The organism is Clavibacter sp. VKM Ac-2873, from assembly GCF_015351075.1.
In the GTDB taxonomy this organism is placed as follows: domain Bacteria; phylum Actinomycetota; class Actinomycetes; order Actinomycetales; family Microbacteriaceae; genus Clavibacter.
Genome location: NZ_JADKRS010000003.1, coordinates 109,728 through 167,398 on the forward strand (window position 1 = coordinate 109,728; position 57,671 = coordinate 167,398).

At 73.8% G+C, this 57,671-nt stretch carries 46 protein-coding genes and 1 pseudogene (2 of these 47 cut by a window edge); 21 read left to right on the forward strand and 26 right to left on the reverse strand.

The window, feature by feature from the left end:
• The 11 genes from ITJ44_RS10450 to ITJ44_RS10500 form a co-directional block, all read right to left on the reverse strand.
• On the reverse strand, positions 1-299 hold the 5' end (the start) of the coding sequence (locus tag ITJ44_RS10450) for an ABC transporter permease subunit (protein WP_194635256.1). The gene continues 1,450 nt to the left of window position 1, outside the view; the window shows 299 of its 1,749 coding nt (coding positions 1-299); its start codon is at positions 297-299; the stop codon falls past the left edge of the window.
• The gene (phnC, locus tag ITJ44_RS10455) at positions 296-1,150 is read right to left on the reverse strand and encodes a phosphonate ABC transporter ATP-binding protein (RefSeq protein ID WP_194635258.1); all 855 of its coding nucleotides are present in this window, start codon (positions 1,148-1,150) and stop codon (positions 296-298) included. Before phnC ends, ITJ44_RS10450 begins: the two co-directional genes overlap by 4 nt.
• Positions 1,151-1,171: 21 nt before the next feature.
• A complete protein-coding gene (locus ITJ44_RS10460) occupies positions 1,172-2,143 on the reverse strand; it encodes a phosphate/phosphite/phosphonate ABC transporter substrate-binding protein (RefSeq protein WP_194635260.1) in 972 nt (323 codons plus the stop codon).
• A 314-nt stretch (positions 2,144-2,457) separates the two neighbouring features.
• Entirely contained in the window at positions 2,458-4,860 is a 2,403-nt protein-coding gene (locus ITJ44_RS10465; RefSeq protein WP_194635262.1) for an AAA family ATPase, read from the reverse strand.
• 46 nt (positions 4,861-4,906) lie between these two features.
• The gene (locus ITJ44_RS10470; RefSeq protein ID WP_194635263.1) at positions 4,907-5,710 is read right to left on the reverse strand and encodes an NAD(P)-dependent oxidoreductase; all 804 of its coding nucleotides are present in this window, start codon (positions 5,708-5,710) and stop codon (positions 4,907-4,909) included.
• An 85-nt stretch (positions 5,711-5,795) separates the two neighbouring features.
• Entirely contained in the window at positions 5,796-7,850 is a 2,055-nt protein-coding gene (locus tag ITJ44_RS10475; protein WP_194635265.1) for a TIM-barrel domain-containing protein, read from the reverse strand.
• A gap of 77 nt (positions 7,851-7,927) precedes the next feature.
• A complete protein-coding gene (locus ITJ44_RS10480; protein WP_194635267.1) occupies positions 7,928-8,758 on the reverse strand; it encodes a carbohydrate ABC transporter permease in 831 nt (276 codons plus the stop codon).
• Positions 8,755-9,714, reverse strand: coding sequence for a carbohydrate ABC transporter permease (locus ITJ44_RS10485; RefSeq protein ID WP_194635269.1), 960 nt, complete (start codon positions 9,712-9,714; stop codon positions 8,755-8,757). The genes ITJ44_RS10480 and ITJ44_RS10485 overlap by 4 nt, the downstream gene beginning before the upstream one ends.
• Positions 9,711-10,925, reverse strand: a complete 1,215-nt coding sequence (locus ITJ44_RS10490) for an extracellular solute-binding protein (RefSeq protein WP_194635270.1) — start codon at positions 10,923-10,925, stop codon at positions 9,711-9,713. Before ITJ44_RS10490 ends, ITJ44_RS10485 begins: the two co-directional genes overlap by 4 nt.
• Positions 10,926-11,123: 198 nt before the next feature.
• Entirely contained in the window at positions 11,124-12,173 is a 1,050-nt protein-coding gene (locus ITJ44_RS10495; RefSeq protein ID WP_194635272.1) for a LacI family DNA-binding transcriptional regulator, read from the reverse strand.
• Positions 12,174-12,335: 162 nt separating this feature from the next.
• On the reverse strand, positions 12,336-12,908 hold the full coding sequence (locus ITJ44_RS10500) for an NADPH-dependent FMN reductase (RefSeq protein WP_194635274.1): 573 nt from the start codon (positions 12,906-12,908) through the stop codon (positions 12,336-12,338).
• Between the two features lie 242 nt (positions 12,909-13,150).
• Between ITJ44_RS10500 and ITJ44_RS15895 the strand changes: the two are divergent.
• Positions 13,151-14,014: pseudogene (locus ITJ44_RS15895) on the forward strand (Abi family protein).
• Between the two features lie 33 nt (positions 14,015-14,047).
• Here the strand turns inward: ITJ44_RS15895 and ITJ44_RS10515 are convergent.
• The 6 genes from ITJ44_RS10515 to ITJ44_RS10540 form a co-directional block, all read right to left on the reverse strand.
• A complete protein-coding gene (locus tag ITJ44_RS10515) occupies positions 14,048-17,038 on the reverse strand; it encodes a glycoside hydrolase family 2 TIM barrel-domain containing protein (protein WP_194635280.1) in 2,991 nt (996 codons plus the stop codon).
• 80 nt (positions 17,039-17,118) lie between these two features.
• A complete protein-coding gene (locus ITJ44_RS10520) occupies positions 17,119-17,883 on the reverse strand; it encodes a glucosamine-6-phosphate deaminase (protein WP_194635282.1) in 765 nt (254 codons plus the stop codon).
• Positions 17,880-18,803, reverse strand: a complete 924-nt coding sequence (locus ITJ44_RS10525; RefSeq protein ID WP_194635284.1) for a carbohydrate ABC transporter permease — start codon at positions 18,801-18,803, stop codon at positions 17,880-17,882. Before ITJ44_RS10525 ends, ITJ44_RS10520 begins: the two co-directional genes overlap by 4 nt.
• Entirely contained in the window at positions 18,800-19,798 is a 999-nt protein-coding gene (locus ITJ44_RS10530) for a carbohydrate ABC transporter permease (protein ID WP_194635286.1), read from the reverse strand. The genes ITJ44_RS10525 and ITJ44_RS10530 overlap by 4 nt, the downstream gene beginning before the upstream one ends.
• The gene (locus tag ITJ44_RS10535) at positions 19,795-21,081 is read right to left on the reverse strand and encodes an ABC transporter substrate-binding protein (RefSeq protein WP_194635288.1); all 1,287 of its coding nucleotides are present in this window, start codon (positions 21,079-21,081) and stop codon (positions 19,795-19,797) included. Before ITJ44_RS10535 ends, ITJ44_RS10530 begins: the two co-directional genes overlap by 4 nt.
• Before the next feature lie 80 nt (positions 21,082-21,161).
• A complete protein-coding gene (locus ITJ44_RS10540; RefSeq protein ID WP_370551674.1) occupies positions 21,162-22,166 on the reverse strand; it encodes a carbohydrate kinase family protein in 1,005 nt (334 codons plus the stop codon).
• Positions 22,167-22,368: 202 nt separating this feature from the next.
• Here ITJ44_RS10540 and ITJ44_RS10545 point away from each other — a divergent pair, with 202 nt between their 5' ends.
• The 3 genes from ITJ44_RS10545 to ITJ44_RS10555 all read left to right on the forward strand — a co-directional run bounded on the left by ITJ44_RS10545 (position 22,369) and on the right by ITJ44_RS10555 (position 27,730).
• Positions 22,369-23,115 (forward strand): DeoR/GlpR family DNA-binding transcription regulator, encoded by a 747-nt coding sequence (locus ITJ44_RS10545; RefSeq protein WP_228494974.1) that lies wholly within the window; start codon positions 22,369-22,371, stop codon positions 23,113-23,115.
• A complete protein-coding gene (locus ITJ44_RS10550; protein ID WP_194635292.1) occupies positions 23,112-24,455 on the forward strand; it encodes a 6-phospho-beta-glucosidase in 1,344 nt (447 codons plus the stop codon). Before ITJ44_RS10545 ends, ITJ44_RS10550 begins: the two co-directional genes overlap by 4 nt.
• A 65-nt stretch (positions 24,456-24,520) precedes the next feature.
• Entirely contained in the window at positions 24,521-27,730 is a 3,210-nt protein-coding gene (locus ITJ44_RS10555) for a glycoside hydrolase family 38 C-terminal domain-containing protein (protein ID WP_194635294.1), read from the forward strand.
• A 39-nt stretch (positions 27,731-27,769) separates the two neighbouring features.
• Here the strand turns inward: ITJ44_RS10555 and nagA are convergent, their stop codons facing one another.
• The 4 genes from nagA to ITJ44_RS10575 all read right to left on the reverse strand — a co-directional run bounded on the left by nagA (position 27,770) and on the right by ITJ44_RS10575 (position 31,792).
• Positions 27,770-28,927 (reverse strand): N-acetylglucosamine-6-phosphate deacetylase, encoded by a 1,158-nt coding sequence (gene nagA, locus ITJ44_RS10560; protein WP_194635296.1) that lies wholly within the window; start codon positions 28,925-28,927, stop codon positions 27,770-27,772.
• Positions 28,927-29,712: a glucosamine-6-phosphate deaminase gene (nagB, locus tag ITJ44_RS10565; protein WP_194635298.1), complete on the reverse strand. Its 786-nt coding sequence runs from the start codon at positions 29,710-29,712 to the stop codon at positions 28,927-28,929. Before nagB ends, nagA begins: the two co-directional genes overlap by 1 nt.
• Positions 29,712-31,271, reverse strand: coding sequence for a PTS transporter subunit EIIC (locus tag ITJ44_RS10570; RefSeq protein WP_228494975.1), 1,560 nt, complete (start codon positions 31,269-31,271; stop codon positions 29,712-29,714). The genes nagB and ITJ44_RS10570 overlap by 1 nt, the downstream gene beginning before the upstream one ends.
• 71 nt (positions 31,272-31,342) lie before the next feature.
• Positions 31,343-31,792 carry a PTS glucose transporter subunit IIA gene (locus tag ITJ44_RS10575; protein ID WP_370551675.1) on the reverse strand — a complete coding sequence of 150 codons (450 nt, stop codon included), beginning with the start codon at positions 31,790-31,792 and terminating at the stop codon, positions 31,343-31,345.
• Positions 31,793-31,958: 166 nt separating this feature from the next.
• Between ITJ44_RS10575 and ITJ44_RS10580 the strand changes: the two genes are divergently transcribed.
• Together ITJ44_RS10580 and ITJ44_RS10585 are read left to right on the forward strand one after the other, a co-directional pair.
• Positions 31,959-32,708, forward strand: coding sequence for a GntR family transcriptional regulator (locus tag ITJ44_RS10580; RefSeq protein WP_194635302.1), 750 nt, complete (start codon positions 31,959-31,961; stop codon positions 32,706-32,708).
• Positions 32,709-32,871: 163 nt separating this feature from the next.
• Positions 32,872-33,414 carry a hypothetical protein gene (locus ITJ44_RS10585; RefSeq protein WP_194635304.1) on the forward strand — a complete coding sequence of 181 codons (543 nt, stop codon included), beginning with the start codon at positions 32,872-32,874 and terminating at the stop codon, positions 33,412-33,414.
• Between the two features lie 63 nt (positions 33,415-33,477).
• Here ITJ44_RS10585 and ITJ44_RS10590 read toward each other — a convergent pair whose 3' ends face one another.
• Positions 33,478-34,212, reverse strand: a complete 735-nt coding sequence (locus ITJ44_RS10590) for an NADH(P)-binding protein (RefSeq protein WP_194635305.1) — start codon at positions 34,210-34,212, stop codon at positions 33,478-33,480.
• 59 nt (positions 34,213-34,271) lie between these two features.
• On the opposite strand from ITJ44_RS10590, the gene ITJ44_RS10595 reads away from it, so the two are divergent.
• Positions 34,272-34,826, forward strand: a complete 555-nt coding sequence (locus tag ITJ44_RS10595; protein WP_194635308.1) for a TetR/AcrR family transcriptional regulator — start codon at positions 34,272-34,274, stop codon at positions 34,824-34,826.
• Between the two features lie 59 nt (positions 34,827-34,885).
• Here the strand turns inward: ITJ44_RS10595 and ITJ44_RS10600 are convergent, their stop codons facing one another.
• Positions 34,886-35,413: a dienelactone hydrolase family protein gene (locus ITJ44_RS10600; RefSeq protein ID WP_370551676.1), complete on the reverse strand. Its 528-nt coding sequence runs from the start codon at positions 35,411-35,413 to the stop codon at positions 34,886-34,888.
• A 257-nt stretch (positions 35,414-35,670) separates the two neighbouring features.
• Between ITJ44_RS10600 and ITJ44_RS10605 the strand changes: the two genes are divergently transcribed.
• The 12 genes from ITJ44_RS10605 to ITJ44_RS10660 all read left to right on the forward strand — a co-directional run bounded on the left by ITJ44_RS10605 (position 35,671) and on the right by ITJ44_RS10660 (position 46,518).
• Positions 35,671-36,234 carry a TetR/AcrR family transcriptional regulator gene (locus ITJ44_RS10605; RefSeq protein WP_194635310.1) on the forward strand — a complete coding sequence of 188 codons (564 nt, stop codon included), beginning with the start codon at positions 35,671-35,673 and terminating at the stop codon, positions 36,232-36,234.
• A gap of 177 nt (positions 36,235-36,411) precedes the next feature.
• Positions 36,412-37,353 (forward strand): ferritin-like domain-containing protein, encoded by a 942-nt coding sequence (locus tag ITJ44_RS10610; RefSeq protein ID WP_194635311.1) that lies wholly within the window; start codon positions 36,412-36,414, stop codon positions 37,351-37,353.
• Positions 37,354-37,512: 159 nt separating this feature from the next.
• Positions 37,513-38,691, forward strand: coding sequence for a helix-turn-helix domain-containing protein (locus tag ITJ44_RS10615; protein ID WP_194635313.1), 1,179 nt, complete (start codon positions 37,513-37,515; stop codon positions 38,689-38,691).
• A gap of 206 nt (positions 38,692-38,897) precedes the next feature.
• Positions 38,898-39,335 (forward strand): Asp23/Gls24 family envelope stress response protein, encoded by a 438-nt coding sequence (locus ITJ44_RS10620; protein ID WP_194635315.1) that lies wholly within the window; start codon positions 38,898-38,900, stop codon positions 39,333-39,335.
• Positions 39,332-39,520 (forward strand): DUF2273 domain-containing protein, encoded by a 189-nt coding sequence (locus tag ITJ44_RS10625; RefSeq protein ID WP_063070479.1) that lies wholly within the window; start codon positions 39,332-39,334, stop codon positions 39,518-39,520. The genes ITJ44_RS10620 and ITJ44_RS10625 overlap by 4 nt, the downstream gene beginning before the upstream one ends.
• Complete coding sequence (locus ITJ44_RS10630) at positions 39,517-39,891, forward strand: hypothetical protein (protein WP_104236943.1); 375 nt, start codon at positions 39,517-39,519, stop codon at positions 39,889-39,891. Before ITJ44_RS10625 ends, ITJ44_RS10630 begins: the two co-directional genes overlap by 4 nt.
• Complete coding sequence (locus tag ITJ44_RS10635; RefSeq protein ID WP_194635317.1) at positions 39,888-40,466, forward strand: hypothetical protein; 579 nt, start codon at positions 39,888-39,890, stop codon at positions 40,464-40,466. Before ITJ44_RS10630 ends, ITJ44_RS10635 begins: the two co-directional genes overlap by 4 nt.
• Complete coding sequence (locus ITJ44_RS10640; protein WP_194635319.1) at positions 40,463-41,068, forward strand: hypothetical protein; 606 nt, start codon at positions 40,463-40,465, stop codon at positions 41,066-41,068. The genes ITJ44_RS10635 and ITJ44_RS10640 overlap by 4 nt, the downstream gene beginning before the upstream one ends.
• A gap of 105 nt (positions 41,069-41,173) precedes the next feature.
• Positions 41,174-41,635 carry a phage holin family protein gene (locus tag ITJ44_RS10645; RefSeq protein WP_194635321.1) on the forward strand — a complete coding sequence of 154 codons (462 nt, stop codon included), beginning with the start codon at positions 41,174-41,176 and terminating at the stop codon, positions 41,633-41,635.
• 216 nt (positions 41,636-41,851) lie between these two features.
• Positions 41,852-43,102: a glycoside hydrolase domain-containing protein gene (locus ITJ44_RS10650; protein ID WP_194635323.1), complete on the forward strand. Its 1,251-nt coding sequence runs from the start codon at positions 41,852-41,854 to the stop codon at positions 43,100-43,102.
• A gap of 91 nt (positions 43,103-43,193) precedes the next feature.
• Positions 43,194-44,612: a serine hydrolase gene (locus ITJ44_RS10655; protein WP_194635325.1), complete on the forward strand. Its 1,419-nt coding sequence runs from the start codon at positions 43,194-43,196 to the stop codon at positions 44,610-44,612.
• 85 nt (positions 44,613-44,697) lie between these two features.
• Positions 44,698-46,518, forward strand: a complete 1,821-nt coding sequence (locus ITJ44_RS10660) for a DUF2207 domain-containing protein (RefSeq protein ID WP_194635327.1) — start codon at positions 44,698-44,700, stop codon at positions 46,516-46,518.
• Between the two features lie 12 nt (positions 46,519-46,530).
• On the opposite strand, the gene ITJ44_RS10665 is transcribed toward ITJ44_RS10660, so the two are convergent.
• Genes ITJ44_RS10665 through ITJ44_RS10675 form a run of 3 tightly spaced genes read right to left on the reverse strand, consistent with a single transcriptional unit; the run spans position 46,531 to position 50,399 of the window.
• Positions 46,531-47,955: a salicylate synthase gene (locus ITJ44_RS10665; protein ID WP_194635329.1), complete on the reverse strand. Its 1,425-nt coding sequence runs from the start codon at positions 47,953-47,955 to the stop codon at positions 46,531-46,533.
• A 10-nt stretch (positions 47,956-47,965) separates the two neighbouring features.
• Positions 47,966-48,667 (reverse strand): 4'-phosphopantetheinyl transferase superfamily protein, encoded by a 702-nt coding sequence (locus tag ITJ44_RS10670; RefSeq protein WP_194635331.1) that lies wholly within the window; start codon positions 48,665-48,667, stop codon positions 47,966-47,968.
• Complete coding sequence (locus tag ITJ44_RS10675) at positions 48,660-50,399, reverse strand: (2,3-dihydroxybenzoyl)adenylate synthase (RefSeq protein WP_194635333.1); 1,740 nt, start codon at positions 50,397-50,399, stop codon at positions 48,660-48,662. Before ITJ44_RS10675 ends, ITJ44_RS10670 begins: the two co-directional genes overlap by 8 nt.
• Positions 50,400-50,499: 100 nt before the next feature.
• On the opposite strand from ITJ44_RS10675, the gene ITJ44_RS10680 reads away from it, so the two are divergent.
• Both ITJ44_RS10680 and ITJ44_RS10685 read left to right on the forward strand, forming a co-directional pair.
• Entirely contained in the window at positions 50,500-57,309 is a 6,810-nt protein-coding gene (locus ITJ44_RS10680) for a non-ribosomal peptide synthetase (protein WP_194635335.1), read from the forward strand.
• Positions 57,306-57,671, forward strand: partial view of a non-ribosomal peptide synthetase gene (locus ITJ44_RS10685; protein WP_194635337.1) — the start only. 5,199 nt of this gene lie beyond the right edge of the window; 366 of the gene's 5,565 nt are visible here — the first part of the coding sequence; its start codon is at positions 57,306-57,308; its stop codon lies beyond the right edge, outside the window. Before ITJ44_RS10680 ends, ITJ44_RS10685 begins: the two co-directional genes overlap by 4 nt.

Here is a 57,671-nt window from a genome sequence, read left to right on the forward strand (position 1 = left end):
GTGCCGAGCACGACGATGCCGAGCGTCAGCCCGATGAGGTACGCGAGGTCCGCGGGCGCCGGGAAGCTGATCGGGTCCATGCGCGTGAACACCTTCGCGGCGTTCCCGACGCTGCGGAGGACGTTCGACCAGGTGAAGTCGAGCGTCGTCAGCGCGTGGATCGCGAAGGCGACCATCGCGAGGACCACGACGAGCGCGAGCGCCTTCTGCGGGTCGGGCCGCCGGCGCGGGGCGCGCCCCTCGACGTCCGGGAGGACGCCGGCCGGGGCCGGGCCCGGGCGCTCGGCGACCGCGGTCACCGGGTGCCGTCCGCGCGCACGTCGAGCGGCTCCTCGAACGGCAGCACGTCGCCGAGCTCGGTGGCGATGGCGGCGAGCGCGGAGGTCGTCGACGCGACGCGCCCGTAGATCTCCATCACCTGGGCCTTGCCGATGCCGCGCGTGGGGGTGTCGAGCACGACCTCGCCGTGCCGGAGCCCGACGATGCGGTCGCCCCAGCCGAGCGCGAGGTCCACCTGGTGGAGGCTGCACACCACGGTGAGGCCGTCGTCGGCGGCGATCTCGCGGATGAGGCGCATCACCTGCTCGCTGGACTCGGGGTCCAGGCTCGCGACGGGCTCGTCGGCGAGCAGGATCTCGGGCCGCTGCATGAGCGCGCGCGCGATGGCGACGCGCTGCTGCTGCCCGCCGGAGAGCCGGTCGGCGCGCTCGTAGGCCTTCTCGAGCAGGCCCACGCGGTCGAGGTGGCCGAGCGCCTCGGTGCGCGCGGCGCGGGGGTACGTCCAGATGCCCAGGCGCGGCCCGCGGAGACGGCCGAGCGCCCCGGTGAGGACGTTCTCGAGCACGGTCAGCGAGGGCACGAGCTCGAACTGCTGGAAGATCATCGCGACCCGGCCGCGGAGGGCGCGGAGGTCCTGCTGCCCGAGGGCGGCGACGTCCTGGTCGAAGACGCGGACGCTGCCGGCGGTCGGCAGCTCGAGGCCGTCCAGGTGCCGGAGGAGGGTCGACTTGCCCGACCCGGACAGGCCGAGGAGCACGACGACCTCCCCGCGCTCGACGGTGAGGTCGACGTCGTGGAGCGCCCGCGTGCTGCCGAAGTCCTTGGTGACCCCGGAGACGGAGACGAGCGGGGAGGTCGTCGTGCCGGTCATGGTCGGATCAGTCCGTCCGCGTCACTTCGCGCACTTGGCGGCGGCGATGGAGTCGCAGAGGTCCGCGATGCCCTTGTAGTAGGAGACGTCCTCCGGCTGGGCGCCGAAGTAGCCCTTCGTGAAGCCGTCGGTCAGCGGGACGCCGGAGGCCTTGATCGCGTCGAGCGTCGCGCCCTGGAGCGCCGTGGTGAGCTTCGCCTTCACGTCGGCCGGCAGCGCCGAGGAGATGGAGAGCGGCCCGCCGGGCACGTACTCCTTGCCGATGACGGTGAGCTTGCCTGCAGCAGCCTCGGGCTCGACGATCGAGTCCTCGGCGAATCCGACGTCGCACTGGCCGGACGCGACCGCCTGCGCCGACTTGTCGTGCGCGCCCGCGAAGAAGGGCGTGAAGTCCGCGAACTGCGGGTTGCCGTTGGCGTCGGCGCCCGTGCTCGTGACGTCGAGGCCGGCCTTCTGCAGCTGGTAGAGGCCGAAGAGGAAGCCGGAGGTGGAGTTCGGGTCGACGAAGCAGACCGTCTTGCCCTTGGCGCCCGCGAGATCGGTGATCGAGGAGCCCTTGGGCACGATCGCCTCGGAGTAGTAGCCGGGGTCGGTGACGTCCTTCGAGGTGAGGGCCGCGGCGACGGGCTCGATCTCGGCGCCCTTGTTCGACGCCATGACGTACTGCAGGGCGCCCGAGCTCATCAGGTCGATCTTGCCGGCGACGGCCGCGGCGATGAGCGCGGTGTAGTCGGCCGTCGGGTAGTACTCGACCTTGAGGCCGGTCTCCTTGGCGATGTAGTCCTCGAGCGGCTTGTTGTTCGAGTCGGAGCCGGCCTGGTCGGGCGTGGCGCCGAAGACGAGGGTGCCCTCGGACTTGGCCCAGGTGCCCGAGGTGTCGGCGGATGCGGCCGACGCGTCGGAGCCTCCGGCCGAGCAGCCGGAGAGCGCGAGGGCGGCGACGAGCGCGGAGGCCGCGAGGGCTCCGATGCGGGTGCGGGGGGACAGGGACATGGACGTGCCTCTCGAGTCGGGACCCGCGGGCGGAGGTGGGGAGGCCACGGGTCGATGCCGACTCTAGGAACGCGCGAGGGAAGCGGCGTGCCGCCCAGATGGCGCATCCGTGAACTTGTCCGGAAGAGCAGACATCTCGCTCCGGAGCGCGCGGCCTCAGCCCATGTCGGAGCCGAGCTCGACCTCCGTGAAGATCGAGCGCCTTCAGCGGTCTAGGGCTGGATGCGGGACGGAGGACACGACTGAATGGCGCACCTACTCCCCAACGCCGTTAGCGCGGGACTTGATACCAGCCAGTTGAACGCCACTATTCACTAGTCTCGAACGAGCTGATCCCTCCACGCGCGAGCCGACGCCTGAATTCCCTGAAGCGCTCGCAGTGCATTACCGACAGCATGGCTCATGGGACGCAAATGCCGCGAAATATTGCCCATCATTGTGAGCTGTTCTTCAACCACGTCTGCCCCAGGAAGCTCAAGGGAACGCACCAAGCCGTCCAGCGATTCGAACATGCCCCTTCTCGCACTCGCGTCCGGAGAATCACGAACGATGATTGCGGCTCGTGCAATAGCTGAATCATAATCAGCCCACACTTCTGCCAGCCTTTTTGTGGCGACTTCCACGCCTTCAACAGGGACAGCCAGGTCGGCACCAAGTTTGGCCATCTGGGCTGCCCCCGCGTAGGTAGGCGTAGGGCGCGAAGTCGGCCTGTCAGTGAAGACCGCTCCAAGGCGGTCGAACGCGTTCTTGAAGCCCCCGGTTGCCTCCTCAAGGGCGCCCTGGCGTGCCTCTAGAGCCTCCATAACCTCAAGGAGATCGCGATCATCCTCTTGCTCGCGCGGCTTAGCTACAGCCTCGCTTCCTGACGCGTCTCGGGCATCCACAGTTGCCTTTAGACGCGTGGCAACCTCTTCCAGCAGCTGGTCATATTCAATGGAATTGGGCACCAATCGACGAATCTCGCCAACATCCAGAAACTGCGTAGAAGCAATTTTTGACAAGACCGGATCATCGGCGGCAACAACGTCTGTCGAGCTAACGTCAACCCACACAAGGGGCAGAAGGAGGCGCGGCTCCTCCTCGCGCTGAGCTGCGGCACTGAACTGCAAAAACTCGGAGCGGCAGGCTTGGCTCTGTAGATAACGTGGCGTGACCACCGCGAGAAGGAAGGACGTGCTCTGCGTCTCATCGAGGAGACGCGCTCGCCAATCCACACCCCATTCGAGGCTGTCCCTATCTACAAAGAGCGATATCTTTCGACCAAAAAGGAAATCGTAGTACGCGACGAGATCCTTTGCGAACTGCACAATGCGTCCACGGCTGTGCTCATCGTCGGAATGAACGTAACTCAGGAACATCGTTGCATCCGCCGCCCCCGGGGCAGACAGGCTCCCATTACTAGAGAGTTGGTCATTCATTTGAAGAGCCCTTTCGAGGTTTGAAGATTGAGCAGAAGCAGAGACGAAACCGGAATCATCAGCGAGTGCCGCGACGGGGATAGCCCAGATATTTTCGGCGAGTTGAATCGTTTCAGAGCCGGTGTAGAAGATGAATCCACGATGCAGTCCACGACTGCGGCGAAGAGCTTCCAATGATGCCGCGTCTCGAGGATGCACACTCTTAGACGCCTTAACTTCTATACCCACGACCCGGTCACTTTGATCCACGAGCACGAGATCAACTTCGAACGATGAGCCACTCGCCTGCCTCCAGAAGTACGGCTGAATCCCCAATTCGGACCATCCTGCAGCGGCGAGAACTTGATTAACTACATGGCTCTCGAGCACCGCGCCGAACGCCTCCCGATTTGCGAGCAAATCGACGCCCGCCCGATGCAACGACTCGATAGAAAATGACGTATCGACGGGGTGAATCTTAGCTCTCGCATGGCTTTGGCGAGACGGCGTTGTGGCTAAATTGGGCAGCCAGTGCACCAGGAACAAACGCTCGAACACACCCAGGTAGCGATCCACAGTGCGCCTATCCACATCGAGCCGCGCGGATATACGGCTGGCATTGAAAATTGCACCGGGCGAACGGAGAAGGTCGTCGAGAGCAGAATGCGCCGAGAATGCGTCGATACCTATGCCCGGCAACAAAGTATCGCCGAGGACCGCCTGAACATCGGAGCGAATCTGCTCGAAAGACTGTCGTTGCGTCCGAATCCGTCTAGGAAGAACCTGCCCCGGAAAGCCACCTACACGCATGATGGAGAGAAGATCACTGTCGTCTTGCGCGCCAAAGCGTCGCATAATGACGTCGCTGTCGAACATATGGTCGACAATAGAGCCGGCAAGGCCCGCGATTTCCCACTGAGTAAGCGGGTACATGACGAATCGGCGCGACCGCCGCGTGAGCGGATCGGCTCCACCCAGACCCGTCCGCCCGATGGAGGCGGAACCGGTAAGCACAAAGTGCGTCTCGGGGAGGAGGCCGTCCACTACCTCCTTGAGCAAGAGCGGGAGATCCGGAAGCAACTGAGCCTCGTCAATGATCGCAGGACGCGGCAAACGTTCAAGCCAGGACTTCTGGTCAGATTTAGCGAGTGCGAGCGTAGCCGGGTCGGCAAGGGAGGCATAGGAGTAGCCGGCACTCTCCAATCGGTTTCTGACCAGCGTTGTCTTCCCGACCGCCCTAGCCCCCTCCAGGATGAGCACAGGCACTCCGCTGGCGCTAAGGAGCCGGTCACCGAGAGGCCGTCGCAGGATAGATGTCATGCGAGGAACTATACACGGCAAGTGCTACGAATTGGACATCTCGCGATCATCTTGTCATGTCGGAGCCCAGCTCGACCTCCGTGAAGATCGAGCCGAGCCGGACGCCCGCGGGCGGCGACATGTCCGCGCCGAGCTCCGGGAAGCGGTGCGCGAAGACCTCGGCGTCGTCCTCGGGGTGGTACCCGATGGCCTCGCCCGCCGCGAGCGACACCCAGCGGCGGGTGTTCCGGGAGACGCCCCAGACGATCCGGTGGCCGGGCTCGTCCCACCGCAGCACGGCCTCCACGAGCCGCGCCGCGTCGCCCGAGGAGAGCCAGGTCGAGATGCTGCGGGCCTGCGACGGCTCGGGCTCGTGCGTCATGATCCGCGCGCTCACCACGACGTGCCCGTGCCGGTCGGCGTAGAGGCTGCCGAGGCCCTCCAGCAGCACCTTGCTCAGGCCGTAGAAGGTGTCGGGCCGGGGCGCGGGGACGTCCTCGCGCGCCGCATCGGTCGCGGGGAGGAAGCCGACGGCGTGGATGGAGCTGGCCGCGAGGATCCGCGGCACCCCCGCCCGCACGACCGCCTCGTGCACCGCGTGCGCGCCGTCGTTGTTCACCCGCTGGATCGCCTCCCACGGCCGCTCGGCCGCGTGCGCCGCGAGGTGCACCACGAGATCGGACCCGCGGAACGCCTCCGCGCACGCGTCGCCGTCGGTCGTGTCGACGATCCGGGAGGTCTCCCCCGGCGCGAGCGGCGTCGGCGGCGCCACCACGTCGAGCAGCCGGAGCTCGTGCCCGGCGGCGAGGAGCAGGGGGCGGATGCTCGTGGCGATGCGCCCGGATCCTCCCGTGATCGTGATCGTGGCCATGTCGGATCCCCTCGTCGTCGACGCGCGGCGCTGCGCGGCCGTCCTCCCATCCTGCCGGGAGGGACGGGCGGACGACCAGCGCCCGTCAGCCGGCGAGCGACGCGGCCCCCTCCGGCAGCCGCACCTCCACCGCCGCGCCCTCGCGCACGAAGACGGGGATCACGTGCAGCGGCGCGTCCGCGACGACGCGCTGGCCGCCCGCGTGCCGCGCGCCCGTCGACGCCTCGATCCACGACGTCCCCGCCGGCAGGTGCACGCTCCGCGAGCGCGCGCCCGCCTCGAGCACGGGCGCGACGAGCACGTCGGCGCCGAGCATGTACTGGTCGCCGAGCGACCAGCTCTCCGCGTCGTCCGGGAAGACGTGGAACATGCCGCGCATCACGGGCTGGCCGTCCTCGTGGGCCTCGCGCATCACGTCGCGGAGGTACGGCCGCAGGCGCTCGCGCAGGTGCACGTAGCCGGCGAGGATCCCGTAGACCTCCTCGCCGAAGCTCCAGAGCTCGTTGCCGGATCCGCTCGGAGCCCGGCGCGACCCGTCCGCCGCGCGCACCTCCACGCTCGGCCCGCGGTCGCCGTGCAGCCGCATCACGGGCGAGAAGGCGCCGAACTGGAACCAGCGCACGAGCAGCTCGTGGAACGCCGGGTCGTCCGTGCGGGCACCCGCGAAGCCGCCGATGTCGGTCGTGAACCAGGGGATGCCGGCGACGCCCATGTGGATCCCCGCGGTCACCTGCCGCGCGAGCGCCTCGAACGTGGAGTGGATGTCGCCCGACCACACGAGCGCGCCGTACCGCTGGCTGCCCGCCCACGCCGCGCGCACCAGGTCGACGCCCGGCTCCTGCCCCGCCTGGATCCGTCCCTCGTGCATCGCGCGCGAGAACATCTGCGGGTAGACGTTGCCGACCCGCACGTTGGGGCCCGCGTGGTACCGGTAGTTGTCGTAGTCGTAGACGCCGTACTCGGGCTCCGCCTCGTCGAGCCAGAACAGCCGGATCCCGTGCGCGCCGTAGCCCCGCTGCGCCGCCTCCCAGAGGTACCGGCGCGCGTCCGGGTTGGTCACGTCGACGAAGGCACTCGGTCCCTCGAACTGCATCTGCACGTCGATGCCGCGCTCGCTGCGCACGAGGAGGTTCTCCTTCTTCATGCGCGCGTAGTTCTCCGACTCGAGCGACACCTGCGGCCAGATGGAGACCATCAGCTCGATGCCCATGCCCCGGAGCTCCTCGACCATCGCGGTCGGATCCGGCCAGAACTCCTCCTCGAAGCGGAGGTCGCCCATCTTCGGCCAGTGGAAGAAGTCGGCGACGATCACGTCCATCGGCAGCCCGCGCCTGGTGTGCTCGCGCGCCACCTCGAGCAGCTGCTCCTGGTTCCAGTAGCGCAGCCGGCACTGCCAGAAGCCGAGGCCGTGCTCGGGCATCATGGGCGCGGATCCGGTGGCCCGGGCGTACGCGCGGTTGATGTCGGCCGGGGTGTCGCCCGCGGTGATCCAGTAGTCGAGCTGCTCGCTCGTCTCCGCCGTCCACTCGATGCGGTTCGCCGCGAAGGTCGCGCGGCCGATCGCCGGGTCGTGCCAGAGGAAGCCGTAGCCGCGGCTCGACATCACGAACGGCACGCTCGCCTGCGAGTTGCGGTGCGCGAGCTCGAAGGTGGATCCGGCGAGGTCGAGGATGTCCTGCTGGTACAGGCCCATGCCGTACAGCCGCTCGTCCGGCCCGGTCGCGAACGAGGCCGTGATGCGGAAGTCGCCGCCGAGGTGCGGCCGCTGCTCGCGCGCCCGCAGGTGCAGGGCGCCGCCCGTGCCGATCTCCTCGAGCAGCACCTCTCCGTGCCGGTCGAGGAACGTCACGTGGCAGCGGTTCTCCTCGTAGCCGGTCTGGTAGCCGTAGGAGGACTCGGAGGCGAGCACGGCCGTGATGCCGCCGTGCGTGATCCTGGCCGTCGCGCCGTCGACCTCGATGCGCGCGTCGGCCTCGGGCTGTGGCAGCAGCGCCCAGTCGGCGTCCGCCACGGGCGCCATGATCCGGGAGCGCACGCGGAGGCTGTCGGGTCCCCACGGCTCCACGACGAGGGTCTCCCCGTCGCCGCGCCAGACGAGGCGCGTCCCGTCGGTCGTGAAGTGCTGGTCGTCGTCGATCATGCGTGCTCGTCCTCGGTGTCGTGGTGCGTCGGGTCGTGTCGTGTCGCGTGCCCGGTGCGGCGCCGGGCGCGCCCCGCTCAGTCCTTCACGGCCCCGGCCGTGACGCCCGCGGCGACGAAGCGCTGCGCGACGACCAGCAGGACGGCGGCGGGGATGGACGCGATGACGGCGGTCGCCATGATCCCGTTCCAGTTCGTCGTCGTGGACCCGATGTACCGGTACAGCCCGAGCGTGAACGGCACGATGCCGTTGCCCGAGGTGAGCGAGTTCGCGTTGAGGAAGTCCGCCCAGGCGAACAGGAACGAGAACAGCGCGGCTGTGACGATGGCGTTCCGGCTGAGCGGCACGACGATCGAGACGAACGCGCGCCAGCTCGACGCGCCGTCGATGCGGGCGGCCTCGAGCAGCTCGTCGGGGATCCCGAGCATGAAGGCGCGCAGCACGATGACCGCGAACGGGACGGACGCCGTGGCGTCGGCGAGGATCAGGCCGGGATACGTGTTGAGCAGCCCGAGCGCGTCGTAGATCGCGAACAGGGCGGTCACGAGCACGATGCCCGGGATCATCTGCGCGAGCAGGAACACGAACATCACCGCGCCCGTGCCGCGCACCTTGAACTTCGCCATCGCGTAGGCCGCGGGGAGCGAGATCACGAGGGTGAGGATCACGCAGCCGATCGAGATGACGAGGCTCGTCACCAGGTTCGGCAGCTGCGTCGAGATGGCCTGCGCGTACCCGTCGAGCGTGGGATCCGCGGGGAACAGGCTCGGCGTGCTCGAGATGAGGTCCTGGGGCTTCGTCAGCGAGACGTTGAGCATCCAGTAGAGCGGGAACAGCAGCACCGCGCAGATGGCGAGGCCGATGGCGGCGTTCGTCCACCGGCGGACCGGGGTGTCGACGGTGTTCACGACTGCGCCTCCGTGCGCTGGGCCCGGACGTAGATGAGGCCGAAGACGAGGGCGACGACCACGAGGATCTCCCCGGCCGCGGCGCCGACGCCGAAGTCGAGGTCGGTGAACGACTTCTCGTAGGCCCACGTGCTGAGGGTGTGGGAGCTGTTGGCGGGGCCGCCCTTGGTGAGGATCCAGATCACGTCGAAGACCTTGATCGTGTACACGAGGCCGAGCAGCAGCGTCACCGCGGTGACGGGGCGCAGCAGCGGCCAGGTGATGCTGCGGAAGGTGCGCCACCGGCCGGCGCCGTCGAGCGCGGCGGCCTCGTAGAGGTTCTCCGGGATGCCCTGCAGGCCGCCGTAGAGCAGGATCATGTTGAACGGGATCCCGAGCCAGATGTTGGCGATGATCACCGACCACAGCGACACCGACGGGTCGCTCAGCCAGCCGATCGGCGTGCCGAGCACCGAATTGATGATGCCGAACTGCTGGTCGAACATCCACCGCCAGGCCGTCGCCGAGACGATGAGCGGCAGCAGCCACGGCAGCAGGATGAGCGACCGGAACGTCGTCGACAGCGGGAACCGGCGCGTGAAGAACACGGCGAGCGCGAGGCCGATGGCGAACTGCCCGGCGAGCGAGACCACCGTGAAGACGACCGTGTGCCACGCGATCGTGGCGAACAGGCTGTCGCTGAGGATCGTCACGTAGTTCTGGAAGCCCACGTAGGGCGCCTCGCCCGTGACGAACGCGCGCGGCCCGTACTCCTGCAGGCTCAGCAGGAAGCCGCGGATGATCGGGTAGACGAAGAAGATCGCGAGGAACGCGACGACCGGCGCCATGAACCCGATGGCGGCGACGATGCTCACCGTCCGGTATGGCCGGCGGCGCGGGGGCCGCTCCTCGGCCGGGCCCGCCGACCCCGCGCCCCGGGTGGGGGCGAGGGGCCGGTCGATCACGCGGCCGCTCACTTCTTCAGGCTCGCCGCGGCGTCGTCGAGCGCGGCCTGCGGCGTCTTGCTGCCGGTGAGCGCCTCCTGGATGGCCTGGTACAGCGCCTTCGATGTGTCCGGGTAGGCGATGCCGAGGTCGGCGGTGCGGCCCTGCGCGACGGAGACGGCGTCGACCCACGGCACGAGCTCCGGATCCGTGGACGCCTGCTCGGCGGCCGCGTCGGCGTACGGGGAGATGTACGACTGGCCGGCGGTCCAGTCGGCGAGGTTCGCCGGGTCGATCATGCACTGCGCGAACTTCGCCGCCGCGTCCTGCTTCGCCTTGTCGCTCACGACGACCTCGATGAACTCGCCGCCGAGCGGGCTGGGCGCGGCGCCGCCGTCCTCCGCGGGGAGGGGCACGACGCCGTAGTCGAGGCCCGCCTGGTCGAGGGCGGAGAGCTGCCACGTGCCGTTGACCATCATCGCGAGCTTCCCGGCGAGGAACTGGTCGCGGATGTCCTGCTGGTTGGCGTTGACGTTCGCGCTCGACGCCTGCCCGTCCTTGACCATGTCGGTCCAGAGGGTGAGCGCGCGCACGGCGGCGGGCGAGGAGATGTCGGACAGGTCGGCGCCGGCGCCCCAGAAGAAGGGCAGGAACTGGAAGGTGCCCTCCTCGGTGCCGATCGCGGAGAAGCCGAGGCCCTGCACGTCGCCCTGCGTGGTCTTCGCGGCGGCGTCCTCGAGGCTCGCCCAGTCGGTGGGCGGCTGCACGCCGGCGGCCGCGAGCTTGGCCTTGTCGTAGAACAGCGCGAGCGTGTTCGCGCCGATCGAGGACCCGTAGGTCTTCCCGTCCAGCTGACCGGCGGCGAGCACGTTCGGCAGCACCTTCGAGGTGTCGAGGCCCGACTCGTCGTTGGCGACGAGGAGGCCCGTGTCGGCGAAGCGGGCGATGGCCGGGTTGTCGAGCACGATGAGGTTCGGCGTGGTCTTCGACGAGGCGGCCTGCAGGAACTTGGTCTCGTTGTCGGGGTTCTGCGTGCGGTCGATGGTGATGCCGGTGCTCGTCTCGCAGCCGCTGACGAGCTTCCCGTACGGCGACGACGCGTCGTACTGGGTGAAGCTGTCCCAGAGGGTGAGCGAGTTCGGATCCGACGAGCCCCCTCCCCCCGTGGAGCAGCCGGTGAGGGCCAGGCCTGCGGTGACGACGACGGTGGCCGCCAGGGCGGCGCGCGTGCGCGTGTTGATCACGGTATTCCTCTCTGAATACGTACCGGTGCGCCGGGAGCCGCCTCCGTCCACGGCGGCGGTGCCGGGGAGGAGCGGCCCGTCACGGCGGCTTCGCGGCGAGCCTAGGTGGTTTGGAGAACCGGTTCAACACTTTCGGCGAACCGGTTCTCCGATCGTGATGATCAGGACATGCCGGTGCCGCGCCGGCGGTGCCGCGGCTCAGGCGGAGGCGCCCGCGGGCCGGAACGCGGATCCGCTCACGCCGGGCGCGTGCGGCCCGGTGGATCCGAGCTCGACCAGCACGGCGGGCAGCAGCTCGAGGACGCCGGGCTCGGCCGCGCCCGCGAGCTCGTCGACCGCGAGGCCGGTGGCGCGGCGCACCATCTCGTCGCCGGGCAGGTCGATCACGGTGAGCGGCAGCGCGGCCTGGCGCATGACCACCTCGGGCGCGACCGTGATGAGGGAGCAGTCCCCGGGGATCCGGATGCCGCGCGCCCGGAGCGCCGCCGCGATCGGCTCGAGCTCGCCGGGCGTGTGGGCGACGACCGCGCTCGCGTCGGGCAGGGCGGCGCGCGCCGCGTCGAGCCAGCGCTCGGCCGCATCGTCGCCGCCGCCCGCGGAGGGGACGACCGCGCCCCGGATGCCGTGGTGCGCGCACCGCTCCGTGAATCCGCGGCGGAAGCGCACGGCGAAGCCCATCTCCGTCTCTGCGGCGGGCGCGCCCGACCCGAGCAGCGCGATCTCCCGGTGCCCGAGCGCGACCAGGTGGTCGACGGCGACGCGGCCGGCCTCCTCGAAGTCGAGGTCCACCGCGCTGAACGCGGACGAGCGGCCCGGGTGGCCGACGAGGACGGTGGGGAGGCCGATGGCCTGGAGCACGGGGATCCGCGGGTCGTCGTCGCGGATGTCCATCACCACGAGCGCGTCCGCGAGCACGTCCCCGCGCAGCTCGTCCTCGCCCTTGCCCATGATGAGCAGGTCGAACCCGCGCGTGTTGGCCTCGTACATCCCGGCCCGCACGAAGCGCATGAACACCTCGATGTCGGACTCGCGCGACGCCGGGTCGATGGAGGCGAGGAACCCGAGGATGTTGGTGCGCCGGAGCGCGAGCGCGCGGGCGGCGGGATCCGGTCGGTAGCCGAGCTTGCTGACGCTCGCGAGCACGCGCTCGCGGGTGGCGTCGGGCAGCTTCTTCTTGCCCGAGAGGACGTAGGAGACCGTGCTGCGTGCGACGCCCGCGTCGGCAGCGACGTCGCGGATGGTCACCATGCGCTCAGGGTACCCAGCATGCGCGGGCGCGCTCGGCCAGCGGGCGACGGGCGCCTCGATCCGCTCGGCCGGCACCACGAGGGCGGGCACCCGCCGCCGGGCGCCGCGCACGCCGAGGGGCCCGGACGATCCGCCCGGGCCCCTCGCGTCGTGCGTCGTCCTCTACGCGGAGACGGCGGCGACGTTCTTCTCGATGTGCGCGTGGAACGCCTGCAGCCAGCCGACGAGGAACTCCTCGGTGCCCGCGTTCGAGATCGCGCCCTCGGGCGAGATGAGGCCCTCGGTGGTCTGGATGTACGCCTCGGGCTGCGAGAGCTCGGGCGACGCGAGGAACGACAGGATGCTGCGGAGGTGCTGCTGCGCCACGGCCGTGCCGACCGCGCCGATGGACGTGCCGATGACCGCGCTGGGCTTGCCCTGGAACGCGTTCTCGCCGTAGGGGCGACTAGCGAAGTCGAGCGCGTTCTTGAGCACGCCGGGCACCGAGCGGTTGTACTCGGGCGTGATGATGAGGACGGCGTCGGCGTCGGCGATCTGCGCCTTGAACGCGTTCGCGACGTCGGGGTAGTCCCCGTCCATGTCGGCGCTGTAGAAGGGCAGCGGCGCGATGGGGATCTCGGTGAGCTCGAGGCCGGCCTGGGCGCCGAGGCGCTGCAGCGCGAGCGACAGGGCCCGGTTGATGGAGGTGGACGACAGGCTGCCGACGAGGTAGCCGACGCGGTAGGTGGTGCTCATGGGTGTTCCTTCCCGCATGGATCGCTTCCATGCGCGCGCATGGAGCATAGCCCCGGCGGGTGGGCGGATCCCGAGGGCGTCGCGGAGCGGATCGTGCGCGCGGCGGCGGCCAGTCAGTGGAAGAAGATCAGGATGCACGGCGTCTCGGCTGCTATGTTCTTCTCGTCAGCGCCCCCCCAAGGCTAGAGCCGCACGGCTTCCTTAAATGAGGGGGGCCTTTCCATGTCAGGAGCAGGTGATCCATGGACAAGCCGCACCTGAGCCTCGCCGCCCAACGCGAGCTGCTGCGCTCACGCGGGCTGGAGCTCGCCTCCGACGAGGAGACCGACCGCGCGCTCTACGACCGCAGTTACTACCGCATCAGCGGATACGCGAGGCAGTTCCAGGTGGATCCGAAGGACGGGCGGAACGACTTCGTCCCGGGCACCTCCCTCGCTCAGATCCTCGAGCTCATGGACCTGGATGAGGAGCTGCGCAAGCTCCTCTTCTCCGGCCTGACCGAGGTGGAGCTCAGCGTACGGTCGCGATTCGCCCACGAAGCCGCCGGGATCCTCGGCGCGGATGCCTTCTACCTGCGACCGGAGAACTACCTCCCCATCACCCCTGACCTGGACGCCCACGTGACGAGCATCTAGAGGGAGCTGCGTCGACCGTCCGTCACCGTGAGCCGCTACCGCTCCGGAGACGATCTCTCCGGGGTCCCCGTCTGGGTCGCCATCGAGATGGTCAGCTTCGGGGTCCTGGCGCGCATGGTCCAGTACCTCGCCGACCCCACCCCCGCGCGACTCACGGCGCAGTCGCTGTCGCTCCCGTGGACGGGCTTCCAGCCGACGATCCATGCGCTCGCGGTGCTCCGGAACGCCTGCGCGCATCACGCGCAGCTCTGGCACCGAAGATCGAACATCGTGGCGGCACCCGAGAGGAAGGACCTGCGGAACGAGCGGACATACGCTCGGAACGACGGATCCATCTACGCCACGATCATCGCGCTCAAGCGCTACACGCGCGCCCTCGACCGACACAGTCCCTTCGGCGAGCGCGTGGACGAGCTGCTCGACAGGAATGCGTCGTTCAGGGGCGGGATCTGCTTCCCCTCCGCTCGATGAGGTCTGGGGCGGCTCCCGCTCCTCGCAGTAGCCCTACCCCAGCAGCACCTCCCACGTGCGCAGGGACGGCCAGAGCGCATGGCGCGGGAGCACGTCGGGGCCGCACGCGCGGGATCCGAGGCCGTGCTGGGCGTCGTCGAGGTAGAGGTGCAGCCCGTCGGAGGCGGGGAGCTCGTGGGGGTGGCCGACGTCGGTCATCTGCTGCGGGGTCCAGCGGGAGAGCTGGAAGCCGGCCCGATGGCCGGCGGCGTCGGGCACGGTCGTCACGGTGAGCGGTGTCGTGCATCCGTCGCCGACCACGAGCGATCGCAGCTCCGGGCGGTGGCCCGTCTCCTGCGGGCGGGCGTAGGCGACCTGGAGGCCGTCGACGCTCGACGCGAAGCGGCCGACGCGGACGGCGGTGCGGCTGTCGGCGTACGCCTCCCCCGGGCCCGTGCCGTGCCAGGTGACGGGGTGCTCGGCGAGCGCGCCCGGGAGGTCGATCCGCACGCCGACCCGCGGCCACGTGCAGTCCCACGCGCCGAACGGCACCACCTCGGTCGCGAGCAGCAGGCCGCGATCGGTCGCGGTCCAGCGGAACGCCACGTCGACGCCCTGGCCGGAGTGCGCGGCCTGCACGCGCATGCGCGTCTCCAGGCCGTCCGCCGTGCGGGTCGCGCCGAGGAGCCGGTGCGTGAGCCGGTGCAGCCCGCGCTCGCGCCAGCGGTCGGACGACGGCGGGGTCTCCTCGGCGCCGCGCCCGCGGGTGAGCTCGGGCTCGGCCAGCTCGTAGGATCCCTGGCCGGCACCCCGGTCGTTCTCGGTGGGGGCGCGCCACAGCTCGAGCCGCGGGCCGCGCACGCGCAGGCCGCCCCACGCGACGAGGTCGCCGCGCGCGTCGAAGGCGCCGACGCCGAGCGCGTCCCCGTGCCAGCGCCCGGCGGGTCGGGGCCGGGGTGCGGGCCGGTCGCGCACGAGGGCCTGGTGCGACGACACGACGTGCCCCGCCTCGGCCCAGGGAGCATCGTTCCGGGTGACCACCTGCACGGTCACGTGCGCCTCCTCGGCGTGCCCGGCGGCGCGCGCCTCGACCGGCAGGGGGATGGTCGCCGCGGAGCCCGCGGCGAGCGGCGCGTGCTCGAGGATCCCGCGGGCGACGGGCCTGCCGTCGTGGGCGAGGATCCAGACCAGGTCGACGTCGTCGGTGGGCGCCGAGTGCCGCCGGTTCTCGACGCGCACGGCGGATCCGTCGGCCGCGACGCGCACCCGCACGGGCGCGATCACCGCGGCGAGCTCGGTGAGGCCCGGCGTGGGCGTTCCGTCGGAGAGCAGGAGCCCGTCCATCACGAAGGGGCCGTCGTGCACGGGCTCGCCGAAGTCGCCGCCGTACGCGTGGAAGGGGCGGCCGTCGGCCGTGCGCGCGAGGAGCCCGTGGTCGCGCCACTCCCAGACGAAGCCGCCGTGCAGGCGCGGCCAGCGGTCGATGGCGTCCTCGTAGTCGGCGAGGGATCCGGGCCCGTTGCCCATCGCGTGCCCGTACTCGCACAGGATGAACGGCTTCGCGCGCTGCTTCGCCCCGGTCGCGCCCGTCGTCTCGTGGATGCTCGCGACGGGCGTGCCGCACACCGAGTCGATCTCCTCGAGCGTCGGGTACATCCGCGAGTAGACGTCGGTGTGCTCGCCCGTGAGGTCGCCCTCGTAGTGCACGGGCCGGGTCGGATCCGCGCGCCTGACCCACGCCGACATGGCCGCGATGTTGCGCCCGGTGCCGGACTCGTTGCCGAGCGACCACATCACGATCGACGGGTGGTTCCGGTCGCGGCCCACGGTGCGGGCGATGCGGTCGAGGTACGCGTCCCGCCAACGCGGGTCGTCGGAGGGGTTGTCGCGCCACTCGACGTCCCAGAAGCCGTGCGTCTCGAGGTCGCACTCGAGCACGACCCAGAAGCCGAGCTCGTCGGCGATGTCGATGAGGCGCGGGTGCGGCGGGTAGTGGGACGTGCGGATCGCGTCGATCCCGCTGCGCTTCATCAGCTCGAGGTCGGCGCGCGCCTCGGCCTCGTCGAACACGCGCCCGCGCTCGGGGTGCGACTCGTGCCGGTTGACGCCGCGGAACGTGAGGCGGCGGCCGTCGACGAGCAGCGCCTCGCCGTCGATGCGCACCGTGCGGAACCCGATCCGCAGCGACGCGGTCTCGCCCGGCGACGACACGGTCGCGTCGTAGAGGCGCGGGCGCTCGGCGCTCCAGGCGTCGACGGCGGGGAGGGCGATGGGCGCGACGTCGGCCGGGGTCTCCCACGTCACGTGGATCCCCAGCTCCGGCACGCGCACCACGACGGGGAACGCGCCCTCGACCTGCACGTCGAGGCGGCCGGATCCGTCGGCCGGGTCGCGGTCGGCCCGCACCCGCACGTCGTCGAGGGCGTCGGCGGGCCGGGCGAGCAGCTCGACCGGGCGGAAGATGCCGGGCAGCCACCACTGGTCCTGGTCCTCCAGGTAGGAGGCGGCCGACCACTGGTGCACCCGGATCCCGAGCACGTTCTCGCCCGGCACGAGCAGCGCCGTCACGTCGATCTCGGTCGTGAGGCGGCTGCCCGTGGTCCAGCCCGCCTCGACGCCGTTCACCCAGAACGTGGCGAGCCCCTCGATCCCGTCGGTGCGCAGCAGCACGCGCGCGGCGTCCGCGAACGACTCCGGGAGCGTGAACGCCCGGCGGTGCTCGCCGGTCGGGTTCGCGTCGGGCACGTGCGGCGGGTCGATGGGGAAGGGGTACTGCAGGTTCGTGTACGCGGGCGATCCGTGGCCGTGCAGCACCCAGTGCGAGGGGACGGGCAGCGTCGTCCAGCCGGCCGCGTCGAGGGCGGCGTCGTCGAGCGTCGGATCCGCGACGTCGGGCGCGCGGCTGGCGTCGTCGACCGGCGCCGACGGCAGCAGGCGGAACCGCCAGTCGCCGTCGAGCGGGAGCACGGGCGCGTCGGTCGCGAACCGGGCGCGCGGCGGCAGCCTCGAGGCGGATCCGGGGGCGACGTCGTCGAGGTGGGACATGCGGGTCTCCGGTGCTGGTCGGTGCGGCGAGGGGCGGTGCGGCGGATGGCGGCGGGTGCGGGACGGCGGGTCGGTGCCGGTCAGGCGGGCGTCGCGAGGCCGGCGAGCGCGGCTCGGTCGGCAACGACGGTCACGCGCGGGTGCCGCTGCAGGATCGACGCGGGCACCTCCTCGGTGACCGGTCCGGAGAGCGCCGCGGCGAGCGCGTCGGCCTTCCGCGCGCCCGAGGCCACGAGGAGGATCCGGCCCGCGGACATGATCGTGGCGATCCCCTGCGTGATCGCGTGGGTCGGCACGCGCGCGGGGACACCGCCGAAGTAGCGCGCGTTGTCCCGTCGCGTGCCCTCGGCGAGGCGCACCACGCGGCTGACCCCGTCGAACGGCGAGCCGGGCTCGTTGAAGCCGAGGTGCCCGTTGGCGCCGATGCCCACGACCTGGAGGCCGGCGCCGCCGAGCCGCCGGATCCGCCGCTCGTGCTCGGCCGCGGCCGCGTGCGGGTCGGCCGCGGAGCCGTCGGGCACGATCACGCGCGCGCTCGGCACGTCGAGGGGCTCGGCGATGCGCGCCCGCACGAACGCCAGGTACGACTGCGGGTGCCCGGGCGGCAGCCCCACGTACTCGTCGAGCGCCACGAGCGAGAGCCCGTCGGTGACGAGGCCGCGCTCCCGGTGCCGCCGGACGAGCTCGGCGTAGAGCGGCTCGGGGCTGGATCCGGTCGCGACGCCGAGCACGCCGGCCGGGTCCTCGCCGAGGAACGCCTGCACCACGTCGGCCGCGGCGAGCCCGAGCGCGTCGGTGTCGTCCACGGCCGTGATCCGGGGCGCGCGCGTCGAGGCGGACGTCACTTCAGCGCGCCCTTCGCGATGTCGCCGATGAACTGCTTCGCGCCGATGAGGAACACGACGATCAGCGGGATCACCGCGAGCAGCGCGCCCGCCATGACCATGCCGTAGTCCTTGCCGTGGGCGCTGTTGAGCTGGCTCATCGCCACCTGGAGCGTCAGCGTGCCCGGGTCGTTGAGCACGATGAGCGGCCAGAGGTAGTCGTTCCACGCGGCGATGAAGGTGAAGATCCCGAGGAACCCGAGGCCCGGCCGGATGAGCGGCAGGCACACCGTGACGTACTGCCGGAAGAACCCGGCGCCGTCGATGCGGGCGGCGTCGATGAGCTCGTCCGGCACGCTCGAGATGATGAACTGCCGCAGCCAGAAGATGCCGAACGCGTTCGCCGCGGCCGGCACGATGAGCGCCTGCAGCTGGCCGACCCAGCCGAGGTTGATCATCGTGACGAACTGCGGGATCACCGACAGCTGCGCGGGCAGCATGAAGGTCACGAGCAGCAGCGCGAACAGCGCCCGCCGGCCCGGGAACTCGTACTTCGCGAACGTGAACGCCGCGATGGAGTCGAAGAACAGCACGAGCACCGTCACGGAGACCGCGACGATCACGGTGTTCATGAGCGATCCGCCGAAGTCGATCGTGCGGAACACGGCCTGGATGTTGTCCCACAGGTACGGCCCCGGCACGAGCACCGGCGGCGACTTGTAGATGTCGCTCGTGGTGTTGCTCGCCATCACGACGAGCCAGTACAGCGGGAACAGGCTCACGATGGATCCGGCGAACAGGATCCCGTGCAGGATGACGCGGCCGGGCGGCAGCTGCCGGCGACCCGCGGGCCGGCCGGCGCGGTCGGCGCGCGCGCTGCCCGGTGCCCGGTCGGCGACGCGGGCCGCGGCGGATCCCGCGGCGTGGACGGTGGTGCTCATGCGCGGTGCCCCTTCCTCGTGCCGGGCGCGCGCACGACCTTCTCCTTCTTCTCCGACCCGAGCCGGAAGCTGATGATGGAGAAGATCACCACGAGCAGGAACACGCCCCACGCGATGGCGGCGCCGTAGCCGAAGCGGTTGTAGTTGAAGGCCTGCTGGTAGAAGTACAGGACGGTCGTGAGCCCGGCCTGGCCCGCGCCGCCCGAGTTCGGGTTCGTCGTGCTGGACGAGGCCGTGAGCACCTGCGCCTCCGTGAAGCTCTGCAGGCCGGTGATGGTCGAGACCACCAGCACGAAGAGGATCGTGGGGCGCAGGAGCGGCAGCGTCACCGACCAGAAGGTGCGGATGGCGCCGGCGCCGTCGAGCTTCGCGGCCTCGTAGACCTCGGTGCCGATGGCCTGCATGCCCGCGAGGAAGATGATCGCGTTGTAGCCGGTCCACTGGTACGTGATGAGGATCGCGATGGTCACCTGGATCGCCCACGGCGTCGAGAGCCACGCCACCCCGTCGAGCCCGATGGCCCGGAGGCCCGCGTTCACGAGCCCGAAGCTGTCGCCGAAGATGGATCCGAACAGCACCGCCATCGCCACCACGCTGGTCACGTTCGGCACGAAGTAGCTGATCTTGTAGAAGGTGCTGAGGCGCTTCGCCGAGTTGAGCATGGCCGCGACGACCACGGCGATCGCCATCATCGGGAACGTCGACAGCGCGAAGATGATGAGCGTGTTCTTGATGGACAGCCAGAAGGTGGCGTCGGCCGCGAGCGCCTGGAAGTTCTGCAGCCCCACCCACTTGGCCGTGCCGAGCCCGTTCCAGTCCTGGAACGAGAGCACGAGCGAGTAGAGCGCCGGGAACAGGCCGAAGATCGCGAACAGCACGAAGAACGGCGCGATGGCGACGTAGTACGGCCATGTGCGGCGGAACCCGCGGGTCCCCGCGCCCGCCCGGGAGGGCGCGGGCGGGCGCCCTCCCGGGCGGACGGCGACGGGGATCACTGCTTCGCGGTCTTCAGGGCGGCCTCGCCGGCGGCGACGGCGTCGGTCCAGGCCTGGTCGGGGTCCTTGCCGAGCGACGTCACGTTCTGCAGCTCGGTGACGAACGCGGCCTGCACCTGGTTGTCGTACGGGCTCGTGTAGGCGGTGGGCATCTTGGCGGCGGCGTCGGCGAAGATCCCGACGGTCGACTGGCCGCCGAAGAAGTCATCGCCCTTCTGCAGCTCCGGGGAGTCGTAGGCCGCGGTGGCCGACGGGAAGATGCCCTTGTCGGCGTACGCGGTGACCTGGTTGTCCTCGCTCAGCACGTCCTTGATCACGGCGAACGCCGCGGCGGGGTCCTTGGTGCCGGAGGGGATGGAGAGGAACGAGCCGCCGATGTTGGCGGGGCCCCCGGGCATGGGCGCGACGTGCCACTGACCCGCGGTGCTCGCCGTCGCGCTCTTGATGTCGGCCTGGTACCAGGACGCGCCGAGCAGCGCGGGGAGGGAGCCGTTGGTGATGGCCGAGGCCCAGTCGGGGCTGCCGTCGGTGACGTTCGCCGTCAGGCCGTCCTGGTAGGCCAGCACCGCGCGGTCCCACGCGGTCTTCACGGCGTCGCTGTCGCCCGTGAAGTTCCCGTCCTCGTCGACGAAGCGGGTCGTGCCCTGGCCGAGCGACTTGGTGAACACATCGGACGCGTCCACGAAGATCGCGGCGCCGGTCGCCGCCTTGAGCTTCTTGCCCAGGGCGAAGTAGTCGTCCCACGTGGACGTCGCCGCGGCGACGTCGGCCGGCTCGCTCGGCAGGCCGGCCTTCTTGAAGACGTCCGCGCGGTAGTAGAGGGCGGTGGGGCCGATGTCGATGGGGAGGCCGATGAGCTGGCCGTCCTTCGTGGTCGCCTCCTTGAGCTTCCAGGCCGGGTACTGATCGGTGACGTCCTTGGCGCCCAGCTGGTCGAGGTCCTCGAAGAGGCCGTCCTCGCTGAGGAAGTACGGCATGTCCTCGCCCTTGACGCCCGTGACGGACGGGAGGCCCGACCGGCCCGTGAACGTGGTCACGAGCTTCTGCTTGAAGTCGCCGCCGATGGTGGACACGTTGAGCGTCGTGCCGGGCACCTCGGCCGGAACCTTGTCGAGCACCGTCTGGCTGAGGCCGTCCGGCCAGATCCAGAGGTCGAGCTGGCCGCCCGCCGAGGATCCCGACGACGACGAGCAGGAGGCGAGGACCGGCGCGAGGAGCGCGAGGGTCGCGACGCCGACGACGATGCGCCGGGCGCGAGCGCGGCGGGCGGTGGGGATGGGCATGGTGGTTCTCGATTCGGTGAGGGACAGATGATTCGGAGCGGACGGGCGGAGGGGGATCGGGGAGGAGGCGGTCGGACGGCTCAGGCGAGCAGGCGGGCCGCGTCGGGATGCGAGAGGGCGTCGATGAGGTAGTCGTAGCGGCCGGGCTCGGCGGCCGCGGGGTGCGCGCGCAGCCACGGCACGAGCTCGTCGAGCCGCGGGGCGCCGGCCGCGCCGCCGGGGCGGGTGACCGTGATCCCCGCCACCAGGCACGCGAAGTCCACGCGCTGGGTGAGCGACCACGGCGCGCGGGCGGAGGCGGCGAGCGATGCGCCGAAGACGTCGCCCGCGCCGGTCGCGTCGACCGCGCGCACGGCGAGCGGCGGGCGGACGACCTCCTCGCCGCGGGCGGAGTCGACCGCGACGACGCCGCGGGATCCGGAGGTGACGACGCTGAGGGGGACGCGCGCGCCGAGCGCCCGGGCGGCCTCGACCGCGGAGCCGGTGCCCGTGTACGCGGCGGCCTCGAGCTCGTTGGGGAGGAAGGCGTGGCACTCGTCCAGCTGATCGAGGATGGCCGGGTCCCACCGCTCGGACGGGTCCCAGCCGACGTCGGCGTACACGTCGGTGCCCGCGGCGGCGGCGCGGCCGACCCAGGAGGCGCGGTGCGGATCCAGGTGCACGAGCGCCGCGGCGACGGCCGGTATGGCGCCGGGCACGAGCTCGTCGGAGGTGAGCGGGCAGGCGACGCCGCCCGTGACCATGGCGCGGTCGTCGTCGTAGCCGAGCGACGCGGTGACGGGCAGCGCCCAGTCGTCCAGCGTCACGAGGTGGTCGAGGGCGATCCCCTCCGCGGCGAGCTCGGCGCGCACGAGGAGGGAGAACGGGTCCACCCCCACGGCGGCCGCGAGGACGGTGGGCACCCCGAGGCGCGCGCCGGCGACCGCGAAGTTGGCGATCCCGCCGGGGCCGTGGCCGAAGGACGACGTCCAGATCTCGTGGCCCGGGCGGGGACCGCTCGGCAGGTCGCCGAACACGACGTCCGCGAACAGCTGGCCGACGACCAGCAGGCCGGCGGGCCGCTCGGGGCGGGGGGCTGCTGGCACGGTGACCTCGGCTTCTCGGGATCGCACCGTGCGGACACGGCGGGTGGTGGGCGGTCCGCCGACGGCGACGCTGCCGGAGGACGCGGTCGTCGGGTGAGCTCCGACCGGTAGTGACGTTTCTAGCCCATGTGAGCACATGGATGGAAGACCTTGTTCATTACGAGATTGTTTCTGACTGAATCTGCGCGCTAATGTTCACATCATGAGAGACGCCCGAGAGTTCGTGATCCTCGACCGGTTGCGCGCCACCCGCAGCGCGACGGTCGCGGAGCTCGCCGAGGTCGCCGGCACGAGCGACGCGACCATCCGCCGCGACCTGGCCCGCCTCGACGGGCAGGGCGCGCTCCGGCGCACCCACGGCGGAGCGGTGCTCGTCGAGGTCGACGCGCCCTTCGCCGAGGTCGAGCAGGTCAACCGCGAGGCCAAGGAGCGGATCGCGCGGGCCGCGGCGGCGCAGATCCAGGACGGCCAGTCGGTCGTGCTCGACATCGGCACCACCACGCTGCACCTCGCCGAGCAGCTGCGCGGACGGACCCTCACCGTGATCACCGCGAACGTCGCCGCGTTCGACGTGCTGCGGGACGACCGGGCGGTGCGGCTCATCCTGCTGCCGGGCGACTGGGATCCGGTCTACCGCTCGGTGTCGGGCCCGCTCACGGCCGAGAGCCTGCGGATGCTGCACGCCGACCACGCGTTCGTGGGCGTGAGCGGCATCGCCGACAACGGCGACCTGCGCGACACGACGATGGCCCAGGTGCCCATCAAGCGCGCGATGGCCGAGATGAGCGACCGGGTCACGGTGCTCGCCGACTCCTCCAAGTTCCCGGGCACCGGCGCCGGCCGTGTCGCCCCCACCGCGTCGTTGACGCAGCTGATCACCGAGGCCGCCCCGCACGAGCGGGTGTCGCAGGGCCTCGCGGACAAGGGAGTGTCGGTGACCGTCGCATGAGGCTCACGATCCTGGGCGGGGGCGGCTTCCGCGTCCCGCTCGTCTACTCGGCGCTGCTGCGCGACCACGAGGCCGGCCGCGTCGACCACGTGGCCCTCTACGACACCGACGAGGTGCGCCTCACGGCCGTCGCGCGCGTGCTCGCCGAGCAGGCGGCCGCGTACGCCGACGCCCCGGTGATCACGCTGCACACCGACCTCGACGAGGCGCTCGCGGGCGCCGCGTTCGTCTTCTCCGCGATCCGGGTGGGCGGCATGGCCGGCCGCTCGTGCGACGAGCGGCTCGGCATGGCGCACGGCGTCATCGGCCAGGAGACCGTCGGCTACGGCGGCATCTCGTACGCGCTGCGCACGCTGCCGGTGGTCATGGACCTGGCCCAGCGGATCCGCCTGCAGGCGCCCGACGCCTGGGTCATCAACTTCACGAACCCCGCCGGCGTCGTCACCGAGGCCATGTCGCGCGTGCTGGGCGACCGGGTCATCGGGATCTGCGACTCCCCCATCGGCCTCGCCCGCCGCGTGCTGGGCGCGCTCGGCGTCGCGGGGGACGACGTGGTCATCGACTACGCCGGCCTCAACCACCTCGGCTGGCTGCGCGGCCTCCGCGTCGACGGCCGCGACGTGCTGCCGGACCTCATGGCGCGCCCCGACCTGATCGGCACGTTCGAGGAGGGCCGGCTCTTCGGCGCCGAGTGGGTCACCGAGCTCGGCGCCGTGCCGAACGAGTACCTGCACTACTACTACTTCCGGCGCGAGGTCCGGCACGCCGACCAGCTGGCCGCGCAGACCCGCGGCGCCTTCCTCGTGGAGCAGCAGGGCCGCTTCTACGAGCAGCTCGAGCACCGGCACGACGTGTCCGCGCTCGCGCTGTGGGAGCGCACCCGGCTCGACCGGGAGACCACCTACATGGCCACCAACCGGCAGTCGGCCGGCATGGGCGACCGGGACGAGGACGACCTCGTCTCCGGCGGCTACGAGGACGTCGCCATCGCGCTCATGCGCGGCATCGCGTACGACCAGAGCGCGCGGCTGATCCTCAACGTGCGGAACCGCGGCACGCTCGCGGCGCTCGACCAGGATGCCGTCGTCGAGGTGCCGTGCGTGGTCGACGCCTCGGGCGCGCATCCGGTCGCGGGCACGGAGCTCCCCGACTTCGGGGTGGGCCTCGTCACGAACGCCAAGTACGTGGAGCGGCAGACCATCGAGGCCGGCCTCGGCGGATCCCGCGCCGCGGCCGTCCGCGCGCTCGCGCACCACCCGCTCGTCGACTCCGTCACGGTCGCGCGCTCCCTGCTGGAGGACGCGATGCACGCGTTCCCGGCGCTCTCCTACCTCCGCTGACGCGCCGGCCCACGACCGCCGCGCCCACCCGACTGCCTGCATCCCGACCTCCCGAAGGACTCCCCATGCACCAGAACCAGAAGCTCGTCCAAGAGCGGATCCTCCGCGCGCTCGACGAGCGGATCACCCCCGCCGTCTACTCGTCGAAGACGCCCGTCTCGCTCCGCGCGTGGATGGCGCCCGACGAGCCCGTGCCCGTCGCCGAGGCGATGCGCCAGGAGTACGCGCCCTTCGCGCTCGGCGAGCCGTGGGGCCGCGCGTGGTCCACGTGGTGGTTCGAGGTGACCGGCGAGATCCCCGCGGAGTGGGCCGGCCGCACGGTCGAGCTCCTCATCGACCCCGGCTTCATCGGCGACTGGCCGGGCAACCAGGCCGAGTGCCTCGTGCACACGATGGACGGCGTGCCGGTCAAGGGGATCCACCCGCGCAACACCTACGTGCGCCTCGCCGACGAGGCAGCGGGCGGCGAGCAGGTGCGCTTCCTGGTGGAGGCGGCGGGCAACCCGGACATCCTGGTGGACGAGTTCGTGCCCACGCCCTACGGCGACAAGGCGACCGCGCCCGCCGAGCCCATCTACCGCTTCCGCCAGGCCGAGCTCGCCGTGTTCGAGCCCGAGGTGTGGGCGCTGCGCTTCGACGTCGAGGTGCTGTACCAGCTGCTGATGGAGCTGCCTGAGACCGAGCCGCGCCGCCACGAGGTGCTCCGCGCCATCGAGCGCGCGCTCGACGTGCTCGCGATGGACGACATCGTGGGCACCGCGGCGGCCGCGCGCGCCGAGCTCGCCGACGTGCTCTCCCGCCCCGCCGTGCCGAGCGCCCACACGCTGAGCGGCGTCGGCCACGCCCACATCGACAGCGCCTGGCTCTGGCCCATCCGCGAGACGAAGCGCAAGACGGCGCGCACCTTCTCCAACGTGCTCCGGCTCGCCGAGCAGTACCCCGACTTCCGCTTCGCGTGCTCGCAGGCGCAGCAGTACGTCTGGGTGAAGGAGAACTACCCGACGGTGTTCGCGGGGATCAAGCAGGCCATCGCCGACGGCACCTGGTACCCGGTCGGATCCATGTGGATCGAGCCCGACGGCAACCTGCCGGGCGGCGAGGCGATGATCCGCCAGCTCACCCACGGCATGCGCTTCTTCCAGGAGGAGCTCGGCGTCGAGACCCACGGCGTGTGGCTGCCCGACTCGTTCGGCTACACGGCGTCGTTCCCGCAGATCGCGAAGCTCGCGGGCCTCGACTGGTTCCTCACGCAGAAGCTCTCCTGGAACCAGACCAACACGTTCCCGCACCACACCTTCTTCTGGGAGGGCATCGACGGGTCGCGGATCTTCACGCACTTCCCGCCCATCGACACCTACAACTCCACGCTCGAGGCGGAGGAGACGCACCACGCCGTGCGGCAGTTCCGCGAGAAGGGCCGCGCGACCATGTCGCTCGCGCCCTTCGGCTACGGCGACGGCGGCGGCGGGCCCACGCGCGACATGATGGAGCGCCAGCGGCGCACGGCCGACCTCGAGGGGTCGCCGAAGGTGGTCGTCGAGCACCCGGACGAGTTCTTCCGCAAGGCAGAGGCCGAGTACCCGGACGCGCCCGTGTGGGTGGGCGAGCTGTACCTCGAGCTGCACCGCGGCACGTTCACGTCGCACGCCCGGGAGAAGCGCGGCAACCGCCAGGCCGAGCACCGCCTGCGCGAGGCCGAGCTGTGGTGGACCATCGCGGCCGTCCGCACGGGCGCCGACTACCCGTACCAGGCGCTCGACCGCCTCTGGAAGCAGACCCTGCTGCAGCAGTTCCACGACATCCTCCCCGGCTCCTCCATCACGTGGGTGCACCGGGAGAACGAGGAGGACTACGCGCGCAGCCTCGCCGAGCTGGACGCGCTCGTGGCCGACGCCATCGCGCGCGTCACGGCGCAGGCGGTCGCGGACGGCGAGGGCGACGGATCCGGCGCGTTCGCGGTGAACTCGACCGGCCACGCGCGCACGGCGCTCGTGGAGGCGGCCGACGGATCCGCGCTGGCGCTCGTCGCGGTGCCGGGCAGCGGGATCGCGCCGCTCGTCGCGGTGGAGCCCGTCTCCCCCGTCGTCACGACGCCCGCCGACGGCGGCACCGTGCTCGACAACGGCCTGCTCCGCGTCACGGTCGACGCGCGCGGCCTCATCACCTCGATCGTCGATCGGCGCTTCGCCGACCGCGAGCTCGTGCCCGCCGGCCGCGCCGCGAACCTGCTGCAGCTGCACGAGGACATCCCCACCGCGTGGGACGCGTGGGACGTCGACGCGCACTACCGCGCGAGCCGCACCGACCTCGTCGACGCGGCCTCGGTCGAGCTCGTCGAGGACTCGGAGCTCCGCGCGACCATCGAGGTCGTCCGGCAGTTCGGGCGCTCGCGCGTCGTGCAGCGGGTGTCGCTGCACGCCGACGACGCCCGGATCCACGCCACGGCCGACCTCGACTGGCTCGAGGACGAGAAGCTCCTCAAGGTGACCTTCCCGCTCACGATCCACGCGCAGCACCACAGCGCGGAGATCCAGTTCGGGCACGTCCGCCGCCCCACGCACACGAACACGTCGTGGGACGAGGCGCGCTTCGAGGTCATGGCGCACCGCTTCGTGCACGTGGAGGAGCCCGGCTACGGCGTCGCGCTCACCAACGCGGGCAGCTACGGCCACGACATCACGCGCACGGTCGGCGCGACGGGCGAGGTGGAGACGGAGCTGCGGATCAGCCTGGTCCGGGCCGCGCGCTCCCCCGACCCGACCCAGGACATCGGCCACCACCGCTTCGAGTACGCGCTCGTGCCGGGCGTCGGCATCGAGGGCGCGGTCGACGCGGGGTTGGAGCAGAACCTGCCCGTGCGCGTGGTGCGCCCCGGCGACGCGACGGAGGCGGCGCCGGCCGTCGTCGGGTCCGCGCCCGCGCCTGCGTCCGCGTCCGCGTTCGCGTCCGCCGAGGTCGTCCCGTCCTCGCTGCCCACCGCGTCCGGGCTCGTCTCGGTGCACGGCGGCACGGTGCGGATCGAGGCGCTCAAGCTCGCCGACGACGGCTCGGGCGACGTGATCGTGCGGCTCTACGAGTCCACGGGCGCGCGCGCCGCGACCCGGCTCGAGGCCCACCTCGCCGCCGACCGCTTCACCGAGGTGGACGTGCTCGAGCGCCCGCTCGGCGAGGGCTTCCCGCGGTCGATCGCGTTCGAGCCCGAGGCCGACGGCCGCGGCGTGCGGCTCGTGCTGCGGGCGTTCCAGGTGATCACCGTGCGGATCCACCGGGCCTGACCCGACGGGGCGGCGGCCGCCCTGCCGGGCGGCCGCGGCTCAGCCGGCGGGACGGCGGATCGCCTCGCCCGCGATCCACACCCGCGACGGCTGCCAGGCGGCGTCCCACCACACCAGGTCGGCGGCCGCCCCCGCGGCCACGTGGCCGACGTCGGCGCGCCCGAGCGAGCGGGCGGGGTTCTCGGTGCACGCGGCGAGCACGCGGGCCGGATCCAGACCCGCGGCGATCATGCGCCGCACGCCCTCGTCGAGCACCACGCCGGCTCCGGCGATCGTGCCGTCCCGTCGGCGGCCGAGGCCCGAGGCGTCGTTGGCGACGGGCTGACCGCCGAACTCGTGCCACTCCCCGCTCTCCCGCCCGGCGGTCACGATGGCGTCGGTCACCCCGACCATGCGCGGGCCGGCGGCGCTCATCACGAGCGACACCACGCGCGGGTCGAGGTGCTGGCCGTCGATGATGGTCCCGACGAAGAAGCGCTCGTCGGTGAGGACGGCGCCCGGCACGCCGGGTTCCCGGTGCTTGAGGGACCGCTGGGCGTTGAACACGTGCGTCGTCATCGTCGCGCCCGCGTCGCCCGCGGCGTCCACCTCGGCCGCCGTGGCGTCGCTGTGGCCGACGGAGACGATGCAGCCCTCGCCGACCAGCCGCCGCGTCGCCTCCACGGCGCCGGGCAGCTCCGGGGCCAGCGTGACCGTGCGCAGCGCCGCGCGGGCCGCGGGATCGGCGAGCAGCGCGTCGAGGTGGGCGGGCGTGGGGAGGAGCATGCACTCCACGCGATGCGCGCCCTTGCGCGCGGGGGAGATGAACGGCCCCTCGAGGTGGGCCCCCAGGATCCGCGCCACCGGCTCGGCGGCGAGCTCGGCCCTGGCGCGCCCGACGCCGGCGAGGGCGGTCGCGATCTCGGGCAGCGGCGCCGTGATCACGGTCGGCTCCACCCCGGTGACGCCGCGGGAGGCGAGCCCGGCGAGGAGCGTCCGCCAGCCCGCGCTGTCCGCGGACGCGACGTCGACGCCGAACGAGCCGTTGAGCTGGAGATCCAGCAGGCCCGCGCTGAGGGTCCCGTCGACCAGGTCGTGGTCGACGACCTCGGCCCCGGTCGCCGGGCGCACGGCCGTGATCCGCCCCGCCGCGACGTCGACGACGACCGGCCCCGTGAACGCGCCGTCGACCAGCGCGCGGGCGGCGCGCAGCCGCATCAGATGCCCTGCCCGGCCGGCTTGCCGGCGAACGTGTCGCGGTAGTGGTCGAGGAACTCCAGCTCGGCGGCGGCCTCCTCGTCGACGACCACCGTGGCGTGCGGATGCAGCTGCAGCACGGACGCGGGCCAGCGCGCCGACAGCGCCCCCTCCACGGCCGCGCGCACCGCGGGCGCCTTCGCCCGGCCGGAGCCGAGCAGGATCGCATGCCGGCTGTCGAGGATCGTGGCCAGCCCCTGCGTGAGGCAGTGCGTCGGCACGCGGTCCACGTCGCCGCCGAAGAAGCGCGCGTTGTCCCGCCGCGTCTGCGGCGTGAGGGTCTTGAGGCGCGTCCGGCTGCCGAGGCTCGACATGGGCATGTTGAAGGCGAGGTGCCCGTCGGCGCCGATGCCGAGGATCTGCAGGTCGATGCCGCCGGCCTCCCGGATGGCGCGCTCGTAGGCGGGGCCCGCCTCCAGGGGGTCGGACGCGACATCGCCCGGCCCGACGATGGCGTCCGGGGCGAAGTCGACGTGCCGCTCGAGCTCCTCCGCGATGAACGCGCGGTACCGCTCGGGGTGGCCGTCGGGCAGGCCCACGTACTCGTCGAGGAGGAAGGCGCGCGCCCCCGCGAAGGCCAGCCCCTCCTCCCGGTGGCGCCGGATCAGCTCCCGGTACAGCGGCAGGGGCGTCGAGCCGGTCGCGAGGCCGAGCACGGCATCCGGCCGGCGCGCGAGTAGCGCGCTGCACGCGTCGGCGACGAGCACGGCGGCGTCCCGGGCGGTCGGGACGACGACGACCTCCATCAGATGGCCTCGCGCATCGCGTCCTTCAGCGACTCCGCGCGCGGGCCGAACACCGCCTGCACGTTGTCCCCCACCTCCATCACGCCGGCGGCGCCGAGCTCCTTGAGGCGCGCGTGGTCGACGAGCGTCCGGTCCTGGACCTCGACGCGCAGCCTGGTGATGCAGGCGTCGACGAGGACGAGGTTGTCGCGCCCGCCGAAGGCCTGGATCAGCCGCTCGGCGGTCGGGGTGGATGCGGCGACGTCGGGGGCAGCGGGCGCGGAGGCCGCGGGCGCAGGGGTCGCGACCCCCGCATCCGCGCCCGCGCCCGTCGCCACGGCCTCGTCGACGGGCGCCGCGATCTCCTCCCGGCCCGGCGTGCGCAGGTTCCACCGCTTGATGACGACGCGGAAGAGCACGTAGTAGACGGCGAAGTACACCACGCCCATGCCCACGAGCAGCCCGACGTTCTTGGCCGCGGGGGCGGTGCCGTACAGCAGCAGGTCGAAGAGGCCCGCCGAGAACGAGAAGCCGAGGTGGATGTCGAGCAGGTTCGCGATCGCGAGCGAGAGCCCGGTGAGCAGGGCGTGCACGACGTACAGCGGGAAGGCCGCGAACATGAACGCGAACTCCAACGGCTCGGTGACGCCGGTGAGGAACGCCGTGAGACCCGCCGCGCCGAGGATGCCGATGGCCGCCTTGCGCTGCGCCGGGTTGGACAGGTGGATCATCGCCAGCGCCGCCGCGGGGAGCCCGAACATGAGCACCGGGTAGAAGCCCGAGGTGAGCGTGCCCGCCGTGGGATCGCCCGCGGCGAAGCGGGTCAGCTCGCCCGTGACGACGCTGCCGTCGGCCTTCGCGTACGAGCCCTGCAGGAACCACACGTAGGAGTTGAGGATGTGGTGCAGGCCCACGGGGATGAGCATCCGGTTGGTGAAGCCGTACACGAACGCGCCGAGCGCGCCCGTGCCGCCGATGAAGGCGCCGAGGCCGGCGAGGCCCAGGTCGAAGACCGGGTACGCGTAGCTCAGCCCGAACCCGATGACCAGGCTCGCGAGGGAGACGACGATCGGCACGAACCGGCGACCGCCGAAGAAGCCCAGGTAGGAGGGCAGTTGGATGGTGTGGTACCGGTCGAACAGCCAGGCGGTGACGAGGCCCACGACGATCCCGCCGAAGACGCTGTAGTCGATCTGCACCTGCGCGCCGGCGGCCGTGGTCTGGCCTGCGAGCACCACCGGCGACATGGCCTTGAACACGTTCGAGAGCACGAGGTAGCCGACGACCGCCGAGAGGGCGGTCGAGCCGTCGGCCTTCTTGGCGAAGCCGATGGCGACGCCCACGGCGAACAGGAGCGCCAGGTTGTCGAACAGCGCGCCGCCCGCCGCGCTCATCGCCTGGAAGAACGGCCCGATGACGGGCAGGTCGACGCGGCCGAGCAGGTCGGGCTGCCCGAGGCGGAGCAGGATCCCGGCGGCGGGCAGCACCGCGATGGGCAGCATCAGGCTCGTGCCGAGGCGCTGCATCTGGGCGAAGCCCGGGACGGAGCGTCGGCGACGCGGCGTGGCGGTGGCGGTCATGGGTCCTCTTTCGCGGTTCTCACGGTGGGCTCCGACGGTGGGCGGAGCGGTGGGTCTTCGGGTCGGGCGGGTCAGACGGAGAGCAGGGGCGAGCCGGGGAGCACGGCGGCCCCCTCGTCCGCGAGCACGCGGACGTCCTCCGCCTGGCGCTCGAGCACGATGACGGGGACCACGCTGGACAGGCCCGCGGCGAGGATCGCGGGGACGTCGTAGGCGATCACGGGGGTGCCGGCGGCGACGCGGTCGCCCTTGGCGGCGAAGGCCGTGAAGCCCGCGCCGGCGAGCCCCACGGTCTCGATGCCGAGGTGGACGAGCACGGCGAGGCCGTCGTCGGCCACGACGACGAAGGCGTGCGGGAAGACCTGCAGCAGGGTGCCGTCGATGGGGGCGACCACGTCGACGACCTCGGCGGGCGGCGTGATCGCCACCCCGGGGCCCATCACCCCCGCGCCGAAGAGCGCGTCGGGCACGGACGACAGGGGCAGGGCGACGCCCACGAGCGGGGACAGCACATGGACCACGGGGACTCCTCGGATGCGACGGACAACTGGTATGCACCACCGCCGGGCATCTAGAGTCGATGCGACGAACATCCCCCATACGACGGGACACACGGCCGTGCACTGGTACGTACCGGTGAAGCTACGTGGCACCGACCCGTCGTGTCAACGCCGAAGGCCGCGCCGCATGCCCCGATCCCGAGACGCCACCGCCCGCACCGCCGTCGTCGCGCCCGGCCGGATCCCCAAGCACGCCCGGCTGCGGGAGACCCTCCTCGCCGACATCGGCAGCGCCTGGCCCGCGCACTCCGCCATCCCGTCGGAGCGGGAGCTCGCGACCACCCACGACGTGAGCCGCGCGACCGTGCGGCAGGCGGTGCGGCAGCTCGTCGAGGAGCAGCGGCTGTACACGGTGCAGGGGAAGGGCACGTTCGTGGCCGGGGAGCGGATCCAGACGCAGCTGCACCTCGCCTCCTTCACCGAGGACATGCGGCGGCGCGGGATGGCGGCGACCACGATCGTGCGGAGCGCCCGGATCGACGTCCCGCCCCTCCCGGCGCGTGCCGCCCTCGGCCTCGACGAGGGCGAGCGCGCGTGGTCCGTCGAGCGGCTGCGGCTGGCCAACGGCACCCCCATGGCCATCGAGCTCGGCTGGTACTCCCCGCGCGTGGCATCCGACCTCGGCGACCACGACCTCACCGCCTCGCTCTACGCCGTGCTCGCCGAGCGGTACGGCGTGCACATCGACGGCGCGGAGCAGACGGTGTGGACCGAGGCCGCGGACGCCCGCACGGCCGAGGCGCTCGAGGTGCCCGAGGGATCCGCGACCCTGGTCTTCCGCCGGACCTCGCGCGCGGGCGGCACGCCCGTCGAGCACGTGACGTCCTGGTACCGCGGCGACCGCTACCAGGTGCACATGGCGCTCACGGGCGACTGACCCGGCCGGATCCGCCTCGCCGAACCGCCCGCCCGCCCGCCCGCGATGTCGCGATCCTGGGCATCCGCCACCGGCCGACACACCGCGCGATCCCGGGCGTAGCGTCCAGCTCACGGAGAGCGGCCGCCCCGCGCGCGGCCCCGGACCACTCGGGAGAAGCACCATGTCAGAACGCAACACCGTCATCAGGAGCATGCACGACCTCGGCCTCGCGGCCTGGTTCGGCGGATCCCTCATGGGCGCCGTCGGCCTCAACGGCGCCGCCGCGAAGGCGAAGCAGCCCCAGGAGCGCGTGCGCCTGGCGTCCATCGGCTGGGCCCGCTGGGCGCCCGTGCAGCTCGCCGCCCTCGGCGCGCACGCCATCGGCGGGCTCGGCCTCATCGCCGCCAACAAGGACCGCCTCAAGTTCCAGGGCGAGGCGCGCGCCAACACCAAGGTCAAGACCGTGCTGACCCTCGGCGCCGCCGGCGTGACGCTGTACTCCGCGCTCGTGGGCGCGCGCATGGCCAAGCACGCCGACGAGGGCGCCGCGGGCACGACCGAGCCCGGCGCGGGCAGCTCGGAGGAGCTGGCCAGCGCGCAGAAGCAGCAGAAGGCGCTGCAGTGGGCGATCCCCGCGCTGACCGCCGTGCTCGTGGTCCTCGCCGCCCAGCAGGGTGAGCAGCAGCGCCCGATCGCCGGCTGGGTCGACCGCTTCCGGAGCTAGTCGCGATGCACGGACGACGGCGGGGTGCCCACGGGCGCCCCGCCGTCGTGCTGCGCGGGCGGGTCAGCGCGCGTCGCGGTCCGCGTACCGCGGGCCGACGACCTCGACCCCGGATCCCGGGAGCAGCGCGCCTCCGGCGAACGCCCGGCCGAGCCGCCCGGGCAGCGGCAGCGGCAGCGGTGCCGGCCGCGCTCCCATGCCGTCGAGCGCGCGGGTCATGTCCCATAGCGTCATGACCTCCGGTCCCGCCACCTCCACGACGGGGCCCGGCCGGATGCCCAGCGCGACATCCGCCACCACACCCGCCACGGCGCCGAGCGCGACGGGCTGGATCCGCATCCCCGGGACCAGCGCCACCGGCCCGAACCGCATGCGCTCCAGGTTCTGCCGCGCGAACTCGAACCACTGCGTCGACCGGACGATCGCGAGATCCGCGCCGGTCTGCCGGGCAGCATCCTCCTGCGCCGTCTTGCCGGCGAAGTAGCCGTACCCCTGCACCTCCGGCAGCGTGCAGCCGACGATGGACAGCAGGACGTGCCGCGCGCCCGAGGCGCGGGCGGCTGCGCCGACAGCCCGCGTCGACCCCGTGAAGAACCGGGTCGCCCGTCGCGCGCTCGTCGTGAAGAGCCCCGTCGCCTCGACCACGGCGTCCGCCCCGGCGATCGCCGCCGCGGCGTCGTCGCGGAGCACGTCGAATCCCGTCGACCGCGACAGCAGCCGGGCTTCCCCTCCCCGCTCCCCCACGGCCCGGGCGATCGCCGCCCCCGAGATCCCGCCGCCGACCACTGCCACCCTCATGCCCGCTCCATCCTCTACGCGTGTAGAGGACACTACCCTGGTAGAGGATCGAGGTGGGGATGGGACGACGCGAGGAGCTCGCCGACGCGGGCGTGCGGCTGGTCGCGCGGAGCGGCATCCGCTCCCTGACGCACCGCGCGGTGGACGTCGAGGCCGGCGTGCCCGCGGGATCCACGAGCTACTACGCGCGCAGCCGCCGGGAGCTCACGGGTCTCGTCGTGGCGCGGATCACCGAGCAGCTCGAGGAGGACCTGCGCGACCTCGCCGTCCCCGAGGTCCTCGACGACGCGGCCGCCGTGTCCGTGGCGCGCACCATGCTCGACCGCCTGTCCGCACGCCGGGACGCCCAGGCGGTCCGGCTCGCCCTCCTGTCCGAGCTGCGCGACGATCCGGACCTCCGCTCCCCGCTCACCTCCGACGCGCCCGTGAGGGCCGCGCTCGTCGACACCGGCACGGGCATCCTCCGGGCCGTCGGCGTGCGGGATCCGGCGACGCATGCCGTCGACCTCGTGGGACTCGTCGACGCGCTCCTCCTCTACGGCGTGGCCGACGCGGCGCCGCTCGACCCCACGCGCGTCCTGACCGCCTACCTCGCGGGGCTGCCGCGCCGCTGAGCCGCCGGATGCGGATGCGGCAGCGGCGACACCGCGCGGCGCGCCGGCGACCGCCGCCGTCAGCAGGTGCTGCGGTACTCGCTGATCTGGAGGCTCACCGCGGGCGCCGGGCAGATGAAGCGCTCGTAGCGGGTGTCCGCGTCGACGTGGCGCTTGAGCCAGGCGATGCTGGCGCTGGCGATGGTCGTGTTGGAGACGTTCGGCGCGAAGTGGCTCGCCCCGCGCAGCTCCAGGTAGGCCTTCTCCGACGCCTGCGTCAGCGACTCGTAGAAGGGCTCCGCGTGCCGGGAGACCGGGGCGACGGTGTCGTCCTCCGCGCCGATGACCAGCGTGGGCGCGACCACCTCGGGCCACGTCTTGTCGAGGTCGTACGGGGTCATCGGGATGACCGCGCGGATGGACGGGTCGTCCTTGGCGGCCTGCAGGGATCCGCCGCCGCCCATGGAGTGGCCCATGACCGCGAGACGGGAGCCGTCGACGCGGGTGCGCACCGAGCTCTCGGTCGCCACGTAGGACAGCGCCGCGCGCAGCTGGTCGCCCCGCGAGCTCGGCTGGTCCTGCGTGGTGATCGTGTCGATGGTGAACACGACGAAGCCCTGCGACGCCAGGCGCGGGCCGAGCCAGGCGATGCTCGACTCGCGGGCCGTGTAGCCGGGCGCGATGGCGACGGCGCCGAACGTGCCGACGCTCGTGGTGGTCGGGTAGTAGATGGTGCCGCCGCGGTCATGAGCGGGCCGCGCCGGCGGCTCCTCGTCGTCATGGTCATCGTCATCGTGTCCCCCAGATGGTCATGCGCTCGCCCGATCCCGGGAACACGCCCCGGGCCCCGCGGGCGCCTCGTGCCGTGGACGGGCGGCGGCAGCGGTACGCCCACCGCCGGGGAGAGCTGCTCCGGGCGGCGACCGAGCACGTCCTCGACCACGGCATCCACGACCTGACCCTCCGCGGCCTCGCCGACGGCGTCGGGGTGAGCCACGCCACGCTCGTGCACCACTTCGCCTCCCGGGACGCTCTCATCGCCGAGATCGTCGAGCGCGTGCTCGCGGAGACCTTCTCCTCGCCCGACCTCGTCGCGGGGACCGACGACCCGCTGCGCGCGCTGTGGGCGCGGGCCACGGATCCCGACGGCCTGCGTCACGTCCGGCTCTTCGTCGCGATCACCGGCCGCAGCCTCCACGGCGACCCGCCGTTCGCCGGCGCGGTGGCGCGGTCCATCCGGGAGCGGACCGCCCTCATCGCCGGGGCGCTCGAGGCCGCGGGACGCCCTCCGGCTGACGCCTCGGCGGCGGCCACGCTGATCCTCGGCGCGATGCGCGGCCTCATGGTCGACCTGCTCCTCACCGGCGACCGCCCGCGGATCGACGCCGCGTTCGCCGCGCTGGCGGCCGGGCAGGCGCGCCGGGCCTGACGTGGCTCGGCCACCCCCGGACGCGGGGCCTGGCCCCGCATACCGGTAGCCGGCGGCCGGATCCCAGCGTCTCGCGGGGGCGAAGGCATTGTGCACGACCGGAGACCGGCGGATCGTGAGCACCGCGGATGCCCTTGGACGAGCCAGGCGCACCGCTGACCTCCTCGGAGCGTGCCCATGTTCGACAAGAAGTTCATCACCCAGGCCATCGACCGGAGCGCGCAGTCGCCCCTCGACCGTCGTCGCTTCTTCAGCGCCGCCGGCATCGCGGGACTCGGCGTCGGCGCCGCGGCCCTGATCCCCGCGACCGGCGCCCAGGCCGCCGACGCGCAGGCCGAGGCCGCCGCGGGACCCGTCACCGACGCCGCGGTCCTCAACTTCGCGCTCAACCTCGAGTACCTCGAGGCCGAGTTCTACCTCCGCGCCGTGACCGGCAACGGACTCGTCCCGAACGACACCACGGGCGTCGGCACCCTGGGCGCCGTGACCGGCGGCCGCGCGGTCCAGTTCCAGGACTACGCGATCCGCCAGTACGCGTACGAGATCGCGCAGGACGAGAAGGCGCACGTGAAGTTCCTCCGGGCAGCGCTCGGATCCGCGCGGGTCGCGCGCCCGGCGATCAACCTGGACGCCGCGTTCACGGCCGCGGCCCGCGCCGCCGGCCTCATCAGCGGCACCCAGACGTTCGACGCGTTCGCCAACCAGGAGAACTTCCTGCTGGCCTCGTTCATCTTCGAGGACGTCGGAGTCACCGCGTACAAGGGCGCGGCGCCCCTCATCACCAACAAGACCTACCTCGAGGCGGCCGCCGGCATCCTCGCGGTCGAGGCGTACCACGCGGGCATCATCCGCTCGCAGCTGTTCGCCCGCGGCCTCGCGGCACCCGCCAACGCCATCTCGAACGCCCGTGACTCGCTCGACGGCTCGAGCGACCTCGACCAGGGCATCACGGTCGCGGGCGGCGCCAACCTCGTGCCGACCGACGCGAACAGCATCGCGTTCAGCCGCACGACCGGCCAGGTGCTCAACATCGTGTACCTGAACAGCAAGGCCGTGAACCGCGGCGGGTTCTACCCGGCCGGCATCAACGGCAGCATCACGACGAGCGCCGCGAACTAGCGGCAGCGGGCGGGTCGGGGCGCCCCAGGCGCCCCGACCGCGCCCGTCCGGCCCGGCGGACGGTCCAGGAACCGCCCTCAGGAGCGTGACGAACGCGCCGCCGGGAACGTCCACTCCATGACACGCGATCGGATCCCGGTCGCGCAGGACGGAGGATCCATGAGCACCGCATCCGCACCCGACGGGCGCCACCGCACCGCGTCCCCCCTGCACGCCCTGCCCGCGCTCGACGAGCGGGCCGGCGGCGCCGGGCTGCCCGGCACGACCCGGCAGGCACCCCGCGCCCGCCCGCACGACGGCGACGCGACCGTCGACTCGATCGCCCCCCACACCGGCGACGCGTCCTCCGTCGGCCCGGCCGCGGACCTCGCCGACTGGGCCGCCGAGGCCCCGGCGCCCGCCCTCCGTCGCGGCCACATGGCCGGCACCGACATCGACGAGGCCATCGCGCGCTACTCCGCGCTGCACCCGGGCACCGACTTCCGCGCCGAGAAGGGCCCGGGCGAATTCTCGTACCGGTACTCCTTCGTCGGCGACGAGAACGTGACGCTGCGCTCGTCCGTCTTCCCCGCCGAGCACTGGGGCCGGCTGCCCGCGCTGTCCGACTACGTCGTCGCCTGGTGGCGCGAGGGGTCGGGCGCCGTCGACATCGGCTCGCACGAGGTGCGCTCGAGCGGCACCCGCCCGTTCCTCCTGCCGTCCGGCCGGTCGTTCACCTTCCGCTCGGAGCCCGCGGTGCAGAACCTCGTGCACATCGACGCGACCTTCCTCGAGGAGACCGCCGCGGAGCTGCACGAGGGCCGATCGCGGCCCCTCGTCTTCGACCACACCCGCGCGCCGTCGCCCGAGCAGACCGCCGCCTGGCGACAGGCCGTCGGCGAGGCGAGCCCCGTGCTGCAGGACGCCACGTCGAGCCCGCTGATGCGGATGCAGGCCGGCCTCCTCGTCGCGCGCGCCACGCTCCAGCTCTTCCCCTGGCACGACGTGCCGTTCAGCGCGGAGATGCGGGCGCCGCGCATGAGCGCCGTCCGCGCCGCCATCGAGTACCTGCACCACCACGCCGACCGGCCCATCACGCCGGCGGACGCGGCCCGGGCCGCGGGGATCAGCACGCGCGTGCTCCAGCTCGCCGTGCGGCGCCACGAGGACACGACCCCGAGCGCGCTGCTCCGCGGGATCCGGCTCGACCGCGTGCGCGCCGAGCTGCGCGACGCGACGCCCGCCACGACCACCGTGCGGGCCGTCGCCGAGCAGTGGGGCTTCGGCCACCTCGGCCGGTTCGCGGCGTCCTACGCGGAGCGCTTCGGCGAGCTGCCGAGCGCGACGCTGCGCGGCTGACGGGTATCGGGGCGGTGTCCGTTCCCGCCCCGATCGGTGTCCGGGAGGCGAAGCGGTGATCGCGCTCCCTGGGAGTCACCTGAACCGCGTGCCGAACCACCCGTCGCATGCGTCTGAATGACGAGGCGGGATCGCGAGGCACCCTCGGATCCACGTCACGCAGCCGCACCACCACCATCGTCCGACCACCACGAGAGAGAGACTCCATGTCGAGCATCACCCCCACGTCCGCGTCCACCGGCGTCACCGGCACCGGCACCACCGGCGGCAAGAACACCATCGCCGACGGCGTGATCGAGAAGGTCGCCGGCATCGCGGCCCGCCAGGTCCCCGGCGTCCACGACCTCGGCAACGGCGCCGCCCGCGCCGTCGGCGCGATCCGCAACGCCATCGGCCAGCAGGATCGCGGCCAGGGCATCTCCGTCGAGGTCGGTGAGACCCAGGTCGCCGTCGACGTCACGCTCATCGCCGAGTACCCGGTCGACCTGCAGCAGGTCGCCGACGACGTGCGCTCCGCCATCACCGACGCCATCGACCAGGTCGTCGGCATGGAGGTCACCGAGGTCAACGTCACGATCACCGACGTGAACCTGCCCCACGACAAGTCGTCCGACGACGACGCGGCCGAGAAGCGCGTCCAGTGACCCCCACGACCACGGGCCTCCTCGTCGGGGCGGTCCTCGCGCTCTCCGGCCTGGCCTTCGGGTTCGGCGGCTTCCTCCTCGTCCTGATCTTCATGGCCGTCGGCTTCGGCGTCGGCCGCGTCCTCGAGGGCAAGCTGGACGTCCGCGGCCTCGCCGACGCCCTCCGCGGGCGCCGGTCGTCGTGAGCTCCGCGATCGCGGCCCCCGGGACGCCCGGCACCGCGTCGCAGGCGACCCGCGGCCGCACCACGATCACGTCGCGCGCGGTGCGCCGGGTGGTCTCCGCCGTCACGGCGGACGCCCTCGAGGTGCCGGCCGGCGACGTCTCCGTCACGCTGACGGACGCCGGCGGCAAGCTCACCGTCGAGGCGCGCACCCCCATCCGGGTCCCCGCGCTCTCGGACCGCCCGGTCCGCGAGGGGTCGCTGGTGGAACGCCTCACCGCCGCGCAGACCCAGGTCCGCGAGCGCGTGCTCGGCCTCACGGGATCCACCGTGGGCCGGGTCGACCTCCGGATCACGGGCGCGCGCATCCAAGAACGCAGGAGGGTCTCATGAGCACCGACAGCACCTACCGTCGCCTCGTGCGGCGGGAGACGCACTCGTCGCGCGCCGGGATCGCCATCACGCTCGCCGTGCTGCTGATCGTCGTGCTCGCGTGGCTCGGCACCGAGTCGGTCCTCGCGGCCATCGGCACCGCGCCGCTGCTGCTCGCGCCCGCCGACCTCGCGTCGGCGACGCTGGACGCCGCGTCGGCCCCGGTCGGCGCGCTCGTCGCCGTCGGCGTCGTGATCGCGATCGTCGGCCTCATCCTCGTCATCGTGGGGGTGAAGCCCGGCAGCCGCGGCCGCCGCGGCGGGAGCCTCGGACGCACCGCGGCCGTCGTCGACGACCGCGTCATCGCCCGGTCCATCGCCCTCACCGCCAGCTACGCGGGCGAGGTGTCGCCCGACCAGGTCGACGTCTCCGTCTCGAAGCGGCAGGTCCTCGTCCGGCTGACCCCGTCCACGGGCTACACGCCGGACAGGGCCACCATCGAGCAGGCCGTCCGGGCCGAGCTCGACGGCTACGACTACACGCCGAGGCTCACCGCGAAGGTGACGCTCGCGAAGGACGGGAAGGTGGGCTCATGACCAGCACCAACAGGGCCCTGAACCGCCTCCTCGTCATCGTGGTCGGGCTCGTCCTGATCGCGGCGGGCGTCGCGCTCGGCGCCGGCAGCCTGCTGCCCGACGTGCAGTCCACCGTCTCCGGCGCCGCGTCCGACGCGAAGCAGCCGGTCGGGGACGCGCTCTCCGGCGGGCAGCCGTGGATCCTCTGGGTCGTCGCCCTCGTGGCGCTCGTGCTCATCGTGGTCCTCGCCTGGTTCGCGCTCCGCCAGGGGCACGGCCGCACCGGCACCCTCGTGCGGCTCGAGGGCGGACGCGACGCGTCCACGCCCACGGGCGGCTCGGTCGTCATCGACGCGAAGGTCGCCGAGCAGCTGCTCGGGGACGCGCTCCGGGACGACTCCGCGATCGTGTCCGTCGACGTCACCGCGTTCGAGGTGGCGCACGCCACCACGCTGCGGATCACCGCGGTCGCCCGCCGCGGCGTCTCGCCCGTCGCGGTGCGCCGCACGGTCGACGAGGCCGTGACCCGGCTCGACGCCGTCCTCGGCACCGAGGTCCCGGTCGTCATCCAGATCACCGGCGGCCTCCGCTCGAGCATGTCGAGCGAGACGCGCCTGGCCTGATCCACCCGCGCCCGCCCCGGCCCGGATCCTCGCCGGATCCGGCCGGGGCGGTCGTCTGCCCGCACCCCTGCACGACAGATCCCTGCACGAGAGAAGAGACGCACCATGACCGACGACGACAGCTCCTCCCGCGGCGGCTGGCTGGGCGGATCCTTCGCCCAGAAGGCCATCGACCCCCTGCTCCGCGCGGTGCGCGCCGAGATCGACTCGGCGAAGCGCGAGATCGGCGAGCGCGCCCGGTCCGCCCGCTCGGGCGCCATCATGCTCGGCGCGGGCGTCGCGCTCGCCCTCGTGTCGCTGGGGCTCCTCGCCGCGGTGATCGTGGCGCTCCTGCTGCTCGCGCTGCCGCTGTGGGCGGCGACGCTGATCACGCTGGCGCTGTTCGGCATCGCGACCGCGGTCGTCGTGCGGGTCGGCCTCGCGCGGCTCTCCCGCGGGGTGCCGCCCGTGCCGTCGGACACGCTGCACCACGCGCGCGACCGCATGCGCCCGGGCGACCGGGGCGCGACCGGCGACGGGTCCGACGGGCCGACCGGCCCCGCCGGATCCGCGCCCACCCCCGCCTGACGCCCGTCGCCGCGCCCGCCCGCCGCCCGCCCCCCCCTGTGGACGCCGGGCGGTGCGGCACAGGGGCCTCACGTACGGTGGCCGTTCACGCCCGCTCGGCCCGGCGGCACCACGCGTCGCCATCAGGCCGTCGGACAAACGCAGACCGCCATCCACCGGATCCATCGCCCGCCATGCGGGCGGTCTGCTCGGTGGTCCGGCATGGGAGGCACACGAATGAACCAGTCCCGACGCTCCGTCCTGTCCCGACGCTCCGTCCTGGGCGGCGCACTCGCCGCCGTCCCCGTCGCCCTGGTGGCCGCGGGCCCCGCGCACGCCGACGAGGCCACCACCCCCGCCCCCGCGACCCCGATCCCCGAGGTCCCGCTCGCGTCCAACGGCCGCCCGGTCGTCCGCGACATCCAGAGGAAGCTCGTCCAGCGCTACGGCACCCGCACGGGCTTCCCCGCCGTCACCACCGACGGCGTGTGGACCGGCGACTCCCACAAGGCCCTCATCCACGCGCTCCAGCTGGAGATGGGCATCGACGAGGCCACCGCCAACGGCGTGATGGGCCCGCTCACCCGCACGACGCTGCAGAAGCAGGCGACGCTCACCGTGGGATCCGCCGACACCACCGGCTACCTCGTGCACCTGCTCCAGGCCTCGCTCGTGGTGATGAGCACGTGGGACGGCCCGGTCGACGGCACGTTCTCCGCCGAGCAGGGCGTGCGCGTCTCCCAGTTCCAGCGCACGGTCGGGCTCCCCGAGACCGGCCGCGGCGACTACCGCACGTGGGCCGGCCTGCTCGCGAGCAACGGCGACCCGACGCGACCGGGCAACGCGGCCGACGGCATCACCGTCATCACGGCCGAGCGCGCGAAGACCCTGAAGGACGCCGGCTACACGATCGTCGGCCGCTACCTCACCGACTCCGACCGCCCGGACGCGCTGGCGAAGCGCATCGTGGACGGCGAGCTCGAGGCGATCTTCGCGGGCGGCCTGAAGGTGTTCCCGATCTTCCAGGAGGGCGGCACCGACACCACGTACTTCTCGTACGACCTCGGGGTGCGCGCGGCCGGCCGGGCCGACGACGCGGCCCGCCGCCTCGGCTTCCTGCCCGGCACCACCATCTACTACGCGGTCGACTTCGACGCCACGCGCGACGAGGTCGAGACGTTCCTCGAGCCGTACTTCCGCGGGATCCACGCGGAGCTCGCCCGCCGCGCCAGCGCCTACCGCGTGGGCGTGTACGCCGGCCGCCGCATCTGCTGCACGCTCGCGGCCGCGCACCTCACCGAGCTCAGCTACGTGGCCGACATGTCCACCGGCTGGGGCGCGAACCTCGGCGTCAAGATCCCGGAGAACTGGGCGTTCGACCAGATCCTCGAGCACACGATCGGCGCGGGCGACCAGGCGTTCGACATCGACACGAACGTCGTCTCCGGCCGCGACGCCGGCCAGGACAGGGTCCAGCCGCGCAGCTGATCCGCCCGACGCGAGGCGACCCACGGGGCCGCCCGGACGATTCCCCCTCCTGGGGGACGCCCGGGCGGCCCCGTTCCTGTCGGATGGACGCATGGCCCCGTCATCGCCCCGACCGCCCCGTCCATCCCGTCGTGCACGCGCCGCGACCGCCCTCGCGCTCGCCGCCGTGACCGCCCTGGCGACCGCGTGCTCCGCGTCCCCCGCGGAGCCGGCGACGCCCGCGCCGGCGGCCGAGCCGGTGGTGCTGCCGGGATCGCTGGTGGGCCAGCAGGCGCAGTGGCTGCTCGACACGGTGAACGCGGAGGACGCGGTGCCCGTGCAGGAGACCGGCGAGCGCCTGGCGCAGGTGATGCTCGACGCGGCGTCGGCGGAGGACATCGCGGCCGTGCTCGAGCAGGTGCGCGCCGGCCGCCCCTGGACCGCGACCGCGCACGAGGAGCAGGGCCCGCGGTCGGTGACGACCATCACCAGCGCGGACGCCGGCGCCTTCGACATGCAGGTCGCGGTCGACGACGCGGGGCTCATCCAGGGCCTGTTCTTCGGCGAGGCGGAGGGCGACCGCGAGCCCGCGACCAGCTGGGCGGAGCTGGAGGAGCAGGCCGCGGCGCTCGGCGGCGACGTGTCGCTCACCGTCACGCACGCATCCGGCGGGGAGCTCGGCGAGCGGATCCTCGAGGTGCTGCCCGACGGGGTGCGGTCGACGGACGCGCGGCCCATCGGATCCATCGTGAAGCTCTACGTGCTCGGCGCGCTCGTCGAGGCCGTGGAGGCCGGCCGCATCGGCTGGGACGACCCGCTCACCGTCACCGACGACGTGCGCAGCCTCCCCTCCGGCGAGCTCCAGGACGCCCCGACGGGCACCGTCGTGAGCGTGCGCGAGGCCGCGGGGAAGATGATCTCGATCAGCGACAACACGGCCACCGACATGGTCATCCGGGCCGTCGGGCGCGAGCGGGTCGAGGCGGCGCTCGCGGACCTCGGCCACTCGGATCCGCCGCGCAACGTGCCGCTCATGACCACGCGCGACCTCTTCCGCATCGGGTGGCAGGACGACGGCGCGCTCCTGGCCCGCTGGGCCGACGGCGACGCGGCCGAGCGGCGCGCGCTCCTCGACGCGTTGCCCGGCGGGACCGTCGATGTGCCGGTCGCCGCGGTCACGGACGTGGTGTGGACCCGCGGCGCGGACTGGTTCGCGACCCCCGACGACATCGCCCGCGCGCACCTGCGCCTCGCCGAGCTGGCGGCGACGCCCGCCGGGGAGCCCGTGCGCGGGATCCTCGCGGCGAACCCCGGCCTGCCCGACCCGGAGCGCTTCGACCACGTGGCGTTCAAGGGCGGCAGCTCGGTGGGCACGCTCGCGCTGTCCTACCTCGTCGACGGCGGGGACGGGACGTGGACCGTGGTCGTGCAGGCCGCGGCGCGCGCGACGTCCGACCTCGAGCGGCAGTCGGCCTACGCGGGCCTCGCCGCCGACGCCGCGGCCCTGCTGGCGGACGGATCCCGTGGTTGACTCCGAGTGCGGCGGGGGCCGCGCGAGGGGAGCACGATGACGACGGACCGCGCATCCGGCACAGCCACGAGCACGGGCGGCACCGGTGCCTGAGCGCACGGGTCGCCGACCCGCGACGGCCGGCCGCGCCGCCCGGATCCGCGTGGCCGTCGTCGCCGCGCTGCTGACCGCGCTCGCGATCCCCCTCGGCCTCGCCGCCTCGGCGCACGCCGCCGTGGACGACTTCTCGTTCCGGTCCTTCGACGCGGTCTACCGGCTGTCGGCCGACGCGGACGGCCGCTCCGTGCTCCGCACCACCGAGACGCTCGTGGCCGAGTTCCCCGACCGGGACCAGAACCGCGGGATCCGCCGCGAGCTGGTCGAGGGCTACGACGGCCACCCCACCGGCCTCCGCGTGCTCTCCGTCACCGACGGCGCGGGAGCCCCGCGCGCCTACGAGTCCGAGTCGGACGACGGCGCGCTCGTGCTCACCATCGCCGACGACGACGCGTACGTGCGGGGCGAGCAGACCTACGTCATCGAGTACGAGCAGCACGACGTGACCCGCGCCTACTCCGACACGGACGCCGACGAGTTCTACTGGGACGTCAACGGCCTCGGCTGGGCGCAGCCGTTCGGGCGGGTGACGGCGACCGTCGAGATCGCGCCGGAGCTCCTCGGCCGGCTCACCGGCGGGGCGGACGCGGCCTCCGGGCCCGCCGGCGCGGACGGGCCCGCGGACATCACCCGCACCGACACGGGGTTCCAGGCGAGCGCGACCGACCTCGGGGCGCGCGAGAACCTCAGCCTCTCCATCGGGTTCGAACCCGGCACGTTCACGCCGCGCGACGCATCGTTCCTGGGGGCGCCGTGGCCCTCGCTGTCGCTCCTCGGCGCGCTGATCGCGCTGGCCGCCGCCGCGGGCGCCCTGGTCCTCCGTCGCCGGCGCCTCGCCGACGGTCCCGGAGGCGGCACGATCGTCGCCCAGTACGACCCGCCGGAGGGCGTCGGCGTGCTGGTCTCCGCGGTGATCTCGGGCAACGCATCCCGGGCGACCACCGCGCTCCTGCTCGACCTCGCGGTGCGCGGCGCGGTGCGGATCCTGGAGCGGGACGGCGGGCGGAAGCCGGCGTTCTCCCTGGAGCTCGTGGATCCGTCGCGCGTCACCGACCCCGACGAGCGGGCGTTCCTCGACGCCGTCTTCGGCGACGGCGCGGGCGCCGGCGCGGTGAAGGAGCTCAAGCGCTCCGACGCGAAGGCGGCGACGCGGATCCAGAAGCTCATGGCCGGGGTCGCGACCCGCACGGTGGACGACGGCCTGCGGAAGCCGCTGCCGATGCGCGAGATGGTGCTCCTGATCCTCGGGGCGGCCGTCGGCGTGGGCGCGGCGATCGCGTTCGCCGTGCTGTCGCTCGTGCAGGCGTTCGGCGGCCGGGTCGTGATCGCGTTCCTCGTGGTGGCCGTGCTCGCGCTCGTCGTGACGATCGTGGCGCTCCTGAAGCGCCCGCTGACGGAGCGCGGCGTGGCGCTCCGCGACCACCTGGCGGGGCTCCGCGAGTTCATCCGGCTGGCCGAGGCCGACCGGATCCGCATGCTGCAGTCCCCCGCGGGCGCCGAGCGGCAGGACCTCCCGCGCGACGAGCGCGACGTGCTGCGCCTCACCGAGGAGCTGCTGCCGTACGCCGCGTTGTTCGGCCAGGAGGAGGAGTGGGCCGACGAGCTCGGCCGCCGCTACGAGCGCGAGCGGGACCGACCGGGCTGGTACTCCGGGCAGGCGCCGTTCGCGCCCGCCGTGTTCGCGTCGAGCCTCGGCTCGGTGTCGTCGAGCATGCACGGCGCGTACTCCGGCTCGAGCTCGAGCGGCGGATCCACGGGAGGCACGACCTCCGGTGGCGGCGGTGGAGGCGGCGGGGGCGGCGGGGTCTGAGCCGCGGAGCCGTCACCGGCCGGCGGCGGCTCCCCGGGGGGCACGGGAGCCGATGCCGCCCCCGTCCACGGCCTGCGCCCCGCGGCCGGGTTCGCGGGCGTGCACGACGTGGTCCGCGATGCTCGCCAGCTTCTCGCGCGTCTCCTCCAGCTCGCGCGTCGGACGGGACGCCCCGACGACGCCCGCGCCGGCCTGCATCCACGTCGCGCCGCCGCGCCGGAACAGCGTGCGCAGCACCAGCGCCGCGTCGAGGGCGCCGTCCGCGTCGATCCGGAGGACCGCGCCCGCGTACAGGCCGCGGTCGTGGCCCTCCAGCCGGCGGATGAGGTCGAACGCCGCGCGCTTGGGGACGCCCGAGGCGGTGACCGCGGGGAACAGCGCGGCCAGCGCGTCCCAGGAGGTGAGGCCGTCGGCGAGCTCGCCCGCCACGCGGGAGGCCAGGTGCTGCACGGTGCCGCGCTCCTCCACCACCATGAACTCCTCGACGCGCACGCTGCCCGGGCGGCACACGGGCGCCATCTCCTCCACGGCGAGCTTCACCGAGATGGCGTGCTCGTGGATCTCCTTCGCGTCCGCCAGGAGCTCCTCGCGCAGCCGCCGGGACTCGACGGGGTCGGCGACGAGTGCCCGCGTGCCGGCGAGCGGCTGGGTGCGGACGGTGCCCCGGGCATCCACCGCCACGACGATCTCGGGGCTGAAGCCCACCGCCTCCACGCCGCCGAGACCCAGCAGGTAGGAGCGGGCGGGCGTGTTCGCCCGGCGTCCGCGCACGAACGTGGCGGGCAGGTCCACCTCGCCCGCGACGGGCACGCGACGGGACACGACGACCTTCTGGAGCTCCCCCGCGTGGATGGCCGCGATGCCCGAGGCGACCGCCGCCAGGTAGCGCACGCGGCCCTCCTCGGGATCCGCGGCGCCGGGGTGCTCGGGCGCAGGCGCGAGGGCGGCGGGCTCGGCGACGGGCTCGACGGCGCCGAGGATCCGGGCGACCTCCGCCGCCTCCCGCGCGTCGCCCGAGCGGACGGTCGCGAGGCCGTCCGCGATGGTGACCTCCGTGCGCGGCAGGATCACGTGCAGGAGCTCCCCCGCGTCGGCGGCGACCGGGAGGCCCGCGTGCGCGCGCGCCAGCTCGAAGGACGCGGTGCCGTAGGCGCGCCCGCGGCCCGGGCCGAGCCCGTCGAGCAGCCCGTCCACCACGCGCAGCGGCTGCTCCCGCCACGGCACGACCACGTCGTCCTCGTCGGCGACGCGCAGGCGCACGACCCGCCGGTCGACCACGACCTCGGCCCACGCGCCGATCGCGCAGGAGAACCGCCCGGCCTCCTCGAGGATCACGTGCGGCTGGTGGCGGAAGGCCCGCGCGAGGTCGGCGACGGCGCCGAGCGGGTCGCGGGTGATCCGCACCTCGGCGACGCGGGTGACGGGGGCTGCGGGCATGGGGGCTCCTTCAGGCGGGACGGGGGACGGCGGACGGGATGCGGGGGACGGCGAGCCACGCGCACGTGAGGACGAGGCCCTCGGCGACGCGCCAGCTGCCGCGGTAGGCGGGGAACGGGACGGGGCCGGGCGCGCGCCGGCGGGCGGTGAACGCGCCGCCGGGGTGGAGCGTCACGTGGAGGTCCGCGAAGCCGAGCCACTCGCGGTACCGCGCGTAGTGCGCCTTGCCCACGGACTCCTTGGCGCTGAAGAGCACGCAGTCGGCGTGCACGTCGGTGCCGAGCGGCGGATGCGGAGCGAGCTCGTCCGCCCACCCGACGACGTCCCGGGCCTCCGCGGGGAGGGGCGCGTGCGGCTCGGCGTCGATCCCGATGGTGCGCAGCGCGTCCCGGCCCGCGACGACGGCGGCCCGGTAGCCGGCGCAGTGCGTGAGGCTGCCGATGACGCCGCGGGGCCAGACGGGGTCGCCGCCCCGGCCCTTCGGGATCGCGACGAGGGGGGATCCGGGGGCGTCGGCCGCGGCCTCCCCGGCGAGGACCTGGAGCGCGGCGAGCGCGGTGCGCGCGCAGGCCCGGGTCGCCGCGAACTCGCGTCGGCGCGAGGGCACCGCGCGGGCCACGGCGCTCGCCTCGGTCGGGTGCATGGGGTGCTCGCGGGCGGGCCCGCGCTCCTCCGCCAGGACGGCGCCCGCGGGGAGGATCGCGTCAAGCACCGGCGCCCCCGCCGGCATCGCGGCCCGCGGGCGCGCCCGCGTCCGACTCCGCCTCCGCGGCCAGCAGTGCCGCGACCCGGGCCTTGTCGATCTTGCCCACGGCCGTGAGCGGCAGCTCGGGCAGCGCGACCACCCGGTCCGGGTGCTTGTACGCCGCGACCCCGAGCGCGCGGAGGTGCGCGACGACCTGGCGGCGATCCGGAGCGGGCCCCGCGCAGGCGACGACCGCGACCGCGCGCTCGCCCAGGTCGGGATCCGGCACCGGCACCACCGCCGCCGCGCGCACGGACGGCATGGCCAGCAGGTAGCGCTCGACCTCCGCGGCCGCGTACTTCTCGCCGCCGCGGTTGACCTGGTCCTTCGCGCGTCCCGTGACGACGATGTGCCCCGACGGGAGCCGCCGCACGAGGTCGCCCGTGCGGTAGAAGCCGTCGGTCGTGAAGGCCGTCGCGTCCGCGTCGGGGGCCGCGTGGTAGGCGCGCAGCGTGCACGGCCCGCGGGTCTCCAGCTCGCCCTCGGCGCCGTCGGCCGCGAGGGATCCGTCGGCGGCACGCAGGCGGATCCGGTCGTCGGGGCTGGTCGGGCGGCCCTGGGTGCTCCAGCGCAGCTCGGGCGGATCGTCGAGGGCGGTCGTGCAGACGAGCCCCTCGGCCATCCCGTAGACCTGCTGGAGCGTGGCGCCGAGCGCGGGCTCCAGGGCGCGCGCCGTGACGTCGTCGAGCCGGGCGCCGCCGACCTGCACGACGCGGAGGCTCGAGAGGTCGGCGGTCGTGTGCGCGGCCTCGTCGATCCACGCCCGCGCCAGCGTGGGGGTCAGGGCCACGTGGGTCACGCGCTCGCGGGCGACGAGCGCGAAGGCCGTCGCGGGATCCGGGTCGGGGGCGATGACGACGGTGCCGCCCGCGTCCAGGACGCCGAGCACGCCGGGGCACGCGAGGGTGAAGTTGAAGGCCACGGGCAGCACGGCGAGCAGCACCGCGTCCGGTCCGACGCCCGCGGCGCGCGCCGCCGCCCACGCGTTGTAGGAGTACTCCGCGTGGTGGCGCGGGATGAGCTTGGGCAGGCCCGTGGTGCCGCCCGAGTGGAGGAGGAGCGCGAGGCGGGGCGCGCCGTCGGGCGCGACCGGGTCGAGCCCCGGGTCCGGTCCGGCGGCAGGATCCTCCGCGCGGCCCCCGTCACGGACCTCGTCCCACGTGAGCGCGCCGTCGCCGCGTCCGGCGCCGTGCACGATCACGAGGTCGAGCCCGGGGCAGGCCGCGCGCACCCCGGCCGCGAGCTCCCGGCCGTCCTCGCGGCCCACGCGCTCCGCGACGACCAGACCCCGCGCGCCGCTGCCGGCCGCGAGATGCGCGAGCTCCATCAGCCGGTGGGCCGGCATCGCGTGCACGGGCACGGCGCCGGCGCGCACGAGCGCGCACCACGCGATGACGAAGGCGGCGCCGTCGGCGAGCTGCAGGAGGATCCGGTCGCCGGGCCGGACGCCCGCCCGGCGGAGGCCGCGCGCGGCGAGGTCGACCTCGGCGTCGAGCTCGGCGTGGGTCCAGCGCCCGCCGGCGCCGACGAGGGCCGTGCGGTCGGGCACGCGGGCGGCGCTCCGGCGCAGGATGCCGTCGAGCCGCGCGTCCGGCTCGCGCCCCGCGGCCCGGGCGGCCCGGACCATCGCCTCGACCCAGTCCGCGGATCCGCTGCCTGCCCCCGGATCCGGGCGATCCCCGCCCTCGCGCTCGTGCATCTGTCGGCGTCCTCCTCATGCCGTGGACGGATCTCGTCGCGGCGCGTCAGCGAGCCATATGATAACCATTCTCAACAATGTGAGTCCGAGGAGCGTGCACATGACCGAGCGGATCCCCTCCGTGCCTCCCGTCGCGCTGCTCCGCGACCAGGTGGCGCGGGCCCTGCGCCTCGACCCCGCCGAGGTGGGCATCGACGACGACCTCGTGGACCTCGGGCTCGAGTCCACCGCGCTGATCCGCCTCGCCGGACGCTGGAGACGCGACGGCCTCGCGGCCGACTTCTCCCGTCTCGCGGCCGACCCGACGATCCGCGCGTGGACGCGCGTGCTGGGCGAGGCCGCCGCGGACGGCGACGCGGCGGACGACGGCGCGGCCCCCGCGGATCCCGCCGAGCGCACCGCGGCCCCCGCCCTCGACCCCGCGTCGCCCTCGCCGCTCACCCCGCTGCAGCACGCGTACTGGCTCGGCCGGCAGCCCGGCCAGCCGTCCGGGTCGGTCGCCGCGCACTTCTTCGTCGAGCTCGACGGGGCGGAGCTGGATCCGGAGCGGCTGCGCCCGGCCCTCGCCGCCCTGGTCGCCCGGCACGCGTCGCTGCGGATGCGCTTCCGGGACGACGGCACGCAGCAGCCGCTGCCCGCCGGCGAGGAGCCGCCCGCCGCCCGGCTGCGCGTCCACGACCTCCGCGCGCTGCCCGCGGACGCGGTGGACGCACGCCTGGCGGAGATGCGCGACGCGGGCACGCACCGCCGCATGGCCGTCGAGCGCGGCGAGGTGCTCCGGGTCGACCTGACGCTCCTGCCGGGCGGCCGCCGGCGCCTGCACGTCGACCTCGACATGCTCGCGGGCGACGCCATCAGCCTCCGCGTGCTCCTCGCCGACCTCCGCGACCTCGTGGAGGAGCCCGGGCGGAGTCTCCCCGCCATCCACCGCGACGTGCGCGCGGAGCTGGCCGCCCGGGCCGCGCGCGCGGCGGCATCCGGCTCCTCCGCCGACGCGCGCTGGTGGCGCGAGCGCGTGCCCGACCTCCCCGCGGGCCCCGCGCTCCCCGTCCGCGACGACGCCGAGCAGGGCGACGCGCCGCCGCGCTCGCGCCGGCTGCACCACCGCCTGGGCGCGGAGGAGCTGCGCCTCCTCGAGGCCGCGGCGCGCACCCGCGGGTTGACGGTGGCCGCCGTGCTCGCGACCGCCTTCGCCGAGGTCGTGGCCGCCTGGTCGGCCGAGGGCCGCTTCCTCCTCAACCTCCCCGTGCTCGACCGCGGCGACGAGGAGGGGCTGGAGCTCCTCGTCGGCGAGTTCAGCACCTCCATCCTCCTCGACGTGGACCTGCGGGAGGAGCGCTCGTTCCGGGACGACGCGCGGCGGATCCAGCAGGGCATGCGCGAGGCCGTCGCCCACGCGGGCTACGGCGGCGTCGACGTGCTCCGCGACCTCGCGCGCCGCGACGGCGGGAGCCCCGTGCTCGCGCCCGTCGTGTACACGAGCGCCATCGGGCTGGGCGAGCTGTACGACGCGTCCATCCGCCGCGCGCTCGGGGAACCGGTCTGGATCATCTCCCAGGGCCCGCAGGTCTGGCTCGACGCGCAGGTCACCGAGCTCGAGGGCGGGCTGCTCCTCAACTGGGACGTGCGGGTCGACATCCTCGAGGCCGCCGCGATGGAGGCCGCCTTCGCGGCGTACCGGCAGCTCGTGGACGGCCTCGTGCACGAGCGGCCCGGCGCCTGGGACCTGCCGGCCCTCGCGGTCCCCGCCCCGGAGGACGTGCGGGCGCGCCTCGCGCGCGAGCGGCCGGCGCCCGAGGAGGGCGACGATCTCCTGCACGCGGCGTTCCTCGCCCGGGCGGCGGCGGATCCGGACCGGCCGGCGGTCATCGGGTCCGACGGCCGCGTGGTCGCGTACGGCGAGCTGGCCGACCACGCGCGCCGGGTCGCCGGGCTGCTGCGGGACCGGGGCGTCGGCCCCGGCGCGACCGTGGCGATCACGGCGCCGGCCGGGCCGGAGCGCGTGGCCGCCGTGCTCGGCGTGCTGCTGGCCGGCGCCTGCTACGCGCCCGTCGGGCCGGACCAGCCGCCCGCGCGCCGGGCGCTGGTCCTCGAGCGCGGGATCGACGCCGTGCTCGCCGACGACGGGCTGGTCGAGGGGATCGCGGCCGGCCTCGGGCCGGACGGGCCGCCCGTGGTCGCGCTGGGCGACGCCCGGCACGCGGAGCCCCTCGCGGATGCCGTGGCCGTGTCGCCGGACGCCCCCGCCTACCTGCTGTTCACGTCGGGATCCACGGGCCGGCCGAAGGGCGTGGCGGTCGCCCACCGGGCCGTCGTCGCCACCCTCCGGTCGCTCGCGCGCGTCGCGCCCGTCGGCCCGGACGACCGCGCGATCGCGCTCTCCGCGCTCGACTTCGACCTCTCCGTCTACGACCTGTTCGCGGTGCTCTCGGTGGGCGGCGCGGTCGTCGTGCCGGCCGAGGACGAGCGCCGCGACGCCGACCGCTGGCGGGACCTCGTGCGCGCGCACGGCGTCACCGTCTGGAACACCGTGCCCGCGCTCCTCGACATGCTGCTCGCCGCGACCGCCGGCGGATCCCTGCCCCTGCGGCTCGTGCTGCTCGGCGGCGACGTCGTCGGGCCGGACCTGCCGGGACGCCTGGCCGCGTGCGCGCCCACCGCGCGGCTGCTCGCGCTCGGCGGGATGACCGAGGCCACCATCCACTCCACCGTGCACGAGCCGGGCGCCTGCGCCCCCGCGGGCGCGTCGACCACCGCGCGCGGCCTCCCCTGGGGCGCGCCGCTGCCCGGCGTGCGCGTCCGGGTCGTGGACGAGCGCGGCCGCGACCGCCCCGACGGCGTGCCCGGCGAGCTGCTCGTGGGCGGGCACGCGCTGGCCCGCGGCTACCGCGGCGATCCGGGGCTCACCGCCGCCCGCTTCCCGATGCGGGACGGCGAGCGCTGGTACCGCTCGGGCGACCGCGCCCGGTACCGGCGCGACGACGCGGGCCGGCCGGTGCTCGAGTTCCTCGGGCGCGCGGACCACCAGCTGAAGATCCGAGGGCACCGCGTGGAACCCGGCGAGGTCGAGGCCGCGCTGGCCTCCTTCCCCGGCGTGCGGGGCGCCGTCGTCGTCGCGGTCGCGGGCGCGCTCGCCGCGATGGTGGTGCCCGAGGCCGGCCGCGTCGTCGCGCCCGACGACGTCGCGGCCCACGCGCGCGCGCTGCTGCCGCCGTCGATGGAGTGCGCGCGCGTGGTCGTGCGGGCCGAGCTGCCGCTGACGGCCAACGGCAAGGTCGACCGGGCCCGGATCCGCGCGGAGCTCGCCGCGCGGCCCGCCCCCGCGCCGCGACCGGACGACGACGCCCCGCGGACGCCGGAGGAGCGGCTCGTCGAGCGGGTCTGGAGCGCGCTGCTCGGCACCCCGTGCGGGCGCGGGCGCTCCTTCTTCGCCGCGGGCGGCGACTCCCTCCAGGCGACCCGCAGCATCGCCGCCCTGCGCGCGGCGGGCGCCGCCGATGCGAGCGTGGCCGCGCTCTTCCGGCACCCGGTGCTGGCCGACTTCGCGGCGACGCTGCACATCACCGAGCCGGAGCCGGCGGACGCGCGCGCCCGGATCGTGCCCGACCCCGCGCACCGCCACGACCCCTTCCCCCTCACCGACGTGCAGCGCGCGTACGCCGTGGGCCGCGATCCCCGCATCCCGCTCGGCGGCGTGGGCACGTACCACCACACCGAGTTCGACGGCCGCGGCCAGGACCTCGACCGGCTCGCCGCCGCGTTCGACGAGCTCGTGCGCCGGCACCCGACGCTGCGCACGGTGATCCACCCCGACGGCACCCAGCGCGTGCTCGCGGACGTGCCGCGCGTGCGCGTCGACGTGAGCGACGTGCCGGCGGACGCGGATCCGGATGCGGTGGCCCGGCAGCTCGCCGCGTTCCGGGAGCGCACGTCGCACCGCTGCCACGACCTCGCCGTCTGGCCGCTCTTCGACGTCGACGCGCTGCGCCACCCGGACGGCCGGGGCGGGACCCGCACGCGCATCGCGATCGGCATCGACTACGCCGTCGTCGACGCGCTGTCGATCATGATCCTGTACACCGAGCTCGACCTCCTCGTGCGCGGGCTGCCGCTCCCGCCCGCCCCCGCCGAGCTCACCTTCCGCGACTGCGTGCTGCAGACCCGGCCGGACCCGGAGCGGCGGCGCGCCGACGAGGAGCACTGGCGCGCGCGGCTCGCCGCGATGCCCGACGCCCCGCGGCTGCCGCTCGCGAACCCGGATCCGGCCCCGCGCTTCACGCGCCGCGCGCACCGCTTCGACGCCGCGTGGTGGACCGCGTTCCGCGACCGCTGCCGGGCGGCCGGGCTCACCCCCACGAGCATGCTGGCGACCGCGTACGGCCACGTGCTATCCCGCTGGACCGGGCAGCGCGACCTCACCATGACGCTGACGCTCTTCGACCGGCGCGACGTGCATCCCGACATGCCGCGCCTCGTCGGCGACTTCACCGCGCTCACCCTGCTCGACCACCGCGCCGCGGATTCCGCCGTGGAGGCGGCCCGCGGGCTCCAGGAGCGCCTCGCCGCCGACCTCGACCACCGCGAGGCGCCCGCGTCGTGGATCCTCCGGGAGCGGGCGCGCCTCCAGGGCACGGCCGTGGCGCCGGTGCCCGTGGTGTTCACGAGCGCGATCGGCGTCGGCGACGGGGGCAGCGCCGGCGACGGGGTCTCAGCCGATGTGTCGGGGGCGTTCGGCGAGCGGATCCACGGCGTGTCCCAGTCCCCCCAGGTGCTCATCGACGTGCAGGTGCTGGAGGACCACGGCGGGCTGCGGGTCGACGTCGACAGCCGCGACGACGCGTTCCCGCCTGGCCTCGTCGACGCGCTCGTGGCGGCGTACGCGGCCACGCTCGAGCACCTCGCCACGGCCGGATGGGACGCGCCGCTCCCCGTGGATCCCCCGGCCGACCAGGCGCGCGCCCGCGCCGCGGCGCCCACGGCCCCCGCGGCCCCGCGACCCGGCCGCCTCCTGCACGTCGGCGTGCACGAGGCCGCGCGGCGGACGCCCGACGCGCCCGCGCTCCTCACGGGCACGGGCGCGGAGGCGCGCGTCATGACGCACGGCCAGCTCGCCGACCGCGCCCTGCGGATCGCCGGCGCGCTCCGGCGGCGCGGCATCGGCCCGGGCGACCTCGTCGGCGTCACCCTCCCGCGCGGCGAGGACCAGGCGGCGGCCGTCCTCGGCGTCCTCAGCGCGGGCGCCGCGTACGCGCCCGTCGGCATCGCGCAGCCTCCCGCGCGGAGGCGGGCCATCCACCGGGCGGGCGGCATCCGCCTGGTCATCGCCCACGACCCGGCCGCGGCGGGCGGCGACGAGCCGGACGCGCCCGCCCTCCTCCGCCCGGCCGATGCCGCCGCCGAGGAGCCGCTCGCCGCGCCCGTGCGCCCTCCCCTGTCCGCGCTCGCCTACGTCATCCACACCTCGGGCTCCACGGGCGAGCCCAAGGGGGTGGAGATCACGCACGACGCGGCGTGGTCCACGATCGACGCGGTGGGCCGGATGCTCGACCTCGGCGCCCGCGACCGGATCCTCGCCCTCTCCGCCCTCGACTTCGACCTCTCCGTCTTCGACGTGCTCGGCGTGCTCGCCGCGGGCGGCGCGCTCGTGCTCCCCTCGGAGGGCGAGGAGCGCGACGCCCCGCGGTGGCTCGACCTGGTGCACGAGCACGGGGTCACGCTGTGGGACACGGTGCCGATGCTGCTCGACATGCTCCTCGTCGCGGCCGACGACCGGCCCGGGATGCTCGGCACGCTGCGGGCGGCGCTCGTCTCCGGCGACCGCGTGGGCACCGACCTGCACGGCCGCCTGATCCGGGCGGCAGGGCCCCGCACGCGGCTCGTCGCCCTGGGCGGCGCGACCGAGGCGGCCATCTGGTCGAACGCGTGGGAGGTCGACGGCCCGCTGGAGGGCTGGGGATCCGCGCCCTACGGCCGGCCGCTGCCCGACCAGGCGTTCCGGGTGCTCGACGCGTCCGGCCGGGACTGCCCCGACTGGGTGCCGGGCGAGCTCGTCATCGGCGGGCGCGGCCTCGCCCGCGGCTACCGGGGCGATCCCGCGCGCACGGCGGCGGCGTTCGTCGAGCTCGACGGCGGCCGCTGGTACCGCACGGGCGACACGGGCAGGTACCGGCCGGGCGGGATCCTCGAGTTCCTCGGCCGGGCGGACCGGCAGGTGAAGCTCGGCGGGCACCGGATGGAGCTCGGCGAGATCGAGGCCGCCCTCGCGGCCGCTCCCGGGGTCCGGCGCGCGATCGCGCTCGTGGCCGACGGGCCGGCGGGCCGCCGGCACCTGCACGCGGCCGTCGAGCCGGTCGACGGGCACGACGGGGCCGCCGTGCTCGCCGCGGCGACCGCGACGGCCGCCGACCGGCTGCCCGCGTACGCGGTGCCGCACCGCATCCACCTCGTCGACGCGTGGCCGCTGACCGCGAACGGCAAGGTGGACGTGCCGGCGCTCGGCCGCGCGCTCGCGGAGGCGGACGCGGGTGCGGATCCGACGCCGCCCGACCCCGATGCCGCGACCGACACCGCCGCGCGCCCCGCCGCGACCGCCACCGAGAGCGCCCTCGCCGAGCTGTGGGCCGGCATCCTCGGCGCCCCGCCCGCCCCCGACGCCGGCTTCTTCGCGGCGGGCGGCGACAGCCTCGCCATGCTCCGGCTCGTGACCGCCGCCCAGCGCCTCTTCGGCGTCGACGCGGGCGTCCGCCGCTTCCTCGAGGAGCCGACCGTGCGCGCGTACGCCGCCCGCATCGACCGCCTGCGCGCGGCGCCCGCCACCCCATCCACCCCCGCGTCCGCGACCTCCGCGGACGCACCCGCCCGACCGCCGGCCACCGCCGGTGCCGACCTCTTCGAAAGCGGAGACCTGTGAACGCTGAACAGCTCATCGACGACCTCACCTCCCGCGGCGTCCGGCTCTGGGCGGAGGACGGGCGGATCCGGTTCCGCGGGCCGCGCGGCGTGATCGACGACGACCGGCGCGAGCTCATCCGCCGGCACCGGGACGACGTGCTCACGATCCTCGAGCGGCAGGACGCGACCGGCCCGGACGCCCCGGACCCGGCCGCCGCCGACCCGGCCGCCGCCCACGCGCCGTTCCCGCTCACCCCCGTGCAGACCGCCTACCTCCTCGGCCGCACCGACGCGTACCCCTACGGCGGCGTCGCCTGCAGCGCCGACCTCGACCTGTCGTGGCCGGCGTCCACCGACCCCGCGCGCATCGTCGACGCGTGG

Bases quoted from the DNA above. Each gene is read 5' to 3' on its own strand.
- ITJ44_RS10640 (WP_194635319.1), top strand. From the start codon at position 40,463: ATGACCAGCACCAACAGGGCCCTGAACCGCCTCCTCGTCATCGTGGTC.
- ITJ44_RS10470 (WP_194635263.1), bottom strand. From the start codon at position 5,710: ATGGCCACGATCACGATCACGGGAGGATCCGGGCGCATCGCCACGAGC.
- ITJ44_RS10555 (WP_194635294.1), top strand. From the start codon at position 24,521: ATGCACCAGAACCAGAAGCTCGTCCAAGAGCGGATCCTCCGCGCGCTC.
- ITJ44_RS10460 (WP_194635260.1), bottom strand. From the start codon at position 2,143: ATGTCCCTGTCCCCCCGCACCCGCATCGGAGCCCTCGCGGCCTCCGCG.
- ITJ44_RS10535 (WP_194635288.1), bottom strand. From the start codon at position 21,081: ATGCCCATCCCCACCGCCCGCCGCGCTCGCGCCCGGCGCATCGTCGTC.
- ITJ44_RS10645 (WP_194635321.1), top strand. From the start codon at position 41,174: ATGACCGACGACGACAGCTCCTCCCGCGGCGGCTGGCTGGGCGGATCC.
- nagB (WP_194635298.1), bottom strand. From the start codon at position 29,712: ATGGAGGTCGTCGTCGTCCCGACCGCCCGGGACGCCGCCGTGCTCGTC.
- ITJ44_RS10620 (WP_194635315.1), top strand. From the start codon at position 38,898: ATGTCGAGCATCACCCCCACGTCCGCGTCCACCGGCGTCACCGGCACC.
- ITJ44_RS10680 (WP_194635335.1), top strand. From the start codon at position 50,500: ATGACCGAGCGGATCCCCTCCGTGCCTCCCGTCGCGCTGCTCCGCGAC.
- ITJ44_RS10475 (WP_194635265.1), bottom strand. From the start codon at position 7,850: ATGATCGACGACGACCAGCACTTCACGACCGACGGGACGCGCCTCGTC.
- ITJ44_RS10545 (WP_228494974.1), top strand. From the start codon at position 22,369: ATGAGAGACGCCCGAGAGTTCGTGATCCTCGACCGGTTGCGCGCCACC.
- ITJ44_RS10550 (WP_194635292.1), top strand. From the start codon at position 23,112: ATGAGGCTCACGATCCTGGGCGGGGGCGGCTTCCGCGTCCCGCTCGTC.
- phnC (WP_194635258.1), bottom strand. From the start codon at position 1,150: ATGACCGGCACGACGACCTCCCCGCTCGTCTCCGTCTCCGGGGTCACC.
- ITJ44_RS10655 (WP_194635325.1), top strand. From the start codon at position 43,194: ATGGCCCCGTCATCGCCCCGACCGCCCCGTCCATCCCGTCGTGCACGC.
- ITJ44_RS10665 (WP_194635329.1), bottom strand. From the start codon at position 47,955: ATGCCCGCAGCCCCCGTCACCCGCGTCGCCGAGGTGCGGATCACCCGC.
- ITJ44_RS10495 (WP_194635272.1), bottom strand. From the start codon at position 12,173: ATGGTGACCATCCGCGACGTCGCTGCCGACGCGGGCGTCGCACGCAGC.
- ITJ44_RS10635 (WP_194635317.1), top strand. From the start codon at position 39,888: ATGAGCACCGACAGCACCTACCGTCGCCTCGTGCGGCGGGAGACGCAC.
- ITJ44_RS10580 (WP_194635302.1), top strand. From the start codon at position 31,959: ATGCCCCGATCCCGAGACGCCACCGCCCGCACCGCCGTCGTCGCGCCC.
- ITJ44_RS10585 (WP_194635304.1), top strand. From the start codon at position 32,872: ATGTCAGAACGCAACACCGTCATCAGGAGCATGCACGACCTCGGCCTC.
- ITJ44_RS10500 (WP_194635274.1), bottom strand. From the start codon at position 12,908: ATGAGCACCACCTACCGCGTCGGCTACCTCGTCGGCAGCCTGTCGTCC.
- ITJ44_RS10590 (WP_194635305.1), bottom strand. From the start codon at position 34,212: ATGAGGGTGGCAGTGGTCGGCGGCGGGATCTCGGGGGCGGCGATCGCC.
- nagA (WP_194635296.1), bottom strand. From the start codon at position 28,927: ATGCGGCTGCGCGCCGCCCGCGCGCTGGTCGACGGCGCGTTCACGGGG.
- ITJ44_RS10675 (WP_194635333.1), bottom strand. From the start codon at position 50,399: ATGCACGAGCGCGAGGGCGGGGATCGCCCGGATCCGGGGGCAGGCAGC.
- ITJ44_RS10615 (WP_194635313.1), top strand. From the start codon at position 37,513: ATGAGCACCGCATCCGCACCCGACGGGCGCCACCGCACCGCGTCCCCC.
- ITJ44_RS10465 (WP_194635262.1), bottom strand. From the start codon at position 4,860: ATGACATCTATCCTGCGACGGCCTCTCGGTGACCGGCTCCTTAGCGCC.
- ITJ44_RS10525 (WP_194635284.1), bottom strand. From the start codon at position 18,803: ATGAGCACCACCGTCCACGCCGCGGGATCCGCCGCGGCCCGCGTCGCC.
- ITJ44_RS10570 (WP_228494975.1), bottom strand. From the start codon at position 31,271: ATGACCGCCACCGCCACGCCGCGTCGCCGACGCTCCGTCCCGGGCTTC.
- ITJ44_RS10515 (WP_194635280.1), bottom strand. From the start codon at position 17,038: ATGTCCCACCTCGACGACGTCGCCCCCGGATCCGCCTCGAGGCTGCCG.
- ITJ44_RS10595 (WP_194635308.1), top strand. From the start codon at position 34,272: ATGGGACGACGCGAGGAGCTCGCCGACGCGGGCGTGCGGCTGGTCGCG.
- ITJ44_RS10610 (WP_194635311.1), top strand. From the start codon at position 36,412: ATGTTCGACAAGAAGTTCATCACCCAGGCCATCGACCGGAGCGCGCAG.
- ITJ44_RS10650 (WP_194635323.1), top strand. From the start codon at position 41,852: ATGAACCAGTCCCGACGCTCCGTCCTGTCCCGACGCTCCGTCCTGGGC.